General features: G+C 36.1%; 59 protein-coding genes (1 of these 59 only partly in view). 40 read left to right on the forward strand and 19 right to left on the reverse strand.

The genetic code is table 11. The features are described 5' to 3' along the window. Positions 1 to 276: 276 nt before the first annotated feature. Positions 277 to 1,686, reverse strand: coding sequence for an aminotransferase-like domain-containing protein (locus BLR30_RS14645; protein ID WP_089860554.1), 1,410 nt, complete (start codon positions 1,684 to 1,686; stop codon positions 277 to 279). Between the two features lie 94 nt (positions 1,687 to 1,780). On the opposite strand from BLR30_RS14645, the gene BLR30_RS14650 reads away from it, so the two are divergent. The 9 genes from BLR30_RS14650 (at position 1,781) to BLR30_RS14690 (ending at position 6,498) form a co-directional block, all read left to right on the forward strand. Next, entirely contained in the window at positions 1,781 to 2,689 is a 909-nt protein-coding gene (locus BLR30_RS14650) for an EamA family transporter (RefSeq protein WP_089860557.1), read from the forward strand. 112 nt (positions 2,690 to 2,801) lie between these two features. Continuing rightward, positions 2,802 to 3,263 (forward strand): GNAT family N-acetyltransferase, encoded by a 462-nt coding sequence (locus BLR30_RS14655; protein ID WP_089860560.1) that lies wholly within the window; start codon positions 2,802 to 2,804, stop codon positions 3,261 to 3,263. Next, on the forward strand, positions 3,260 to 3,703 hold the full coding sequence (locus BLR30_RS14660) for a GNAT family N-acetyltransferase (protein WP_089860564.1): 444 nt from the start codon (positions 3,260 to 3,262) through the stop codon (positions 3,701 to 3,703). The genes BLR30_RS14655 and BLR30_RS14660 overlap by 4 nt, the downstream gene beginning before the upstream one ends. 3 nt (positions 3,704 to 3,706) lie before the next feature. Then, the gene (locus BLR30_RS14665; protein ID WP_089860566.1) at positions 3,707 to 4,153 is read left to right on the forward strand and encodes a PaaI family thioesterase; all 447 of its coding nucleotides are present in this window, start codon (positions 3,707 to 3,709) and stop codon (positions 4,151 to 4,153) included. A 6-nt stretch (positions 4,154 to 4,159) separates the two neighbouring features. After that, entirely contained in the window at positions 4,160 to 4,663 is a 504-nt protein-coding gene (locus BLR30_RS14670) for a DinB family protein (RefSeq protein WP_089860569.1), read from the forward strand. Positions 4,664 to 4,669: 6 nt separating this feature from the next. Beyond that, entirely contained in the window at positions 4,670 to 5,020 is a 351-nt protein-coding gene (locus BLR30_RS14675) for a nuclear transport factor 2 family protein (RefSeq protein WP_089860572.1), read from the forward strand. After that, complete coding sequence (locus tag BLR30_RS14680) at positions 5,020 to 5,571, forward strand: AAA family ATPase (RefSeq protein WP_089860575.1); 552 nt, start codon at positions 5,020 to 5,022, stop codon at positions 5,569 to 5,571. The genes BLR30_RS14675 and BLR30_RS14680 overlap by 1 nt, the downstream gene beginning before the upstream one ends. Before the next feature lie 4 nt (positions 5,572 to 5,575). Then, positions 5,576 to 6,127, forward strand: coding sequence for a DUF1572 family protein (locus BLR30_RS14685; RefSeq protein WP_089860578.1), 552 nt, complete (start codon positions 5,576 to 5,578; stop codon positions 6,125 to 6,127). Positions 6,128 to 6,138: 11 nt separating this feature from the next. Next, positions 6,139 to 6,498, forward strand: coding sequence for a cupin domain-containing protein (locus tag BLR30_RS14690; RefSeq protein WP_089860580.1), 360 nt, complete (start codon positions 6,139 to 6,141; stop codon positions 6,496 to 6,498). Positions 6,499 to 6,672: 174 nt separating this feature from the next. Here the strand turns inward: BLR30_RS14690 and BLR30_RS14695 are convergent, their stop codons facing one another. After that, positions 6,673 to 7,047, reverse strand: coding sequence for a winged helix-turn-helix transcriptional regulator (locus tag BLR30_RS14695; RefSeq protein WP_089860583.1), 375 nt, complete (start codon positions 7,045 to 7,047; stop codon positions 6,673 to 6,675). 86 nt (positions 7,048 to 7,133) lie between these two features. On the opposite strand from BLR30_RS14695, the gene BLR30_RS14700 reads away from it, so the two are divergent. Continuing rightward, entirely contained in the window at positions 7,134 to 7,682 is a 549-nt protein-coding gene (locus tag BLR30_RS14700; RefSeq protein ID WP_089860585.1) for an NAD(P)H-dependent oxidoreductase, read from the forward strand. A 207-nt stretch (positions 7,683 to 7,889) separates the two neighbouring features. Further along, the gene (locus BLR30_RS14705; RefSeq protein ID WP_089860588.1) at positions 7,890 to 8,501 is read left to right on the forward strand and encodes a histidine phosphatase family protein; all 612 of its coding nucleotides are present in this window, start codon (positions 7,890 to 7,892) and stop codon (positions 8,499 to 8,501) included. Positions 8,502 to 8,516: 15 nt separating this feature from the next. Here BLR30_RS14705 and BLR30_RS14710 read toward each other — a convergent pair whose 3' ends face one another. Beyond that, on the reverse strand, positions 8,517 to 8,951 hold the full coding sequence (locus BLR30_RS14710) for an Lrp/AsnC family transcriptional regulator (RefSeq protein WP_089860590.1): 435 nt from the start codon (positions 8,949 to 8,951) through the stop codon (positions 8,517 to 8,519). A gap of 110 nt (positions 8,952 to 9,061) precedes the next feature. Between BLR30_RS14710 and BLR30_RS14715 the strand changes: the two genes are divergently transcribed. Beyond that, entirely contained in the window at positions 9,062 to 9,514 is a 453-nt protein-coding gene (locus BLR30_RS14715; protein WP_089860593.1) for a carboxymuconolactone decarboxylase family protein, read from the forward strand. Next, the gene (locus BLR30_RS14720; RefSeq protein WP_089860596.1) at positions 9,514 to 9,939 is read left to right on the forward strand and encodes a GNAT family N-acetyltransferase; all 426 of its coding nucleotides are present in this window, start codon (positions 9,514 to 9,516) and stop codon (positions 9,937 to 9,939) included. Before BLR30_RS14715 ends, BLR30_RS14720 begins: the two co-directional genes overlap by 1 nt. Before the next feature lie 395 nt (positions 9,940 to 10,334). Here BLR30_RS14720 and BLR30_RS14730 read toward each other — a convergent pair whose 3' ends face one another. Both BLR30_RS14730 and BLR30_RS14735 read right to left on the reverse strand, forming a co-directional pair. Then, on the reverse strand, positions 10,335 to 10,697 hold the full coding sequence (locus BLR30_RS14730; protein ID WP_139164638.1) for a hypothetical protein: 363 nt from the start codon (positions 10,695 to 10,697) through the stop codon (positions 10,335 to 10,337). Positions 10,698 to 10,724: 27 nt separating this feature from the next. Continuing rightward, complete coding sequence (locus tag BLR30_RS14735; RefSeq protein ID WP_089860600.1) at positions 10,725 to 11,891, reverse strand: FAD-dependent monooxygenase; 1,167 nt, start codon at positions 11,889 to 11,891, stop codon at positions 10,725 to 10,727. 91 nt (positions 11,892 to 11,982) lie between these two features. Between BLR30_RS14735 and BLR30_RS14740 the strand changes: the two genes are divergently transcribed. After that, positions 11,983 to 12,936, forward strand: coding sequence for a helix-turn-helix transcriptional regulator (locus tag BLR30_RS14740; RefSeq protein WP_089860602.1), 954 nt, complete (start codon positions 11,983 to 11,985; stop codon positions 12,934 to 12,936). A gap of 63 nt (positions 12,937 to 12,999) precedes the next feature. On the opposite strand, the gene mnmE is transcribed toward BLR30_RS14740, so the two are convergent. The 3 genes from mnmE to BLR30_RS14755 all read right to left on the reverse strand — a co-directional run bounded on the left by mnmE (position 13,000) and on the right by BLR30_RS14755 (position 17,172). Continuing rightward, on the reverse strand, positions 13,000 to 14,385 hold the full coding sequence (gene mnmE, locus BLR30_RS14745; protein ID WP_089860604.1) for a tRNA uridine-5-carboxymethylaminomethyl(34) synthesis GTPase MnmE: 1,386 nt from the start codon (positions 14,383 to 14,385) through the stop codon (positions 13,000 to 13,002). A 494-nt stretch (positions 14,386 to 14,879) separates the two neighbouring features. Next, positions 14,880 to 16,649 (reverse strand): aminopeptidase P family protein, encoded by a 1,770-nt coding sequence (locus BLR30_RS14750; protein ID WP_089860607.1) that lies wholly within the window; start codon positions 16,647 to 16,649, stop codon positions 14,880 to 14,882. 166 nt (positions 16,650 to 16,815) lie between these two features. Beyond that, complete coding sequence (locus BLR30_RS14755; protein WP_089860609.1) at positions 16,816 to 17,172, reverse strand: winged helix-turn-helix transcriptional regulator; 357 nt, start codon at positions 17,170 to 17,172, stop codon at positions 16,816 to 16,818. Positions 17,173 to 17,334: 162 nt separating this feature from the next. Here BLR30_RS14755 and BLR30_RS14760 point away from each other — a divergent pair, with 162 nt between their 5' ends. From BLR30_RS14760 to BLR30_RS14790, 6 genes are all read left to right on the forward strand, one after another. Beyond that, positions 17,335 to 18,069: an SDR family NAD(P)-dependent oxidoreductase gene (locus tag BLR30_RS14760; RefSeq protein ID WP_089860612.1), complete on the forward strand. Its 735-nt coding sequence runs from the start codon at positions 17,335 to 17,337 to the stop codon at positions 18,067 to 18,069. Positions 18,070 to 18,253: 184 nt separating this feature from the next. Continuing rightward, positions 18,254 to 18,691, forward strand: a complete 438-nt coding sequence (locus BLR30_RS14765) for a DUF6526 family protein (protein ID WP_089860614.1) — start codon at positions 18,254 to 18,256, stop codon at positions 18,689 to 18,691. A 208-nt stretch (positions 18,692 to 18,899) separates the two neighbouring features. Next, positions 18,900 to 20,003, forward strand: a complete 1,104-nt coding sequence (locus BLR30_RS14775; protein ID WP_089860618.1) for a DNA topoisomerase IB — start codon at positions 18,900 to 18,902, stop codon at positions 20,001 to 20,003. Between the two features lie 268 nt (positions 20,004 to 20,271). Further along, the gene (pruA, locus tag BLR30_RS14780; RefSeq protein ID WP_089860620.1) at positions 20,272 to 21,897 is read left to right on the forward strand and encodes an L-glutamate gamma-semialdehyde dehydrogenase; all 1,626 of its coding nucleotides are present in this window, start codon (positions 20,272 to 20,274) and stop codon (positions 21,895 to 21,897) included. 196 nt (positions 21,898 to 22,093) lie between these two features. After that, positions 22,094 to 22,303, forward strand: coding sequence for a cytochrome C551 (locus BLR30_RS14785; protein ID WP_089860622.1), 210 nt, complete (start codon positions 22,094 to 22,096; stop codon positions 22,301 to 22,303). Positions 22,304 to 22,560: 257 nt separating this feature from the next. After that, complete coding sequence (locus tag BLR30_RS14790) at positions 22,561 to 22,767, forward strand: hypothetical protein (RefSeq protein ID WP_089860624.1); 207 nt, start codon at positions 22,561 to 22,563, stop codon at positions 22,765 to 22,767. Between the two features lie 251 nt (positions 22,768 to 23,018). On the opposite strand, the gene BLR30_RS14800 is transcribed toward BLR30_RS14790, so the two are convergent. Continuing rightward, the gene (locus BLR30_RS14800; protein WP_089860629.1) at positions 23,019 to 23,954 is read right to left on the reverse strand and encodes a hypothetical protein; all 936 of its coding nucleotides are present in this window, start codon (positions 23,952 to 23,954) and stop codon (positions 23,019 to 23,021) included. 264 nt (positions 23,955 to 24,218) lie between these two features. On the opposite strand from BLR30_RS14800, the gene BLR30_RS14805 reads away from it, so the two are divergent. Both BLR30_RS14805 and BLR30_RS14810 read left to right on the forward strand, forming a co-directional pair. After that, the gene (locus BLR30_RS14805; protein ID WP_089860631.1) at positions 24,219 to 25,379 is read left to right on the forward strand and encodes a thioredoxin family protein; all 1,161 of its coding nucleotides are present in this window, start codon (positions 24,219 to 24,221) and stop codon (positions 25,377 to 25,379) included. An 82-nt stretch (positions 25,380 to 25,461) separates the two neighbouring features. Then, a complete protein-coding gene (locus BLR30_RS14810) occupies positions 25,462 to 26,121 on the forward strand; it encodes a hypothetical protein (protein WP_089860634.1) in 660 nt (219 codons plus the stop codon). A 71-nt stretch (positions 26,122 to 26,192) separates the two neighbouring features. Here BLR30_RS14810 and BLR30_RS14815 read toward each other — a convergent pair whose 3' ends face one another. Further along, positions 26,193 to 27,215, reverse strand: coding sequence for a 3-oxoacyl-ACP synthase III family protein (locus BLR30_RS14815; RefSeq protein ID WP_089860636.1), 1,023 nt, complete (start codon positions 27,213 to 27,215; stop codon positions 26,193 to 26,195). A 72-nt stretch (positions 27,216 to 27,287) separates the two neighbouring features. Here BLR30_RS14815 and BLR30_RS14820 point away from each other — a divergent pair, with 72 nt between their 5' ends. The 5 genes from BLR30_RS14820 (at position 27,288) to BLR30_RS14840 (ending at position 31,541) form a co-directional block, all read left to right on the forward strand. Continuing rightward, positions 27,288 to 28,187 carry a magnesium transporter CorA family protein gene (locus BLR30_RS14820; RefSeq protein WP_089860638.1) on the forward strand — a complete coding sequence of 300 codons (900 nt, stop codon included), beginning with the start codon at positions 27,288 to 27,290 and terminating at the stop codon, positions 28,185 to 28,187. Between the two features lie 121 nt (positions 28,188 to 28,308). After that, positions 28,309 to 29,895, forward strand: coding sequence for a patatin-like phospholipase family protein (locus BLR30_RS14825; RefSeq protein WP_089860640.1), 1,587 nt, complete (start codon positions 28,309 to 28,311; stop codon positions 29,893 to 29,895). Between the two features lie 21 nt (positions 29,896 to 29,916). Continuing rightward, positions 29,917 to 30,648, forward strand: a complete 732-nt coding sequence (locus tag BLR30_RS14830; protein WP_139164639.1) for a hypothetical protein — start codon at positions 29,917 to 29,919, stop codon at positions 30,646 to 30,648. Between the two features lie 8 nt (positions 30,649 to 30,656). Beyond that, on the forward strand, positions 30,657 to 31,157 hold the full coding sequence (locus BLR30_RS14835; RefSeq protein ID WP_089860644.1) for a DUF2199 domain-containing protein: 501 nt from the start codon (positions 30,657 to 30,659) through the stop codon (positions 31,155 to 31,157). A gap of 9 nt (positions 31,158 to 31,166) precedes the next feature. Next, positions 31,167 to 31,541, forward strand: a complete 375-nt coding sequence (locus BLR30_RS14840) for a hypothetical protein (protein ID WP_089860646.1) — start codon at positions 31,167 to 31,169, stop codon at positions 31,539 to 31,541. A 135-nt stretch (positions 31,542 to 31,676) separates the two neighbouring features. Here the strand turns inward: BLR30_RS14840 and BLR30_RS14845 are convergent, their stop codons facing one another. Next, positions 31,677 to 32,228 carry a DNA-3-methyladenine glycosylase I gene (locus tag BLR30_RS14845; RefSeq protein WP_089860648.1) on the reverse strand — a complete coding sequence of 184 codons (552 nt, stop codon included), beginning with the start codon at positions 32,226 to 32,228 and terminating at the stop codon, positions 31,677 to 31,679. 493 nt (positions 32,229 to 32,721) lie between these two features. Continuing rightward, entirely contained in the window at positions 32,722 to 34,299 is a 1,578-nt protein-coding gene (locus BLR30_RS14850) for a DHA2 family efflux MFS transporter permease subunit (RefSeq protein WP_089860650.1), read from the reverse strand. A 190-nt stretch (positions 34,300 to 34,489) separates the two neighbouring features. Here BLR30_RS14850 and BLR30_RS17605 point away from each other — a divergent pair, with 190 nt between their 5' ends. Continuing rightward, the gene (locus BLR30_RS17605; RefSeq protein WP_139164640.1) at positions 34,490 to 34,684 is read left to right on the forward strand and encodes a hypothetical protein; all 195 of its coding nucleotides are present in this window, start codon (positions 34,490 to 34,492) and stop codon (positions 34,682 to 34,684) included. Positions 34,685 to 34,721: 37 nt separating this feature from the next. Here BLR30_RS17605 and BLR30_RS14855 read toward each other — a convergent pair whose 3' ends face one another. Genes BLR30_RS14855 through BLR30_RS14865 form a run of 3 tightly spaced genes read right to left on the reverse strand, consistent with a single transcriptional unit; the run spans position 34,722 to position 37,767 of the window. Continuing rightward, a complete protein-coding gene (locus BLR30_RS14855) occupies positions 34,722 to 35,825 on the reverse strand; it encodes an HlyD family secretion protein (protein WP_089860652.1) in 1,104 nt (367 codons plus the stop codon). Between the two features lie 18 nt (positions 35,826 to 35,843). Next, positions 35,844 to 37,157 carry a TolC family protein gene (locus BLR30_RS14860; protein ID WP_089860654.1) on the reverse strand — a complete coding sequence of 438 codons (1,314 nt, stop codon included), beginning with the start codon at positions 37,155 to 37,157 and terminating at the stop codon, positions 35,844 to 35,846. Continuing rightward, positions 37,141 to 37,767, reverse strand: coding sequence for a TetR/AcrR family transcriptional regulator (locus BLR30_RS14865; protein ID WP_089860656.1), 627 nt, complete (start codon positions 37,765 to 37,767; stop codon positions 37,141 to 37,143). Before BLR30_RS14865 ends, BLR30_RS14860 begins: the two co-directional genes overlap by 17 nt. A gap of 154 nt (positions 37,768 to 37,921) precedes the next feature. On the opposite strand from BLR30_RS14865, the gene BLR30_RS14870 reads away from it, so the two are divergent. Beyond that, positions 37,922 to 38,146, forward strand: a complete 225-nt coding sequence (locus BLR30_RS14870) for a hypothetical protein (RefSeq protein ID WP_089860658.1) — start codon at positions 37,922 to 37,924, stop codon at positions 38,144 to 38,146. A gap of 52 nt (positions 38,147 to 38,198) precedes the next feature. Here the strand turns inward: BLR30_RS14870 and BLR30_RS14875 are convergent, their stop codons facing one another. Further along, complete coding sequence (locus BLR30_RS14875) at positions 38,199 to 39,317, reverse strand: DNA polymerase III subunit (protein ID WP_089860660.1); 1,119 nt, start codon at positions 39,315 to 39,317, stop codon at positions 38,199 to 38,201. A 158-nt stretch (positions 39,318 to 39,475) separates the two neighbouring features. Here BLR30_RS14875 and BLR30_RS14880 point away from each other — a divergent pair, with 158 nt between their 5' ends. From BLR30_RS14880 to BLR30_RS14905, 7 genes are all read left to right on the forward strand, one after another. Further along, positions 39,476 to 40,516, forward strand: coding sequence for a hypothetical protein (locus BLR30_RS14880; RefSeq protein ID WP_139164641.1), 1,041 nt, complete (start codon positions 39,476 to 39,478; stop codon positions 40,514 to 40,516). Then, positions 40,470 to 41,537 carry a M23 family metallopeptidase gene (locus BLR30_RS14885; RefSeq protein ID WP_089860664.1) on the forward strand — a complete coding sequence of 356 codons (1,068 nt, stop codon included), beginning with the start codon at positions 40,470 to 40,472 and terminating at the stop codon, positions 41,535 to 41,537. The genes BLR30_RS14880 and BLR30_RS14885 overlap by 47 nt, the downstream gene beginning before the upstream one ends. Then, on the forward strand, positions 41,527 to 42,309 hold the full coding sequence (locus BLR30_RS14890) for a hypothetical protein (RefSeq protein ID WP_089860666.1): 783 nt from the start codon (positions 41,527 to 41,529) through the stop codon (positions 42,307 to 42,309). The genes BLR30_RS14885 and BLR30_RS14890 overlap by 11 nt, the downstream gene beginning before the upstream one ends. An 11-nt stretch (positions 42,310 to 42,320) precedes the next feature. Next, positions 42,321 to 42,461, forward strand: coding sequence for a hypothetical protein (locus BLR30_RS17805; protein ID WP_175443674.1), 141 nt, complete (start codon positions 42,321 to 42,323; stop codon positions 42,459 to 42,461). A 127-nt stretch (positions 42,462 to 42,588) separates the two neighbouring features. After that, the gene (locus tag BLR30_RS14895) at positions 42,589 to 43,875 is read left to right on the forward strand and encodes a hypothetical protein (RefSeq protein ID WP_089860668.1); all 1,287 of its coding nucleotides are present in this window, start codon (positions 42,589 to 42,591) and stop codon (positions 43,873 to 43,875) included. A 2-nt stretch (positions 43,876 to 43,877) separates the two neighbouring features. Continuing rightward, complete coding sequence (lptC, locus tag BLR30_RS14900; RefSeq protein ID WP_089860671.1) at positions 43,878 to 44,471, forward strand: LPS export ABC transporter periplasmic protein LptC; 594 nt, start codon at positions 43,878 to 43,880, stop codon at positions 44,469 to 44,471. Positions 44,472 to 44,475: 4 nt separating this feature from the next. Further along, the gene (locus BLR30_RS14905) at positions 44,476 to 45,519 is read left to right on the forward strand and encodes an anhydro-N-acetylmuramic acid kinase (protein WP_089860673.1); all 1,044 of its coding nucleotides are present in this window, start codon (positions 44,476 to 44,478) and stop codon (positions 45,517 to 45,519) included. Positions 45,520 to 45,547: 28 nt separating this feature from the next. On the opposite strand, the gene BLR30_RS14910 is transcribed toward BLR30_RS14905, so the two are convergent. Continuing rightward, the gene (locus BLR30_RS14910; RefSeq protein ID WP_089860676.1) at positions 45,548 to 45,937 is read right to left on the reverse strand and encodes an orotate phosphoribosyltransferase; all 390 of its coding nucleotides are present in this window, start codon (positions 45,935 to 45,937) and stop codon (positions 45,548 to 45,550) included. A gap of 39 nt (positions 45,938 to 45,976) precedes the next feature. Between BLR30_RS14910 and BLR30_RS14915 the strand changes: the two genes are divergently transcribed. Beyond that, positions 45,977 to 46,588, forward strand: a complete 612-nt coding sequence (locus BLR30_RS14915; protein WP_089860678.1) for an NUDIX hydrolase — start codon at positions 45,977 to 45,979, stop codon at positions 46,586 to 46,588. On the opposite strand, the gene BLR30_RS14920 is transcribed toward BLR30_RS14915, so the two are convergent. Next, positions 46,581 to 47,852: a UDP-N-acetylmuramoyl-tripeptide--D-alanyl-D-alanine ligase gene (locus BLR30_RS14920; RefSeq protein WP_089860856.1), complete on the reverse strand. Its 1,272-nt coding sequence runs from the start codon at positions 47,850 to 47,852 to the stop codon at positions 46,581 to 46,583. The genes BLR30_RS14915 and BLR30_RS14920 overlap by 8 nt on opposite strands. A gap of 67 nt (positions 47,853 to 47,919) precedes the next feature. Further along, positions 47,920 to 49,515 (reverse strand): gliding motility lipoprotein GldJ, encoded by a 1,596-nt coding sequence (gene gldJ / locus BLR30_RS14925; RefSeq protein ID WP_089860680.1) that lies wholly within the window; start codon positions 49,513 to 49,515, stop codon positions 47,920 to 47,922. Positions 49,516 to 49,679: 164 nt separating this feature from the next. Here gldJ and porU point away from each other — a divergent pair, with 164 nt between their 5' ends. The 3 genes from porU to BLR30_RS14940 form a co-directional block, all read left to right on the forward strand. Next, positions 49,680 to 53,579 carry a type IX secretion system sortase PorU gene (gene porU / locus BLR30_RS14930; protein WP_089860682.1) on the forward strand — a complete coding sequence of 1,300 codons (3,900 nt, stop codon included), beginning with the start codon at positions 49,680 to 49,682 and terminating at the stop codon, positions 53,577 to 53,579. 60 nt (positions 53,580 to 53,639) lie between these two features. Further along, on the forward strand, positions 53,640 to 54,803 hold the full coding sequence (porV, locus tag BLR30_RS14935; RefSeq protein ID WP_089860684.1) for a type IX secretion system outer membrane channel protein PorV: 1,164 nt from the start codon (positions 53,640 to 53,642) through the stop codon (positions 54,801 to 54,803). A 440-nt stretch (positions 54,804 to 55,243) separates the two neighbouring features. Beyond that, on the forward strand, positions 55,244 to 57,135 hold the 5' portion of the coding sequence (locus BLR30_RS14940) for an FUSC family protein (protein ID WP_089860685.1). 391 nt of this gene lie beyond the right edge of the window; only the first 1,892 of its 2,283 coding nucleotides appear in the window; it begins with the start codon at positions 55,244 to 55,246; its stop codon lies beyond the right edge, outside the window.

Genomic DNA, 57,135 nt, shown 5'->3' on the forward strand with positions numbered 1-57,135 from the left:
CATATTGTTTCTTTCCAAAGAAACCGTCACTCAACTTGAAAAAGGTAAATGACGGTCAACTATTTTTAAACTTTGCTTAAACCGAACTCAGGTTAAAATAGGTATTAAAAAACACCGTATTAGTTGCTCTATTTTTAATATTGCAATCGCGCAGTAAATTTTAAATTACCATTCAATTATAAAGCCTGGATGATGTATAAACTTCCGGGCTTTAGTTTTAATATAAAAAATCATTTAAATTAAACCAGATAAAGTCTACTTTATATTGGATAAATACTAAACAATCAAGCCTTTAGCAATTCTCCCCAACTGTTTCAGTTTGTCATCAATCTGTTCCGACCAGCGTTGACCATAGCTCAACCGCATACAGTTATTAAACTGGTTTTGCAATGAAAACATTCTGCCCGGAGCAATACTTATTTTTTGACGGATAGCCAGATCATACAATTCCGTGGTATCAATTCTTTTGTCCAGTTCCACCCAAAGCATAAATCCACCTTGCGGTTGGCTTATTTTGCTTCCTTCCGGAAAATACTCGGCAACTGCTCTGGCAAATTGCAGGCTATTGGCGTGCAACTCACTTCTTAATTTCCGAAGATGATGTTCATACCTACCTTTTTCAAGGAAATTAGCTATAGTTTCCTGTGTTATAGTGGTAGAGGAAACAGTATGAATGAGCTTCTGATGAACGATTTTATCTTTAAACTTTCCCGGAGCTAACCAGCCCACACGATACCCCGGAGCTAATGTTTTGGATACAGAACCACTCCAAAGAACCAAACCTTCATCAAATACTTTACAAGGTTTAGGGCGGCTGTTCCCGAAATATACATCGCCATACAAATCATCTTCTATGAGCGGAATACCTCGTTCCGAAAGCATTTTCACCACTTCCATTTTATGCTCATCGGGCATACAGCTTCCTAACGGATTGTTGAAATTAGAAACCAGAATACATACTTTTATTTTGAACAGGACTTTTTTTAGAGCATCAGGCTCAATTCCGGTAACAGGATGAGTTGGTAATTCAATAACTTTTAATCCCAAACTTTTTGCCAGTTGCAATATGCCGAAATAAACAGGACTTTCAACAGCAATCGTATCGCCTTTTTGTGTAAGTGCCATCAACCCGAATGAAATGGCATTCATCGCTCCGGCAGCGGTAACAATGTCGTCTTCATTCAAATTTCCATTCCAGGTATAAGTCAATCTGGCAATATCCCTGCGTAATTTTCGGTTTCCCTGAATTTCTTCGTATTCCGTACCATTTCCTTGAAGGTTACGCGTAGCATTGACCAACTCTTTATTGAGCTTAGCGATAGGCAATAATTCGTTTTCGGGAACGCCAAGAGAAAATCGGGTAACATCTTTATTGCTTAACGTTGAATATACTTTGGAAATAAGTGTTTCTACGCCTATTGGTTCAGTTCCCCCGGAAGGTTTACTCACTGAAGGAACCGATAAATAAGCAGGTTGGTGACTGACATAGTAGCCGGACTGTGGCCGGGAAATAATCAGTCCTTTTGCTTCCAGTTCAAGATAAGCCTGTACAGCCGTTGTCATACTCACCCCATATTCACGGTGCAACATACGCAGTGAAGGTATCTTATCTCCTGTTTTCAGTGTGCCGTTTCTTATTTTTTCTTCTAATGCACAAGCGATTTTTTGATATAGGTTTTCTTTCATCTTTTTAAAACTGTACTCTGCAAATTTACTAAAATTGTATCTGTACTTGTATCTTTTTTATGCGTTATTTTGCTTTGTAATTCATCAGTTTACTATGGGTAATCATAAAAATTGGCTGGCATTTGCTGCTCTGGCTGTCGTTTGTTTAGTTTGGGGAACCACTTATTTTGCTATTCGCATTGGGGTAGAAACCTTTCCGCCCTTTTTGTTTGCAGCGGTAAGACAAGTCATTGCCGGAGGTATATTATTGCTGGTGCTTCAGCTCACTGGCAACCTGAAACTAAGCAAAAAGGATTTTGTGCACCAGTCTGTTCCGGGCGTTTTAATGGTAGCATTAGGAAACGGTGTTATCGGCTGGTGCGAACGTTACATTTCGAGCGGACTGGCAGCATTGATTTTGTCGCTCATTCCGGTTTTTGTGGTAGTCATCAGTTATTTGTTCGGGTTTGACAGAAGAAAACCTCATTGGCTAATCGTTACAGGCTTGGTACTAGGTTGTTTGGGAATAACGCTTATTTTCAAGGATAACCTGAAAGACATTGCCAACCCTGAATATTTTATGGGGATGCTGATAGCTTTCGGGGCTTGTTTGGCCTGGGCTTCGGGGAGCGTATATGCTAAATACAAAATCCCCAACAGCAAGAATGTATTGCAAAATGCAGCTTTACAACTTTTTTCCGGAGGTATTGCCCTCTTTGCCTTCAGTGCTTTTTTAGATGATTATACCGAATTGAAAACCGTTACATCTTCCAGCATCTGGGCATTGGTTTACCTGATTATAGTGGGTTCAATCATTGCATATTCCGCTTTTGTGTACGCACTGAAACATTTGCCGATAGGCATTTCATCCCTGTATGCTTACATCAATCCGTTCATTGCGATTATACTCGGATTTCTCTTCCTGAATGAAAAACTAACCGGTATAACCTTATGCGCATTGGTCGCTACTTTGGGTGGAGTATATTGTGTCAATAAAGGTTATCAAAAAATGGTAAAGAAATGAGAATAAAGTGAATTCTTATAGCATATATTTGAATGGATAATTAAAAAACAGTTGCCACCGACAAGCGATTTGAAGAAATATCACTTAAAGTCAGTTTATTTAAAATAAAATTATGAATACTATACATATAGAAAAATATCGTCCCGAATGGAAAACTTATTTTGAGCAATTCAACCGGGCGTGGATTGAAAAATATTTTGTGATGGAAGATATTGACAAACATGTCCTTTCCAATCCTGAAGAAGCTATTTTAAAAGATGGTGGGGAAATCCTTTTCGCTATTTATGACGGTAAAGTAATCGGAACTGTTGCTATAAAAAAAGCGGATGAAGAAACAATGGAACTGACCAAAATGGCAGTGGATGAAAATTATCGGGGCATCGGAGCAGGAAAAATGCTGTGCAAATCTGCTATTGATAAAGCAAAAGATTTGAACGTAAAAAGACTGGTGCTATATACACAATCTGCATTAAAACCGGCGTTGGGTATTTATAAAGAATTAGGTTTTACAGAAGTTCCTGTTGAACAGGGAAAATACAAAAGGGCAAACACTAAAATGGAAATAGAATTATGAAAAAAGAAAAAAAAGATGGTTTTCATATCAAAACCGATTTTGAAAATATGAATGTCAAAGCCATTCATCAATTTTTAAGCACAGAAAGCTATTGGGCAAAAGACATTCCGTTGAAAACGGTAAGTACCGCATTGAAAAATTCTTTTTGCATAGGATTATTTGAAGATGAAAAACAGATTGGCTTTGCCCGTTTGGTAACGGACTATGCCACTTTCGGCTATTTGGCAGATGTATATGTTTTGAGTGAATACAGAGGTAAAGGATTATCAAAAATGATGATAAAACATCTATTGGAATTGGATTTTGTGCAAGGGCTAAGAAGGACATTATTGGCAACATTAGATGCTCATTCGCTTTACCGTCAGTTTGGATTTCAATCTCCTGAAAACCCGGAGCGATTGATGGAAATAAAAAGAAATAATCTTTATAAAGATGTTTAGACTATGAAAGATGAAAGAAAAGCACAACTATTGGAAAGTTTCGGGCGTTCCAAAATAATGCAATTATTCGGTGCTGAAGTAACAGGCTTATCAGTCGGATATTTTGAAATCACAGTTCCCAAACAGGATTTTATGGCTCGTCCTGCAGGAATGTTCAATGGTAGTACCATTGCTTCATTGGTAGACGTTTCTTCGGGCTATGCCGGAGCATCAGCCAAACCGGAAGACAGTTATTTTACAACGGTTGAGCTAAAAGTAAACTACCTAAATCCTGCCATTGGCGAAAAACTTGTTGCTAAAGCTCAGGTTATCAAAAACGGAAAAGTGCTGACGGTAGTTCGTTCAGACGTATTTGCAGTTACAAATGAAGGAAAAGAAACTTTAGCCGCTACTTCATTGGTTACGCTGATGCAGTTATCAAAAAAATCACCCGACAAACAGATAGATTAATCGGATATGGAAATCATTAATATTAAATCTTTTTTGGAATATTACGAGAAAATCAGGCAACGTACCAACCGACTTATTGCCGTTATTCCACCGGAGTATATGGACTGGGCATACAAGCCCGGAAAGTTTACCATTGCTGACCAAATACGACACATTGCAGCCATTGAGCGGAATATGTTTGCCGAAACCATTTTAGGAAAACCTTGTACTTACAATGGGTGTGGTAAAGAACTTGCAGATGGTTACGATAATGTAATCCATTATTTTAACGAGAAACACGAAGAAGCGTTAGCCATTTTCAAAAGTCTGAGCGATGAAGATTTGCAACGTAAATGCCTGACACCCGGTAATGCTCCAATTACAGTTTGGAAGTGGCTTCGGGCAATGACCGAACACGAAATTCACCACAGGGCACAGCTTTATATTTACCTGAACCTGTTGGACGTAAAAACACCGCCCATGTTTGGGCTGAGTTCAGAAGAAATTATTCAAAACAGCCAATCAAAATAAACGAATATGAATACAGACTTTGCAAAAGAATGGCTTGATGCCTGGAACAGCCACGATTTAGATAAGATAATGGAACATTACAGCGAAAACATTGATTTTGTTTCGCCAATTATTCAACAAATAGGAATAAATGTGGAAGGGAAAATTTCCAACAAAAATGATTTAAAGGAATACTTTTCAAAAGCTCTGCAAAAATATCCCGACCTGCATTTCGAGCTTTACCATGAACTCAAAGGAGCCAATTCAACCGTTTTGTTTTATCGAAGCGTAAATAATTCCTTTTCTGCTGAATATATGGAATTGAACAATGAAGGAAAAATAAGTAAAGTCAGAGCACATTATAAGTTTGATGAATAATGAAAAACTTATTCGTTATAACCGGTGGACCCGGAGCAGGAAAAACAACTTTGTTGAATGCTCTGTCAGCAAATGGATATAAAACTATTCCGGAAGCAGCCAGAGCCATTATTCGTGAAGAAACAGAAACAGAAACAGAAACAGACGGAGAGGCTTTGCCGTGGAAAAACAAACAGTTTTATACGGATAAAATGATAGCAGCTTCCATTTTAGATTACAACAGAGCAACAGCAAGCCAGTCAAATGAAATCTGCTTTTTCGACCGAGGTATTTTGGATGCCGTTTGTTATGCGGATATGATTGGCTATGTACTTTCAAAGGAAACCATGGAAAAAGTGTTGAATTGCCAATATAATAGTAAGGTATTTATCCTGCCACCCTGGAAAGAAATTTATCAAACAGATAATGAACGAAAACAGGATTGGCAGGAGGCAGAACAGACTTATTTCCAAATGAAAAGTACTTATGAAAGGTTCGGTTATAAAGTCATAACCGTACCGATAGGTAATATCGATGAAAGAAAAGAATTTGTATTAACCCAAATAAAATAGAGAAATGGACAGCTATTTAGGAAGCATCAAAAAGCAATTCCTGTATTACAAAATGCTTGGAGAAAAAGCAATGGAACAATTACAGGAAGAACAATTATTCTGGCAGTATAGCGAGGAAAGCAACAGTATTGCCATTCTTGTCAATCATATTGCCGGAAATATGTTATCGAGGTTTACCGACTTTCTGACCGCAGACGGAGAAAAGCCCTGGCGAAACCGTGATGCGGAATTTACCAATCCTTTTCAAAACAAAGAAGAACTAATGATACATTGGAATAAAGGTTGGGATTGCCTGATGAATGCTTTAAACCAGCTTACGCAAGCAGATTTAGAGAAAATAATTTATATCCGAAATGATGGTCATACGGTAACCGAAGCCATCAACAGGCAATTAGCCCACTATCCGTATCATATTGGTCAGTTGGTTTTTATAGCCAAAATGCTGAAAAATGAAGATTGGCATACTTTGTCCATTGCCCGTAACAAATCGGAAGATTATAACAACCAAAAATTTTCGCAAGAGAAAAACAGACGACACTATACCGATGATTTATAAAGAACTCCATTATGATTATAAGTAAACAAAATAGCACTCATTATCAATGGGGCAACCACTGTGATGCCTGGACTTTGCTACAATCTGAAAATGTGATTATTAAAGAAGAAAAAATGCCTCCAAATACAGAAGAACAATTTCACTACCATAATGAAACAGCGCAGTTTTTCTATGTCCTGGATGGTAAGGCTTCTTTTTACATAGCGAACGATATTATTTATGTGTCTAAAAACGAAGGGATTAATATCCCCGTTAAAGTAGTCCATAAAATTAGCAATGAAACTTCCGCTGATTTAAGATTTCTAGTAATCTCCTTTCCCGGAAATTCAGACGATAGAGTAAATTCGGATAAAAAGCAAAGCAAAGTATAATATTTACAATACTCTGCCTAAATAGCGTTCACGTATTATCTACGTTATTAAAAACCATTCTAATTCTCGGTGAGATTCTGTCTATAAGAAAGCTTTACTTAAATAAAGATGCTTTTCTTCTAATGTCTTATTAAGTTCAACAATTTTTGCTTCGGTACGCAATCCATTTACAAACTATAAGGCTTTTATAAATTCGCCATTTTCACTTACTGCCTGGTTGCCCCAATTCGTAATAGCTTCCAAAACCTGAACAAGACTTTTCCCAAAATCGGATAGACTGTAAATCACTTTAACAGGTGGTTTTTTGCCATACACTTTTCTTACTATCAAATCATCTTTTTCCAATTGCTTTAATTGCAGACTCAAAGTCATTTCAGTGATGTTAGGCATTTCTTTCCGAAGCTCGTTATACCTTTTGGGGTCATCCTTTAAATGATACAGGATAACGGCTTTCCATTTTCCACCCACCAAATCCATTGTTAGGCTCACAGTGCACGGGTAAGTTTTCTCTTTAAATTTCACACAATCGCCGATACATTCTTTTTTCATTCTACAATTTTTTTAACCTATCTGTTTTGATAGTTATTGCAGATGCAATTTACTAAATTTAGTTTTGTTACTAAAATAATTATAGTATGGCATTAGTAATTTTAGCACACCCTACTTTTGATAAGTCTCTTGCAAACAAAATCATTATCAAAGAATTAAAGTGCAGTAATATAGATGTTGAAATCAGGAATATCCACGACTTATATCCTGACTATAATATTGATGTAAAAGCAGAACAAGAAGCCTTGTTGCGACACAAGACTATCATTTTCCAATACCCGTTTTATTGGTATAGCATGCCAGCCATTTTAAAGCTTTGGTTTGATGTGGTATTTGAATATCAATTTGCTTATGGTTCAAAAGGTGATAAGCTAAAGGACAAAAATTTTGTACCAAGTTTTACGGTAGGTTCATCGCAAAGCAGTTATACAGCTTTGGGCTTTCAGCATTTCCGTGTATATGAATTTTGCAAGCACCTGGAGCAGACAGCTTACCATACCCAAATGAATTACATTGACCCGATTTATTTTTATGGCACTTCGTTAGCTGCAGGCTACACAGAAAATGAAATAAAAGCTAATGCAAAGCATCACGCCCAAAAACTGATACAAAAATTACTGGAATTGGGAGAATAAAACTGCATTACAAATGAAGGGCAGATTTTCAAATATTTATCGGAATAAATCGAGAAATCGTAACGCAGTATGTACTTTTAATACTACAGAATTGGAGTACAAAATGTCTTCCGTTCCGCAATCAACCAGAAATGTTTTCTTAAAATCGACTCAACAAGGTATATGTCCTTAAAAAAATAACTAATTTTAAGCTAAGTTTTGAAGTAAATGGTCATTATCACAATCCAACACCCTGAATCCATTCATCATACAAATGGTATGATCGGTTCATGGACCGACTGGGAACTGACTGAAAAGGGAATCGTTCAGGCGGAAAACATCGCACGCAATATCAGGAAAGAATACCCGGACATCCAATACACAATCTATTCATCACCTCTCAAAAGGACAATGCAAACTGCCGAGATTCTTGGGAAAGAATTACATAGCACTCCCAAGCTCAGCCATGCTCTAAAAGAGAGAAGCCTCGGCAAGGCCATCGGAAAATCTGTCCAATGGCTGAAAGACAATATTGAGAACGAAGAAAAAACAATCTACGACAAGTGCTTCAGTGATGCAGAATCGAGATTCGATGTTTGGAACAGATTACTACCTTTCTACAATGAGATCATGTCAAATTATGAGGAAAATATCATCCTAGTTTCCCATGGCGATACCCTGAGCATCTTCAATGTGATGTGGTTAGGCTTAGATCCGGAAACACTCAATGATATTGACCTATCCGGAGTCAGCGGTGGGGTTTCTTTCCTATACCGAAAGTCATGTGGTAAGAAAATCATTAAGAGGTTAAGCGATACTTCATACATATTGCCTTTTTAGTCTATTTTTTCGGTTTTAAATTTTCTGCCGGTTTATTTCTGAAAGCTGAATAGATGTCGTTGGAATCCCATAGGGAATAAGTCTGTCTATGAGGTTTTCAAGGTGAGAACTGTCCCGTAAGATACATTCGGTAATCAGGCAATATTCGCCCGTTACTCTTTTGCAATTTAAAATTTCCGGAAATTTTTCCAGATCAGCAATGAATTTTCTGAAATCATCATTTTTAAATTTCATACTAATCAGTACTTTCAGATCATAACCTAATTTCTGATGGTCTATTTCCACACTGAACCGACGTATTATCCCATTATCAACCAAATTCATCACGCGCTCTTTGGTGGCTGATTGTGACAGCGAAATCAGTCTTCCAATTTCAGCATAGCTAAGCCTCGAATTCTGGCTTAGGATCCGAAGGATTTTGTAGTCAAAATCATCTAAAGTTATTTTCATTTAAAAATTACATTCTATCAATTAAATCAATCAAAATTAATAAATAATTCCATTAATTCCGTTTTATCATATTTGTTTAAATATTGAAATTTGTGATATAAATAAATAATATGGCACGAATCAAATTTTCAAACAATGGAAACACTCCATTTGAAAAACTTATTGGACACAATACCGATTTTCTTAAAGAATGGAACGATCTGGAGGAAACCTTATGGAAGAAAACGTTGCTGGACCAATACTTGCTGGAGCAGGTTCGAAGAACAATGGCTTTTGGAAATGGTTGTGAATACTGCATGGTAAAAGGCGGAAAACCTGATTTTGATGAATCGCAGATGAAAATCTCTACGGCGGCTTCTTTTGCAGAATTGTTTTGCATAGACCACCGTTCTATCTCGGATGCACATTTTGAGATGCTTAGAAAATATTTTTCGGATGAAGAAATTTCGGAATTATGTGTTTTCATTTCCTTCATAAATGCGTCACAAAAGCTCGGGAAAACACTGAACTTAACAGAAGATCTACAAGCAGAAGCGGTTGTTAAATTAAAAGATATAGAATAATGCGAATTGAAGTTTTAAAAAAAAGCAGTCTCACTGCAAATGTCCAGAATCAGGTTTATGAGCTATTTAAACAACTGAGCCCTAACAAAAAACAACTGAAACTGGATGAGATTTTAATGGAGGACAACCCTGTAACATTGGTTGGATGTTTCATAGGGGATCGAATCGTAGGAATTGCCTCCATGGCGATCTACAAAGTGATTTCGGGGAACAAAGGCTGGATTGAAGATGTGATTGTTGATGAGAATTATCGTGGAATGGGAATTGGGTTGAAGCTTATAGAAAAATTGCTGTCTATCTCAAGCGAGAAACAACTGAGTGAAGTCTTGCTTTTTACCGAAGAGCACCGAACTGCGGCCATCAGCTTATATGAAAAGTTGGGTTTCAGTAAAAAGGAAAGCAACATTTATAGACTAAGCAAATAATGTAAATTAGAATAATAGCAATCGGAAACTTGTCGTATAAGTAAATTTAGAAAAATATCTTTCTGTCAATATTTTATGAATATTAGAACAATAACCGAAGATTAAAGAACTATCGTTTTTACAACCCAAACTATCCACATCAAATGATGCAGATCTTCCTGCGGAAGAACCGCATCATTTGTTCAACTTCTTAACTACCGACAAACACGAAGACGGCTTGATTGAAGCACTGGGCGGCATATTGCTCTAAGCCTGGGGCGAAGATTACGAAGAACAGGGCTTCGCCAATAAGATGAAGAAGAAGCGTAAACGCCACAGAAAGAATAATTAGTTAAAATTCAAATGTTGCAGCATTAGATATATGAGTTGTGCTTTTATTCTCTATTCAATAGTTATTATGGTTTAGACATGGCAGATATTACTTTATATCCTAAAAATACGCAGGGTAAAACACCTAAAATCATTAATACCCAAAACCAGATAGGGTTCACAGCCGACAACCATAGCCAACCCACAACCAGTATTATTAAAGTACCAACTATCAGATTTTCTCTAGCTTTTCCTCCAATCTTTGTGGTAATTAATCCTCCTAAAAAGCAGCTGACCCAGACACAAAAAAGTTTGATGATAAATTGAGAAACATTGGTGTCGGCTAATTCCTGATTGATAAATATTTCCAAAGATGACGGGAACAACATACCTTGTACCTTAGCAAAAACAGAACTCAATAGTCCTATTGTTCCGAACCCTACTATCACGGAAAGTATCTTTCTAAAATTCATTATTTAATTTATTTTAAAATTCAACTGATCTTCAGTTAATACAATTGGATCGGTCATTATTTTTTGTACATCTTCATCAGATGCAGCTCTGAATGAATGGATAAACTGGTGTAATTTTTCTTCGCTATCAGGAATAAATGACGCAGCATTATTTTTTGCATTTCCTTGAAATTTCTGAATTATAGGCTGCATGATCGTATCATAGTTGGCACAAGCCGTTTTTAAATTATTGGGATTTTCGTAAATAAAATGAGCCAAAGCTTTTGCTCCGTAAATAGATAACGATGCTCCCATTCCCGATAATGCTGTAGGACAATAGCCCGCATCTCCCAATAAAACCACATTGCGGTTTACTAAAGTGGTTGAATTTATCATTCCCATTTTATCAATAAACATAAGACCATTATTCACGAAACGATCCAACAAATGCTGTACATCTTTATTGTATCCAGTAAAAGAAGTTCTGAGTATTTCATCGGCTTTATTTTGAATGGATGCTAAATCTCCTTTGTCATGTATATAACACTGAATAGCTATTTCATCGGAAGCAATGGGATAAATAGAAAGCATCTTATTCATATAAATATTGAATTTGCCCACCTCATAAGAATGATGCTCTTTCAATCGTCCTCCCATGTAAAGTACATTAAAATCCTCCAGCGTACTTTCGGGAAAATAATTCTGTCTTGTTGTAGAGCGTAATCCTTCTGAAACGATAAGAAGGTCGGCTTCCAACAAGTTTCCGTTATTGAGTAAGATGTTGACTTTGTTTTCATCATACGTTAGTTTCTCAACAGAACATGAAAAAAGAATATCCACTTCATCCTTTAGATCATTGTATAAAACGTGATGCAGTCCGCCTCGTGTTATCAATACGGAACGTTCAATGTTCTCGTTCATTTTCTCATAGCTAAGACCCTGTATAATCGTATCGTTTGATTCTCTGAAATTTACAAATTCCGATGGTGATGATGCTTGCTGTAATTGTTCTGCTAATCCTAATTCGTCCATAATACGAACCCCAAAACTCTTGAGAGAAATAAGAAACCCCGATTTGCTGAATGATGCAGCTCTTTCCAAAACAATTACTTTATGACCTTGTTTGCTCAATAGTTTTGCTGCAGTTAATCCGGCGATGCCTCCTCCTGAAATCACAATATTTTTTTTCATTGTTTCTAAGCTTTAATTTTATAACGCAAATTTATTTTTATATTTACAGATAAAATAGTTCAAATTAAACCAATAATAGTCCAAAAAAATTATGTTTAATGAAAAACTTAAAATGAGGCGACTCGCTGAAAAACTCGGTCTCTCCCTATCTTCTATTGAAGAAGAAATAAAACTTTTGCATTTCAACCAATTGAACATTGTGGACTTGATGCCCGATATATTACTAATGGTTCGCTCCTTAATTGCCAGCCAGACTTTTACTTATAAAAGAAAACCAATCGGGGTCATAGAAAAAGGATTGTTCATTTCGTTTCAAAATATTTTTCTTACGGAAGAAACGGGTAAAGCAATTGGCAAAAGAGCATTGAACAATCAGCCACATGTTCGCATTATGCCTTCGCATTTAGAAAGCGAAGTGATATTTCCTGGAGATGTTCACGTACAGCAAATCACCATTTTAGTTGAACTCGAATACCTGAAACGTTTTGTAGGAAACGATGCAGATAAATTGTCCTATCTTTTTGATGTAGAAAAAACCTTCTGGATAGAAGAATTTATGTCACCTGAAATGTCTGATTTGGTTGCTGAGTTGGCCAATCTTTCAACAGAAAACATTTTATCGCAAGCCTTTTATCGGTTAAAAGCTCTTGAGCTTATTTATTTGCTTTTCAGCAATTTATTAAAAAGAGAAAAAACAGAACACCATCATCTTAGCAATGCTGAAATTGATGCGGTTTATTTGGTTAGAAATACGATAGAATCAAATCTGGAAAAACCACTTACAAAAGATGAACTGGTAAAACTTAGTGGAATGAATGAGCTAAAACTACGAAGAATATTTACACAAGTTTTTGGCAAAGGAATTTACGAATATTACAATCATCTGCGTATGCAAAAGGCGGCAACACTATTAAGGCAAGGAGACCTCTCAGTTTCAGAAGTCGGCTATCAATTAGGATTTAGCAATTTGAGTTATTTCGGGAGGTTATTTGAAAAACACTTTGGGTTAAAACCAAAAAAGTGGAATGATAAAAATAGAATCTAAAAACTTTTTACCGCATTTTAATATTAACAAACCCTGCCCATAAAAAAGCTAAGAAAAGCTAAATTATTTCCCGATACAAAACTTAGAAAAAATATTCCCCAACACTTCATCGTTAGTCACCTCGCCGGATATTTCTCCGAGATATTCCAGAGCATTTCTCAATTCGTAGGCCAGCAGTTCGGTAGAAATGCGGAAAGTGATAGCTTCATTTACTTTGTGAACAGCATTCAGAGATTTCTGCAAAGCTTCAAAATGACGCTGATTGGTGATGACCACGTTATTTTCCGATGCCTTTAGCTGCTCAATATAAGAAGAGAGTTCGTTTTTCAGATCCTCAATATTCTGATTCTCAATCGCCGATATTTTTATAAAATCAAACTCATGAAAAATCTGGTTTCTGAAAACATCTTCCATTTTTCCATATTGTGCAGGTGAGACTTCATCAATTTTTGTAGCACAGATAATTAGCTTAAGATCATCTCGCAGCAAAGATTTTATCATCTCAATATCCTCAGAAAAATATTCAGTTCCCGCATCAGCCAAATAGACAAGGATATTGGCATTTTCCACTTTTTCTTTCGCTTTTTTTACTCCAATAGCTTCAATTTCGTCAACTGTTTCACGCAATCCTGCCGTATCGATCAGACGAAAGGCATGTCCTTTAATATGAAGAATTTCTTCAATCGTATCTCTTGTCGTTCCGGCAATATTACTGACGATCGCACGTTCTTCCTTCAGTAAAGCATTTAACAGAGTCGATTTTCCCGCATTTGGTTTTCCAATGATGGCAACAGCCGTTCCGTTTTTTATAGCGTTTCCGTACTGAAAACTTTCGATAAGCGAATTTAGTTTTATTTCGATTTTATTAAGTAACTGGGTGAGCGCAGTTCTGTCGGCAAATTCCACATCTTCTTCAGCAAAATCCAGTTCCAGCTCAATTAATGAAACAAAATTCAACAAATCAGTTCTCAATAGAGAAATTTCATTTGTAATTCCGCCTTTAAGCTGACTGATGGCTACTTTTCGCGAAGCTTCATTTTCAGATGCAATGACATCTGCAATTGCTTCAGCCTGAGAAAGATCAATTCTTCCATTGATAAAAGCACGCAACGTAAATTCTCCCGCTTTTGCCATTCTTGCGCCATTCTTAATCAGCGTTTCCAGAATACGTTTACCGATGTGCGGAGAGCCGTGAAAAGCAATTTCCACCGAATTTTCGGTAGTAAAGCTTTTCGGAGCCAGAAAAATAGACACCATCACCTCATCAATTACCTCTTCTCCGTCCATAAAATACCCGTAATGGATCGTGTGAGACTTCTGTTTTGCCAGGTTTTTACCGGGAAAACTCTTCTGAACTACAGGTAAAGCATCATTTCCGGAAACCCGGATGATCCCCAAAGCTCCCACTCCATTGGCCGTAGCCAGTGCACAAATGGTATCATTATTCATAGTGCAAATTTACGTTTTTTCATTACAAACAAAAATGTCTTTTATCTATTGTAGTTATTCACCAAACTCAACTTTTCTATCATTCTCCAAAATAACTAGAAGCTATTTCCGGTTATCCGCTCATACTCCTCACCCCTCACCTCTCCTTTTGCGAGCTGCGGGGTATCCGCTACTACCCGGGCTAGGATATTCTGCATTCATTCAATATCAGTCAGAATTTGAAAGCCATAGGTTAACTAATAAAAAAATCACTCCAGAAACTGAAGTGATTACCGCTTTGAATTTACTAGTTATATGAAGATGAATGATGTTTTATTTGTTGTAACAAAGATAGAAGTATTCATTTTCCGGAACCTCAGGATAATCCCTAAAATTATTACCGTAAAAATACGGTTGCGCAAAACAAACCCGCCCGGCAGTTCCTGCCGGGCGGGTAATTATCTATTACTGATCAGAACAATTTTAAAGTTCCAATATAATTATAATTTTATTTTTTACAGCGGACTTACCAATTGTGTAAACCATTCTTTCACATTACCTTCCAGATGAGGCCCTATTTTTTCCTCACAAATTTGGTGATATCTGTTCAGCCATGCAATTTCTTCTTCAGAAAGAATTTCCTTTACAATTGTATCTTTAAAGAATGGACAGAACGTTAATGTTTCAAACTCATAGAAAGTTCCTGAATCAGTCGTTTCAGATTCTTTTACGGCGATCAGATTTTCGTGACGGATTCCATAATGTCCTTCCACATAATATCCCGGCTCATTAGAACAAACCATTCCAGGCAAAAGCTCCTGAGGATTCATATCCTTTCTGATATTCTGAGGACCTTCGTGAACATTCATGAAACTTCCCACGCCATGTCCGGTTCCATGATTAAAATCTTTTCCATCCATCCAAAGCGGAAGTCTGGCAATTGCATCCAGCTGTACCCCTCTTGTTCCTTTTGGAAATTTCACCATAGAAAGGCGGATCATTCCCTGCAAAACTAAGGTTGAATTTCTCTTAAATTCATCAGAAACAGTTCCCAATGCAAACGTTCTTGTAATATCCGTAGTTCCTTCAAGATACTGACCTCCGGAATCTACCAGAATACTCGCTTCGTTAGTTACTTCCTTGCTGCCTTCTTTTTTTGCGGAATAGTGCATAATCGCACCATTATCTTTATATCCTACAATACTCCCGAAACTTTCGCCGACAAAGTTTTCTCCTTCCGCACGGAAACCTCTCAGTGTTTCACCGATAGAATATTCTGTCATCGGTTCCTTGCCTGCATTATGAGTAAGCCAGTAGAGAAACTTTACCATAGCTACACCATCTCTCACCATTACTTTTCTGAATCCTTCCAGTTCGGTTTCGTTTTTCTGGGCCTTCATTAAATTCCCGGGAACCGGAGCTTTGATAAATTGATTTTCGGATTTTAATGCTTCAAAAACAGACTGATTGCTGTTCGGCGATACCAAAACCTTTTCATCTTTAAATTCTTTCAGACAGTTATAGAATTCTTCGTAAGGCATCATTTTTACCCAAGCATCATCCATCTGCTTTCTGGCATCTACTTCAAGTTTTTCAAGATCTGTAAAAAGTTTTGCATCATTTTTCGTAATCACAATATATCCTAAAAACACAGGATTGCTTTGCACATCACTTCCCCGTAGATTCAATGTCCATGCAACATCGTCAAGACTTGAAATAACATGAACCGTTGCCTCCAGAGATTCCATCTTCTGACGGATCGCTGCTATTTTTTCAGCAACAGATTTACCTGATCTTTCTATCGGTTGAATGAAAATCGGATTTTTAGAAGGTACCCCTCTGTCTGTCCATACATTATCCAGAAGAGGAAGATCTACTAAGGTTTTATTTTTAGCATTTAATTTCTCAGTCAGCAGTTCCCAATTAGCGTGGGAAGTTGCCAAAGCATTTACTGCGACTCTTCCTTCTGCAGGGATTTCAGAAATAATCCAGTCGATATAATTGGGCGTTCCTTCCATTCCTTCTTTGAAAAGGTCAATCCCAGATCCTTCCAGTTCAATGGCTGCTTGCGTAAAATATCTTCCGTCCGTCCAGAGTCCGGCTTTATCCTTAGTCACCACAACAAAACCTGCTGAACCTAAAAAACCTGACAACCAGGCTCTTTCCTGCCATTCTTCCGGCAGATATTCACTCATATGCGGGTCGGCAGAATATACGATAAATGCATCAACATTATTTTTCTGCATTTCTTCACGAAGCGCAGCTATTTTTTCCTTTGAAGTCATTTTTGAATAATTTTTAAAGATGTGAAGTTACGAATTTAAAGGTTACCTGACAGTGTTAAATTATGTTTTAGCGGATTTATTACAGCATATTTTTCAGTCTGATTAACTCTCAAATAGATGTATCTTTACAATTTAACTGGTAAATCCAAGTAAGTCATAGCTTTTTTTACTTCCCAATGATTACTTTCCGATGTTCAGTCCCCCAATCAGCCAGAGTATCGATGATTTTTTTTAAAGTCAAACCATATTCTGTCAGTTGATATTGTACCGTTACGGGTTGTGTGTCGAGAACTATTCGTTTTACGAGTTTGTTCATTTCCAGTTCTTTCAGTTCTTTGCTGAGCATTTTATTGGAAATACCTTTCACATCGTTCAGAATATCAGAAAAACGCCGTTTGTTGTAATAGCACACTGACGAAATTATTGAGATTTTCCATTTGCCGTTCAACACATCCATTGCATCATGAACAGCCATAATTTGTTTTTTATTGATGTCGTTATCCGTACATTTTATTTCCTCCATAAGTTACCTTGTTACTCAAAAGTTACTGTTACTTTTAGTTACAAAGTTACTAAAATAAATTTATTCATCTTAAATTTGCTCTGTTAAAGAAATCGATTTCAAAACAAATAAATTCAAAAGTCTCAGACTAAAAATTAACTTTCATCATTTAAAATTAAAAAAATGAATTTCACAGATAAAAATATAATCATTACCGGCGGAAGCGCAGGAATTGGATTAGCAACTGCGAAAACGTTTATTGCAAAAGGCGCAAACGTTTTGATAACAGGAAGAAATACCAATAGCTTGCAAACAGCATCAGGAAAAATTAACAGCCCAAAATTTAAAACCTTAGCTTCTGATATTTCCAAACTGGAAGACATCACAGCTCTCGAAAAAGAAGTTTCAGAAAGTGGAAAAAAAATTGATGTGCTTGTTTTGAATGCAGGAATTGCAAAACAATTTTCAATAGAAGAAACAACGGAGGAGGTATTTGATGATTTGTTCAACATCAATGTGAAAGGATTGTTCTTTACCTTGCAAAAACTCATTCCTCATTTAGCAGAAGGAGCTTCTGTAGTTCTTATTTCGTCCGGAGTTTCAGTGAGTGGATATGCACAAATGGGAGCTTACGCGGCAACAAAAAGTGCAGTTGATGCCATCGCCCGTACCGCAGCCATAGAATTGGCAGGCAGAAAAATTCGGGTAAATACGGTAGCTCCCGGACTAACCGATACCCCAATGAATCACCAGACACCGGAAGATATTAAAAATGCTATTGCCGCAGCAGTTCCGCTGAAAAGAATCGGGGAAGCTGAAGAAATTGCAAATGCCATTGTTTTCCTGTCCTCAGATGAAGCTTCTTATATTTCAGGTTCATACCTATCAGTCGATGGGGGTGTAACGATCCGCAGATAATATTAAAATTATTTCGCTTTTGCGTTCAGCGTTGTTAAGTTCTTGAAATAAAACTTAACAACGTTTTTTTATTAAATTAATGACCAAATTCCCCATTTCTTTAGACTAAATTAAGTTCAGATCCGATATTGAACGTTTTGGAAAGATTATTGCAATATACGAAAAACAGAAAGTCAGAATTACAATGGAAAATCAGAATTATAAAAATCACATCAGGTTTTATGCTCCTCATCATTTCGTATTTCTTCCATTACTCATCATTTTAGAAGGAATAGGAATTTATAAGGTTTTCAGTGACGAACAACATCAGCTTGTATGGATTTTATTTTCAGTGGTAATTTTCCTGATTTTTTATCTGGCTATTATGCTTCGTCAGCATTATGCGCTTGTACTGCAAAATCGTATTGTCAGACTTGAATTCCGCCAGCGGTATTTTGAAATTTTCGGATTAAGATCAGATGAAGTTGAAGAAAAACTGAATTTTAGTCAGATTGCTGCACTACGATTTGCTTACGACGATGAATTCAAAATTTTTCTCGAAAAAGCACTGAAAGAGAATATTTCGGGCGATCAGATCAAAAAATCCATTACAAAATGGAGAGCCGATTTTCACAGAGTTTAAAAAAATAATAAACACTTAAATAAATATTATCATGAAAAAATGGAGCTTTTACAGTATTGCTATGTTAACATTACTGTCACTAACGAGTTGTGAAGCAGTAGAAACAATCTTCAAGGCAGGAATGTGGTGGGGAATTATATTAGTAGTTGGCGTGATAGCCATTATCTTATGGCTGTTTTCAAGGGGTAGGAACTCTTAACCAGATTTTATGGAAAATTCAGACTTAGAAATCATTTCCCATCTGAAGCCTTCTAAGATCGTTAAAATTATGAAAGATCCGGTAGCATCTGCAAAGGCGGTACATCTTATTTATACCTCCGATGCAGAGACAGCCGGCATCACACGCAAAAAAACCGGAAAAAAATATTCCTACTACAAAGAAGGCGAAAAAATAAAGGATAAAGAAGAAATCACAAGGATTAACAAACTGGTAATCCCACCGGCTTGGGAAAATGTATGGATTTGCGCCCTTGATAACGGTCATCTTCAGGCCACAGGATTTGACGTAAAAAAAAGAAAACAATACCGCTACCACCCTCTGTGGAGCGCATTACGAAATCATACCAAATTTTACAGAATGCTGCAGTTCGGATATGCTTTACCGGATATCCGACTTCATGTGGAAAAAGATTTAGCCTTAAAAAATTTTGAAAAAAGAAAAATTCTTGCGCTTATTGTCAGTTTAATGCAAAAAACCAACATCAGGATCGGAAACAATGCCTATGAAAAACTGTATGGTTCTTTTGGATTAACCACATTAAAAGGTAAGCATGTAAAAGTGAATGGACAAAAGATTTCTTTTCATTTTAAAGGTAAAAAAGGGGTAATGCACGATATTGACCTTAGGAGCAAAAGACTCTCAAAACTGATACAAAAATGTAAAGACATTCCCGGGAAAGAGCTTTTCCAGTACATTGATGATGAAGGAAACCGTCATACAATAGATTCGGGAATGGTAAATGATTATATTAAAGAGATAAGCGGTGAAGATTTTACGGCAAAAGATTTCAGAACCTGGTCCGGAACCGTAAGTGCTTTGATTGCCTTCAAAGAAATTGGCTACGCAGAAACTCATACTGAATATAAGAAAAAAGTAAAGGAAGCTCTGGAAATAGTTGCTTCCCATCTGGGAAATACAAGCACGGTATGCAGGAAATATTATGTTCATCCATTAGTCATTAATCTATATGAAAATAATTCCATCAAAAAATATCTTGATGAATTAGAACAAATAGAAGAAAATGACGGAAACGCCGGCCTTACCCATGAAGAAAAACTGGTCTTAAAAATACTGGAAAATGAAAAGATGTGATTGGTAAGGTAAATGGTGAATTGTTAATCTGCTACGATTGTCAATTTCTAATAGTCTCTAATTGACCATTCAATTGCAAAGCAAAATCGACTATTGGCAGAATGATTAATTGTGAATTGTCAATTCGCTGCGCTTGTCAATTTTAATAGTATTTTAAAAAAATTCACCATTCACTGGCAAAGCCAAATTGACCATTCACATATTATAACCGACCCAAATAATTGTTGTAAATTTGTATCATTAGCAAATAAAAAAATATACAACTAATATGTCTAAAGCAATTTCGCAAGTACCATTTGCGGTAAACGAACCGGTAAATTCTTATGCACCGGGAACTCCGGAAGTAAAAAGCCTTATCGCTCAATACAAAAAAATGTGGGCTGAGAAGCTAGAAATCCCAATGGTTATCAACGGTAAAGAAGTAAAAACAGACGATAAAGTTCAGCTTCAGTCGCCTCAGGATCATGCCCATGACTTTGGTTTTTATCATAGAGGAACCATGCAACATGTAGATGATGCGATTAATGCTGCACTAGCCGCAAAAAAAGAATGGAACGAGCTGGGTTGGGAACATCGTGCGGCTATCTTTTTAAAAGCTGCTGATCTTTTAGCAGGTCCTTATAGAGATGTTATCAATGCCGCAACGATGATCGGACAATCTAAAAATGTTCACCAGGCTGAAATTGATGCTGCGTGTGAGTTTATCGATTTCTTAAGATTCAACGTAGAATTCATGACGGAAATGTATTCTGAGCAACCCGTATCCGATTCAGGAATCTGGAACCGTGTAGAATACAGACCGCTTGAAGGGTTCTGCTTTGCGGTTACTCCATTTAATTTTACGGCTATTTCAGGAAATTTACCAACTTGTATGGCCATGCTTGGAAACGTAGTGGTTTGGAAACCATCTGACAAACAAATCTATTCTGCAAAAGTAATCATGGATGTTTTAACTGAAGCAGGTCTTCCTGACGGAGTAATCAACATGATTTTCACAGACGGAAAAGAAACAGCGGAGAAAGTTTTAGCGCACAGAGATTTTGCAGGACTTCACTTTACAGGATCTACTAAAGTTTTCCAGGGAATGTGGAAAATGATCGGAGACAATATTCATAATTACAGAACATACCCGAGAATCGTTGGAGAAACAGGAGGAAAAGATTTCGTAATTGCTCACCCTTCAGCCAACGTAGAAGCTGTGGCAACCGCTTTGGTAAGAGGAGCTTTCGAATATCAGGGACAAAAATGTTCTGCGGCTTCAAGAGCGTATATTCCTCAGTCTCTTTGGGCTGATGTGAAAAAAGTAATGGAAAACCAGATCAATTCTATTAAAATCGGTTCTCCGGAAGATCCCTCCAATTTTGTAAATGCGGTAATCGATAAAAATTCTTTTGAAAAATGTAAAGGCTATATCGACAGAGCCAATTCTTCAAACGAAGCGAATGTAGTGATTGGAGGAAAAACCGATGATTCTAAAGGATGGTTTGTACATCCTACAGTGATTGAAACGACAAATCCACAATACGAAAGTATGGTTGAGGAAATCTTCGGGCCAATCTTATCTGTTTACGTGTATGAAGACGAAAAATGGGCTGAAACTTTACAATTGGTAGATTCTTCATCTCCTTATTCATTGACGGGTTCTGTTTTTGCACAAGATCGTTACGCCATCAATGAAGCTTTCAAAGCGTTGGAAAATGCTTCCGGAAATTTCTATATTAATGATAAACCTACAGGTGCAGTTGTTGGCCAGCAGCCGTTCGGAGGAGGCAGAGCATCCGGAACAAATGATAAAGCAGGATCTAAAATGAACCTTTTAAGATGGACTTCAGTGAGAAGTATCAAAGAAACGTTTGTATCTCCTAAAGATTATAAATATCCATATCTAGGGTAATTTAATGATTAATCAGGAATGAATAGTAATTAATTTAATTGCTAAATATACAGCTCCGGGATTTGATTCCGGAGTTTTTGTTTCACCCATCGAAACTTTAACAATATTTCAATTATTTTATCAATTATTTAGTAAAAATCTATCTAATTTCGGAATGATTATTGTTTGCTGCTTAATTCACACTAAACAAAATATTATGAAAAAATTGATGTTAATCGCAGTCTTTGGAGTATTAGCAATAAGCTGCGGAACAAAAGAGTCGTCGATTTCTGGTAGCAACAAAGATTCTACCGCCGTAGATACAACACAATCTGTAATGCCTTCGACCACAGATACAATGACTACCACAACAACTGCTCCTGACAGCATGAAAATGAAAACTGATTCAGTAACGACCGTTAAGTAATAGTAGTTTAACTTACATGAAAACTTCCTCGGATTAAATTCTGGGGATTTTTAATTTAAGATCTGACTAAAACCGTTCAATTTCAGGAAAATGTACAGATGTTTATTATTAAGCTATCTTTTATCTTTTATCTTTTATCTTTTATCTTTTATCTTTTATCTCTTATCTTTTATCTTTTATCTCTTATCTTTTATCTTTTATTTTTTATCTTTAATCTTTAATAACTATATTTGATTATACTAAACATTAATATTCTTATGAAAAAATTATTAACAGGCGCTGTCGTGGCTTCAGTTTTTCTGGCGAGTTGTGCACAAAACAAAGAAAAAAGAGAGGAATTTAAAGAGGAAAGAAATAAGGATCATATGAGAAATAGTATGGGTGATACCGCAGCCTCCCACTCTGAATCTGCTACTGCTGACAGCTTAAAAATGAAAACGGATTCAGCAACAATCATTAAGTAACAAGAGAGGCTCTCCAAACTTTTAGGACAGCCTCTCTCATATTTAAAATAATATCTTATCTTTTATTAGATTCTTTTTGCTTAAAAAGCATTTTATAAATGTAAGAAGCGAAATCAATACATAATAATATCAAAATTAATATATATGACACCATCGCCAAAAAATTATTTTGTCTCAAAATAACTTCATATTGTGAGATAAGAAATAACGCAATAGCAATTTTATATATTAACAATTTGCTTTTCTCCATTTTATTCACTTTCCATATTTAGCCAATAATAAAAGCTCTGTATAGACACTGAGAACGCAGAAAGTAAAGACTCTTTTTCAATATCACTTAATTTTGAGTTTGCTACCTGCTCAACATAATATTTGGTAATATTATTGTAATCTTCAAAATTCTCAGATTGTTTTGTTGCTTCGAAATATAATGACAATATGTCATAGCAATTTCCATTAATTAAACCATTATCCCTGTAAGCTTTTACAAGTGCTTGTACATCATAATCAGAATTCTTATATTCAGCAGAAATTGTTTTTATTAGCTCGGCTCCCTTTTTAAAATCAGGTGAATTATATATTTTTTCAAAATCGCTTGACTTTAAACCAGGTATATTATTGTTCGCCCATTCTAATTCATTTACAGTATTTCCGTCCATGTAAATTGTTTGTAATCCAGCATTGTGTAGAACACCCACATTTTCTAAATGGTCAAACTCTCTTGGAAAATCATAAATCACAGATGCACCCTCTGGACTAGTATTATTAAAAGTTCCTCTGCAATGACCACCAGTACTACAGTAAGCCGCATACGATCCTCCGACTGCACCTATAACACCTGCGCCCACAGAAATGACAGCCCATCCCGTACCTGCTGTGGCAGCTCCGACAACCCCCGCAGCACCTTGAGCAATCCAAACCATTGATGCCGCACCACCGGCATCACCTGTAGCAATAGCGGCCACTTGTCCTACAACTTGCCACCACTTCTTTTTACTTGCTGGATCCTGATAAATATTTGTACTTTTAAAATTATTATTATAATTTTTTAAAAGTATTTTTAGATCACTTGCACTAGTTTTGTTAGAAGAAACATTTTCCGTTGTAATAACATTTTCATCATTAGTACAGCTACTAAAGTTAAGCAAAACTGCTAACCCTAAAATTTTGATTGAAGTTTTATACATAATTTTTTTTTGAGCGCCAAAACTATGTAAAAAAAATAAGTCACACAATTATTACTTATTTTATTTTGTTATTTTTTTATACTCAAATTCTCTATTTTTAAATAATTAAGATCCGCTGGAAATAAATTTCAGTTAATCAATTAAGCAAATTATTGCTTTAACTTGAAACCAAAAAATTAATCAAAACAATGCTGTAACAATTTTTGTCTCATACAGACTGATTTGTTAACATAATTATTACATTTGCAATCAATAATAAATATCATGAAAAAATTATCAATATTCTCTGCTCTTTTCATCGGAGCCTTTGCATTGGCACAAGGGATTAAATTTGAAGAAACCAACTTCAATACTATTCTGGCGAAAGCAAAAAAAGAAAACAAACTTGTATTCATCGACGCTTATACCACATGGTGCGGACCTTGTAAACTGATGGCAAAAAATGTATTTCCACAAAAAGCTGTAGGAGATTATTACAATGCCAATTTCATCAATGCTAAAATCGACATGGAAAAAGGAGAAGGCATTGATATTGCAAAAAAATACAACGTAAAAGCCTTTCCTACTTATCTTTTCGTAGACGGAAATGGTGAACTGGTACACAGAACATTGGGTTATGTTGAAGAGAAAGATTTTATCCAATTCGCTAAAGATGCCGGAGATCCAAGCAAAAGACTGAGTGCTTTGAAAAAGAAGTTTGAAGATGGCGAAAAAGATCCTGAATTTTTGAAAAACCTTGCAGGCCTTACCATGTATAGTGATGCTGAATTTTCAGCAAAAGTGATGGAGCGTTATTTCAGCGGAAAGACTGAACTCGACAGAGATGATATCCAGATGCTGCTTACTGCAACGCAAAGTACGGATAGCCCGCTTTATAAAACTTTCCTGGCCAAAAAAGCTGAAATCACTAAAATTCTACCTGCCGAAAGATATGAAGCATTTGATAAAAACATTAAACTGAATACCATCGTTAAAAAATCTTACAATGCAGATTCAAAGAAATGGGACGACAACTATTTCATGGCAGAAACTCAGAAATTTTTAACAAAAGATGAAGCAGAAAAAATATTAAAAAGAGCAAAAGCAAACAGAGCTTTAAGGGATAAAGATATTGCAACGTACGAAAAGCTGACTATGGATATTTATAAAGATACCTCAGCTTTAAGTTCAGAAGAACTCAATTCTATCGCATGGAATTTCTTTGAAAATGTAACCAATAAACCTGCATTAGAAAAAGCATTGGTCTGGGCACAGGAATCTGTAAAGAAAGATGAAAACTCTGCCAATACAGATACACTGGCAAACCTTTACAATAAATTAGGAGATAAGAAAAATGCTAAACTTTGGGCTGAAAAAGCAATTGAGCTCGCTAAAAAAACAGGAGAAGATTATTCTGATACTGAAAAATTACTGAAGAGTTTATAAATTCAGTAATGATGATATGATACGTTATAAAAAGGTTATCTCTTATTGTGAGGTAACCTTTTTCATTTAAAATAACTATATAATGAAAGAAATAATTGAATATACAAACTCCGACAATTACAAATTGTTTGGTAACCTGGAAATGCAAAAAATAAATTATGATGCGATAAATTCTTTTGCAGAGATATACATTCAGACAGAATTAAATGAAATTATTAAACATTGGAAAATTACAGCTAAAAATCCTATCAAAATAGGCTGTTTTGAAACTTACAACTTTTTAAATTACCGGGAAATATCATTAATAGATGAACATCCGCTTCTTAGTTCTGTTTGTAATAATTCTATCTGCTGTAATCTGGAAGGAAAACCTGAAAATAAGTTTACTTTCATTGGGGAATTATGCTATGAGATGGAAAAAATAACAGGCAATTGGATATCCGTAAACGAAGTAATTACAAATTTCAAAACGTTGTTTGAAAGAGAAAATTATCCAAATCCATTTGCGGACTTTATTGAAAATAAAAATGATGAAATTTTATTTTTTCCTGAATTTCTCTTTGAAACAATAAAAAATATTTGCAAAAAACATTCGATTCTGATTAAAAAAATTGACGAAACAAACAATGCATTTAATTATGAAAATCAAATTTTAATTTTTGGAAATGAAATAGTTGCCGGTAAAAATAATTTATTTTTATATCAACCTCATATTATTGCCGAAGAATTTGTACTGGAATAGATACCATAAAAAATCCGCAGCCAATATCAAGTCTGCGGATTTTTTTTATGTATGTATTTATTTTAATATCACTAATATTCAAACAGCACACTTCCCCACGTAAAGCCGCTTCCGAAAGCAGAAAGCAGTACGAGATCACCTCTTTTGATCTTTCCTTCCTCAATCGCTTCGCTTAAAGCAATAGGAATAGAAGCTGCTGTAGTGTTTCCGTATTTCTGGATATTATTATGGATTTTCTCATCTGGGAGCCCGAATTTTTGCTGTACAAACTGGGCAATTCTCAGGTTGGCCTGATGCGGAATAAACATATCCAGATCATCAATAGTTTTCCCGGCTTTATCCAAAGCTTCCTGCATGGTTTCAGGGAATCTTGTTACCGCATGCTTGAAAACGAAATTTCCGTTCATAATCGGATATACTTCTTTGTTAGTCACATTCTCAGGTTCTTTTCTCATTCTGTCGCTCCATCCGTATTTAGACCCTGGGAACTGCGTGCACAATTCATCAGCAAATTTGCCTTCAGAATGCATATTTACCGCTAAAATATCACCTGCATTTTCATCTTCCGTTGCAGAAAGAACAATAGCTCCCGCACCGTCACCGAAAATTACGGAAACCCCTCTTCCTTCATCCGAAAAATCAAGTCCGAATGAATGAATTTCAGCGCCCACAACAAGGATATTTTTGTAGTTTCCTGCTTTGATGAAAGCGTTGGCAACACTCATCGCATACACAAATCCCGAGCATTGATTTCTCACATCCAATGCACCGATGGTGTCACATCCCAACATTTCCTGAAGCAAAACCCCACAGCCCGGAAAATAATAATCCGGTGAAAGCGTTGCAAAAACAATATAGTCAATATCTTTTGAGGTAAGTTCTGCGTTGGCAATGGCCTTTTCCGAAGCTTTGAAACCAAGATAAGCCGTGGTTTCCTGAGAATCGTTCCGGTTGATCCTGTGTCTTCTTTCCTTTATTCCCGTTCTTTCCGTAATCCACTCGTCATTAGTCGTCATCAGCTTTGCCAGATCATCATTTGTAACAATGTTATCCGGAACATGGAATCCGATGCCTTTTATTATACTTTTAATCATATAGTTTTCTAATTTTGACAAATATAAAACTTATTTGATACATAGTTTTTCAAAATATACTATTTTTACTATATGCCAATTGAGACGATTTACAGAGACTCCCAGTGCGAATGGGTAGATGTGGAAGCTCCGTCCGCGGACGACCTCAAATTTTTACATGAAAGATATGAAATCAACAATCTTCTCCTCGAAGACACTCTGGATCCTAACCATCTTCCAAAATACGAGCAGGACGGAGATGTAAAATTTTTCCTCTTGCGAGAAAGCACAGAACAGGAACGGAAAAACCTCAATACCATCAGCGATATCAGCACCAAAATCGGAATTTTTCTGGTAGGTAAAACAATTGTTACCGTTCATCGTATGAAGACCAAAAGTCTTATCGAAACAAAGAAGCAGGTCTCTCAGCTTAAAACTGAAATCACTCCCGATCATATAGCCCTGAAGCTCGCTCTGCTGATTATGAAAAGCTTTGATGATGAATCGGTAAGCCTGTTTGAAACAATGGATAATATCGAAAACGAAATCTTCCTTAAAAACACCAATCATACCAATGAGATCAAGAGATTATACAGGCTGAAAAGAAAATCGGGACTGAATTCCAGGGTTCTTACGATTTCCACGGATGCTATAGACAAATTCAAGCTCCTGGATTTACAGGATTCCGAAACTTTTGATTTAAAAGACAAACATAAAGATGCAGTGGCAGATTTTGACCATCTAAACATTCAGATTACCAACCTTATTTCCATGTTTCTGGCATTATCGGATCAGAAGGCCAACCAGGTAATGAAAGTACTGGCAATTTACTCTGTGTATTTTTTACCAATCACTTTTATTGCTGGTGTTTACGGAATGAATTTCGACAATATGCCCGAACTCCATCACAAAAACGGATATTTCTTTACGCTCGGATTAATGGCTTTGGTCGTGATCTGTACTTTTATTTATGCCAGAAGAAAACAGTGGTGATTTCAAAGTAGGATAAAAGATTATTTGAAAATAGCTGCAAAGACTGAAAAAGTTTCGGTTCATATGTTTTAATCAAACAAGAATTGAATATATTCGTTAAATAAACATAACCAAATCACCCATGAAACCGGAAACCCTCAGGAAAATTCTGGAAGAAGATATCCTTTCCAAAGAATCCAAAGAAATGCTGTCTGCTTTGCACGATCGTATTTCGGCAAAAGAATTTTCAGATCTTCTGGATGCGGAAGGAAACCAATATGTAGAGTTTGTACAGGAAGGTGGCGGGGTCTGGGGAACCGCATTGGTAGGTTATCTTTACGGTCTCGAAATCTTCGGAATCCGTTTTCTGAAAGTAGCAGGAACCAGTGCCGGAGCCATCAATACCATGCTGATTGCTGCCTGCAAAACCAAAGAAGATGCAAAAAGCGAAATCATTAAAGACATTCTTTTCAACTGGAATTTCGCCGATTTCATGGATGGAAAACCTTACGTGAAAATCACCATTCATTCCATACTGAATAATAAAAATTTCATTAAGATCAATTCATATATTGCCATTGGTATTCTCGCTTTTTTTGGGATTTTAGCGTTTGTATATCCTACAGAAAAAATATGGCAAACGAAGATTCTTTTTTCTATTCCTATGCTTCTGGTGATTGTAGGAGTTTTATTTTTATCAAAGCTTTATTCGGATCTTAAAAAAAGAAACTCGGGGTTGAATCCGGGAAATACTTTTCTAACCGCCATGAAAAATGCTCTGGACAATTTAGGAATCAAAACAGTTGCGGATCTCAATGAAAAATTTGTAAAAACCGGAAAAGACCTTAACCTCAGCTACCGCTACGGAAATGAAATGCAGTACTACAATATGGCGCTGGAAAATATTGAAGAAATAAGGGTAAACAACAGTGAGCATATCGATGAAATCCGTTATAAAATTTTCTATGACAGCACCATAAACAACGAATACTACAAAAAAGATCCTTTTTACCTGTTGAAATCAGAGTACATCATTATTACGACGGATATCAACGCCAAAATAAAAGTTGAACTTCCTACAATGGCCAATTTGTACTGGTCGGAAGAAGAGCTGAAACATGCCAGTCCGGCAGAATTTGTCCGTGCTTCAATGTCGGTACCTTTCTTTTTTGAGCCGATGCAAAAAGTCATCAATAAAAATGATGATTCCGTAAAATATGCCTGGAAATTCTGGCTGAATACTCAACCAGAAGACATTAATCCTGCCGCGGTTTTCATTGATGGCGGAAGTATTTCAAACTTCCCGATTGATCTCTTCCATGCTACGGATATTTTTTATCCTCGGATGCCTTTATTCGGGGTGCAGCTTACCAGTGATTCTGATCTGCTTTCCGAAAAGGGAAAAACTGCCGCACAGATTCTAAAATCTCCCCTCACCTACTCAGGAAACATTATCAGTACGCTCAAAGGATTTAACGATAAAACCTTTCTTACCAAGCACACTTTTTACCATCTTTTCAGTATTCAGACGGTTAATTGCGGGAGCAGCAGCTGGCTGAATTTTTTTATGAAAAGTAAAGAAAAAGAAGAACTTTTTAATCGTGGTTTTCAGGCCGCCTTAGATTTTCTCAGTAATTTCGACTGGGACAAATACAAATGCGAACGGATGATGCTCTCGATGAAGGAGAAAAAGATTCTGAAAGAGGAGGATACAAAGACGGTGGGGTAAACTATAATTAAAATCCATGAAATGAAAATTCGATTCTTTATTATCTCAATTTTAATTCTTTCAGCCTATTCATGTATAAAAGGTTTGACAGAGTGGACGGTTGATGAGTTATACTTTCAAAAAATTGAAGGAACCTCAAAAGTCTTATATAAATATGATGCCTGGGGAGGACGTGATTCCAATGCAAATGGCTTCATCATTTTAGATTCTACTGATAATTTTAAAATTGATTTATCAAAAGAATTACCATTTTATATATTGTCAGAAATTCCAAATAAATCTAATATTAATGGCATAACTCATGAATGTTATAACAGCTGTGGTGAAAATTATTATAAAATATCCCCAATTTTCAAGGTGATAAAAACCAAAAATACAGTTAGTAACGAAATCAATATTACTACCAGAATATTTCAATACCGTGGTTATTCTGAAAGAGAGCATTCCTTGGAAAGATATGTTTTTGAATCATTCAAAGAAACCAAAGACAGTATCTTTTTCGAAAATCTTGAAGATGTAGAAAGCGTTAATGGAATTCATCTTGATAAATTACGAATGAGGAAAGGGGAAGTCTATCTACAGGAAAATGACAAAAATCAAATCGTTAAAATAATAATCAACGACGCAAGTTTAAATCCAAAAAATAAAAATATTGAGCAAATAAGAGCCGTTTTTTTAACTCCAAAATATGAAATTAATGATTCACAATTTTCTGAAAGAGGTATATTTAGACAAGTTAAAACATCAAAATAAATAAAAACATGAAATACATTTGTCAATGCTGTGGAGAAGAAAAGGAAGACTGGCCTGCTATAGGATATTCAGCACCTTTATTTTATTACAATTTATCTGATGAAGAGCTTGAAAATTCAGAATTATCTCCGGATTTATGTATCATCAGGTATTCTGATGAAACCTGTTATTTTTTAAGAGCAGTACTTGTTCAGGAGGTGAATGAAAGTTGCCAGGATCTTGAGTATGGAGTATGGGTTTCCTTAAGCGAGAAAAGCTATAATGAATATGTTGAAAATTACCATAATGAAGAATTTGAAGCAGGCTATTTTGGCTGGTTGTCGAATGATTTACCCGATTATTCATTTGAAGAATCTATCCCAACGGATGTCATTGTAAATAATAAGATAGGAAGACCATTTATTTATCCTCATAAAAGCCACGATCATCCTTTTGTAAAAGATTTTTACCAAGGAATTTCAAAACAAGAAGCTGAAAGGAGAATTGATCTTGTAATAAACAAATTATAATTCTAAATCATGCCAGACAAAAAAGATCTTAGGGAGAATCTCTCCCTTCCCATCTATGAAAACAGCAGCGAAACTGAAACTTTTCAAAATCAGGTGCTGCGACCTGTTTTAAAATTACAAAACGAGATTTATATAATGCTGTTCAGGGATTATGCGGTATCCAAAATATCAGATTTCAGTTCTTTAAATGCAGAAAAGAAAATCAATTTTATCGATCAAAACTTACAGAAGGATCATGCATTAAGAAATATATTCATAGGAATGACCGTCGGAATGCTGACCTCTGATGAAATGAAAATATATCTTTCCGACGCTAAAGCTTATAACAAAAGAATTATTTCCATGCTTTCAGAAAGAATAAAAAGCCAGGTTGAATTATTGTAACGTCAGCTCGAGTGTTTTTCGCAGCGAAGCGGAGAAAAATGTATCGAGAGCTGATGAATGCACGTCACTCATAAACTTCTCGATACGACTTTTTCAAAGTCTACTCGAAGTGACGTTAATGTAGACATTCAACTCTTAAGCTTCCAGCCACTTTGGATTCTGTTTTAATACAATCTCATGCACAGGGCAGTTTTCAGAATGAGAGCCTTTCAGATAACCGATGCTCATCAGAAATTCATTGACGATTTCTCCACCTGTAAATTTGAAGGTTTTTTTGAATAATTTCATCCATTCCGGTAAAGTTTTCGGATGATGATGTTCCAGCCATTTTTCAAATGAACCAAATTCTTCCTGAAGCGCAACGATGGTTTTTGCATTTTCGATGGCGGCATTTACCTTTAATTTATTCCTGATAATTCCGGGATCATTCAGCAGTCTTTCGCGATCGGCTTCCGTGTAGGCGGCTACTTTTTTAATATTAAAATTATCATAGGCTTTTCGGAAACCTTCTTCTTTTTTCAGGATCGTTTCCCAACTGAGCCCGGCCTGATTGATTTCCATAATCAATCTTCCGAACAGTTCATTATCATCATGAATCGGGAAACCATAATGGTTATCGTGATAATTTTTATGAAGTACCTTACGATCTTCGGGGGTCATTCTTTCTATGGCTGAACAGTAACTCATTGATAAAATATTTTCAGTTGTGGTTAAAATTTTCTGGAACAATGTTGCAGACTCCGGTGTGGCCTGCTAATTTCACATTTATTCTGTAAATGTACAACCTGATAATGACAAATGTATGTCAGGAGACGTTATTCAATCATCCAGACAGGTAAAATAATGGTCTTGATATGTTTAAGATATATAGCTTTACGTCTTAAATATATTCTTATACGTGTTAGTAATATTTTCCTATGCTTTAAATATATACAGATACATTTTATGTAAATAAAGATATATTTTATATATATCGTTTTACGTTTAAGATCTATAAATATCTTCCTAAGACGTATAATTACCTATCCGGAAGACCGGCAAACTACTGACGAACCATTCCATTTAGTTAAATTATGTGTATCACTCCTTTAAAACCCAGCTGTATTGTTTTCGTATCACAATTTTCAGGATAGATACTAATACAGATAAAAAAACCTCCGTCAAACGGAGGTGATTTATGTTAATGCATGGCTTCACTAAGATCTATTTTCTGTTTACTTTTTCTTTCTTTAATGAAGAGAATAAACGGAATACACACCAGGAAGATTACCCCGAGATAGAGGAATACATCCATATAAGAAAGCACTGTTGCCTGTTTCGTGACCGAAAGGTCGAGCATTTTGTAGGCAGCATTCATAGCGGCATCGGGAGTCATTCCTTTTGCCATGAAGCTTCCTTTTAAAGCCTGAAGTCGCTGCTGGACGGCAAAATCTGTTTCATCAAGATGCGAGATCAGATTCAGTCTGTATTTCTGTCCGGCATTGGCAATAAAAGTTGTTATCGCTGCAATCCCGAATGAACCTCCGAGCTGTCTCATCATTCCGGTGAAGGCTGCTCCCTGACCAATTTCCTGACCTTTCAAAGTACTTAAGGATAATGAGGTAATTGGGATGAATAAGAGCCCCAGCCCTGCACCTCTTACAATCAGCATCCAGAAAAAGGCATCTTTACTGGTATCCGGTGTCAGGATTTTATAACCCCAAAAGCTGTAGATAAAGAAGAGAAATAGCCCAAGTGAAACAAGGATCTGTTGTTTGGCACCAGCTGATAATAGTCTGCCGATGATCGGCATCATAAACGCTGTGGTGAGTGCTGCCGGAATCATAAGTGCTCCCGACTGCAGGGCCGTCCATCCCAAAATACTCTGTGTATAAAGCGGAACAATAAAGGTAGAGCCATATAATCCGAATCCGAGTACAAATGACATGATGGTTCCGATCCTCAGGTTACCGTTTTTGAGTACCCGCAGTTCTACAATAGGATATTTAAAGGTAAGTTCTCTCCAAAGGAAGAGGATGAATCCCAGTACGGCCGAAACGGTGAAGGTAACGATCATTCCGCTGGCAAACCAGTCTTCTTCATGCCCTCTTTCCAGGATAAACTGTAAAGAACCTACGGTTATGGCCAGCAGGGCAATCCCAATCCAGTCGACATCAGAAGCTTTTCTTTTTTCGGCATATTTGGGACTTCGTACAAACTGAAGGGTCATCAACGTTGCCGCAATCCCGATAGGAATATTAATGTAAAAAATATACGGCCAGCTGAAATTATCTACGATATATCCTCCTAATGGCGGCCCTAAGGTAGGCCCGATAATTACTCCCAAACCATAAATGGCCTGTGCCATACTTCTTTTTTCGATAGGATAAGATTCGGTAATGATGGTCTGTGAAGTTACCAGCAATGCACCTCCGCCGATTCCCTGCATCAGTCTGAAGAATACCAGTTCCCAGATATTGGTGGCATTTCCGCAGAGAAATGAGAATACGGTAAATATAATGATGGATGCCGCAAAGTAATTTCTACGCCCAAACTGCTGGGAAAGCCAGCTTGTCATCGGAACAATGATTACGTTCCCGATGGCATATGCCGTAATGACCCATCCCACCTCTGAAAGTGTAGCTCCCAAGTTCCCCTTCATCTCGTTGAGGGCAACATTTACAATCGTGGAATCCACAATTTCAAGCAAAGCACAAAGAATCGCTGTAATCGTGATGATTACTCTTCGGGCTCCATATTCTACTAATGAATCTTGCATTTTTGTTTTAATAGGTATTAAAAATTAAGAGATTATGAGATCCAGAAATTTAGAAATCTGAACAAGCATTTTTACGAACTAACTTTATTCTTTGATGATTAATTTTAAATAGTATCGGCTATAGAACATGTTGAAATGTTTTAACCTTATTTAAATAATTTCTGAATCTCTAAAATCTTAATTTAAAAAAGTGAATTGTCAATGGTCAATCTTCATTGTCGCCAGTTTTACTACTTCATTCCGACATTCTGTTATTGATCTTCATCCGCAGAACGGCTCTTCTTCATATCATCCGGTATCTCTTCATTTCCACACTTCATCGGATTTCTTCCGCAACCGTCATCATCTTCATGGTCAATCTCCTCTTCATTATTCTACTTCATGACCGACTGCTTCTGCATCACTGACAATTCTCTTATATTTTATTTCAATGAAACTTCTGCTTTCACGTTCATTCCTGTTCTCAGTCTTTTTGCTATATCTTTATCCAGATTTACAAAATCGATTTTTACAGGAAGTCTCTGTACGACTTTTACGAAGTTACCACTCGCATTGTCCGGAGGCAGAATAGAGAATGTAGCACCGGTCGCAGGGGAAAAAGAGCTCACTACGCCCTCAAATTCTCTGTCCGGGAAAGCATCGATTTCGATTTTTACTTTTTGTCCTTCTACCATTTTGTCAACCTGTGTTTCCTTAAAGTTAGCCACTACCCATTTCTGGTCGTTTTTCACCAAAGCAAATAGTTGAGATCCGGCTTGTAAATATTGTCCTGCCTGAATGGGAACTTTTCCTACATATCCGTCTTCAGGAGCTGTGATTACGGTATAAGAAAGGTTTAATCTTGCATTTTCCACATCTACTTCTCTCTGTTTAGCGACAGAACCTGCCACGCTGATCTGCTGCGAGCTGGCAGCCGTTTGAGAAGATGCGATATTGGTCTGCTGAGCAATCTGATTTCTTTGGTCGATTAAAACCTGTAATTGCTTATCGGCAGTTTGTTTTGCTGCTAAAGCCTGCTCGTATTGCTGTTCAGTAATGGAATGATCTTTTACCAGATTGGCGTATCTTTTAAGATCCTGTGTTGTCTTCCATACGTTTACTTTTGCGGCTTCGATCTGTGCATTCGCAGTTGTTACTGCTGCTTCGGATGAGCCTATGTTTTTGGAGGTTGCCGTTGTGGTTGCCTGTGCATTGGAAATATTGCTTTTTGCTGTTGCCAAAGCTGCTTCTGCTTGCTCAAGAGCCATTTTCTGATCTCTGTTGTCAAGAATTACCAGCGTATCACCTTTTTTTACGAACTGGTTGTCTTTTACTTTTACTTCAGTTACATATCCTGAAATTTTTGAAATAACCGGAGACATATTGGAAGCGATCTGTGCATCGTCTGTTTCTTCATGTACCTGTCCGTAAGAATAGGTTCTGTATCCGTAGATTCCTCCGCCGATCAAAACAACCGCTAAAATAATAGGGAAAACTAAACTTTTTTTCTTTTTAGTTTCGGTTACTGGTGTAGTATTATTTTCCATTTCGGTATCGTTCTTAATTTATTTAGTTGTTAAAGTTCCTGTAGTTTGTAATAGTTTTCTGTAAGCCAGTGCCGCATCTGCTTTTGCATTGATGACTCCTACATTGGCTGAGATCTGTGCTGCATCAGCATCAAGAAGTTCTGTCATTGTGGCAAGGCCGTTATCGTATTTATTTTTTGTAATTCTGTAATTTTCGTTGGCCTGCTCTGCAGATTTTTCGAAAACAGCAATTCTTTTTCTGGAGTAATCGGTGTTCTGATATTCTCTGTTTACATCCAGCTTGATATTGTCATTTAATAATTCATTGGTTGCTTCCAACTGCATTTCTCTTGCTTTCGACTGTTTCAGAGAAGAGTTTTCTTTCCAGAGGTTTGATAAATTATAGGAAATTCCGACTCCGACATTTACTGCATTATAAAGAGTTAAAAACTTTGGAATATCCGCTGCTACATATCCACCGGTAAAGGCTATTGAAGGAAGGTTTTCTGCTTTTGCCGCTTTTGTTCCCAGCGCTGCAGCAAGTCTCTGCTTGTCTAAAGCCTGAAGATCTTTACGGTTTTCTTTTGCGGTATTGATGTAATAATCAACGGATTTTACATCATTACCTTCTTCAATATAGTTCTGATCGACATCGATTTCTGTGGTTTCGGGAAGGCCTAGCAGCAAATCCATATTGATGTTGGCAATATTGTAGTTGTTTTTGGCTTCCAATAATTGCAGTTCGATATTTGAGGTCTGAAGATTCGCTTTTAATCTGTCGTTTCTTGCGATGATACCGTTGTTTTCCATTTTAAGGAATGTTTCATCTCTTTTTTGGGAAGCAGTAAGGTTTTCTTCTAATACCTTAATGGACTGATTGGCTTTAAACAAATTATTGTAAGCCTGTGCAACGTTGTACGCAATGGCTACTTTATCGTTTTCAGTGCTTAGTTTTGATGCTTCCACCAAATATTTTGCCGATTCGATTCCATATTTTATTCTTCCTCCGCTGTAGATGGGAACGCTGAGGTTTGCAGATCCGTAGGCAACCTGATGAACTACAGGACCTCCATCTCCTGAAACTCCCGGAAGCTTGATATTGATATTCGGCTTGATAGGAAGATACATATAACTTCCGGAAACTTTAAGCTCGGGCAGCTGTTTGTTTTTTGCTTCCAGAAGATCAGCTGTAGCTTCCTCGATTTTGGCAGCATCAATCTTCAGATTTTTGCTATTGAGGATACCCAATTGCACCGCTTCGTCAAGAGTAAGGGTTCTTTTCTCCTGAGCATTTGCATTTGTAATTCCTACGAATAGTGCCAGTGCAATGACTGAGTTATTTATTTTCTTCATAACCTAAAAGGTCTTTTAATAAGTATTTTATATGTGTATTAAGCTCTGTGTAATAGATATGGTCAAAAACTTCTTCATCATCGGTATTGTTGAGGAATTCTTTGTACATCTCTTTGGCGTTGGATGCGTAAAATAAAGTTCCGCTCACCGTAGAATGCAGAAGATAAATGGGTGGATTTTTGGTAAAAATCCCTTTTTTCAAACCGCTTTCCAATATTTTTGAATACATGGAGATAAAACCTATTTTTGTTTGTTTCAGAAAATCTACAATGTGAGGATTCTGTGTGTGAAGCTGCTCTCTTTGCATGATTCTGTAGAAACATTTATGGTGCCTTACTCTGCCGGCAAACTGATCTACTATTTTCTCTATTTTTTGCCAGTCATTAATATCTGTTCTTTCCAGAATATCTTTTGAGAAAAACTGTCCTTCATTCATTCTGTATTCTACCAGCTTTTCATACAGTTTTTCTTTTGACCCGAAATAATAAGAGATCATCGAAATGTTTACATTGGCTGCTTTGGCGATTTCGCGTGTCGATGTTCCTTCGAAACCTTTTTCAGCAAAAAGCTTCTCCGCAGCAAAGAGTATATTTTCTTCTTTTGAAATCATTTTATTCTCGTTTTTTGCGGGGACAAATTTACAACAGATTTTTCACAAATCAAACGATTGATTGATTTTTAATTTAAAATTAATTTATTTTTAATATTGGTTAATTTTAATTCTTTGAATTTGTTATATTTGAAGCGTAAAAAATAAAATCAACATGAAAAAATTTATTTCAGTTTTAGCTTTATTAAGTGTGTTTACCTTGAATTTTGCACAGGAAAAAGAAGGCTACTGTTCCGGAAAAGACAAAAAAAACTGCTCTACAAGTGAAAAAAAGGCCTGTGCCGAAAAACACCACAAAGGATGCGAGAAAAATAAGTCGACTGCTCAAAATAATGTGAAAACAAAAGACAGTAAAGCAAAAAAGACAAAGAAAGCCTAAATTTAAAAATTAGGAAAGCTATAGAAACTCCGGCATTATTAACCGGAGTTTTTTATGTATTCTTATGAATATACCTGGATAATTTTATTCCCAGATCGGTCCAAACGATTTTAGGATTTCCATTTCGGGTTAAATGCAAATCGGCCGTATTGATTTCTTCCAGAATACTTTCGATATTAGCTCCGCTGATGAATTTTGAGAATCCAAGCCAATTGAAACCATTCACATCAATTTTTTTGTAAACCAGATTTTCCGACTGATAATTCTGCAGAAGAGCCAATCTGAAAATTTCAGAACAGTAATTTAAAAAATTCTTCTGCTTCTCACGGTTCCATCCTGCAATTTCTCTTGCCCAGAAAATAATACTTTTGAGAAATTCCGGTTTTTTCTTTACCATAAAGGCATCCCGAACCCACTGAACAAAAAGTTTTTCAAACTCGTCATTTTTACTACCGGACTGAAGAAGTTTTACAGCATCGTTAAGGTCTCCCTGCGACTGGTGAATCACCTCTCCTATTTTATCATCAGGAACGTCGAAATTGTTTTTAAGATAAACTTCCAGATCTTCATCATTAATTCTCGGAACTTCAACAATCTGGGTTCTCGAAAGAATGGTCGGCAAAATATCATTTGTACTTTCTGCAGTAAGGATAATGATTGTTTTCGCAGGAGGCTCCTCAAGAAACTTTAGAAATTTGTTGGCTGCGGCCACATTCATTTTATCTGCACGCCATACGATCAGGATCTTAGTTCCTCCTTCAAAACTTTTTAACGAAAATTTCTGATTTTGATCATCGATTTCATCTGCCGAAATAAAGAGCTGTTTGTTTTCAGATTCCAGAAAAGCCGTCCAGTCATCATAGCTTGAATAAGGAAAGTTGATAATCATTTCCCTGAATTCTTCAAACTTATTTTTGCTTAAAGAATTTCTGTTGTCGGTAAAAACCGGAAAACTGAAATGAAGATCAAGATGATTCAGGTGTTCTACCTTTGAAGCGGCATGTTCGTTTTCTCTGCTTAAAATTTCTTTTGCATAAGCCAAAACCATTGGCAACGTTCCATACCCTTCTTTTCCTACGAAAAGCTGTGCGTGGCTCACCCTGTTTTCGATGATACTTTCTTTCAGAAGTTTCTTCAGATTTTCCTGTCCGGCTATGTTCTCCCAATTCATGGCTCAAAGATAAAGAATTTTTGGAACGCATGATTTGTGAACCATGAATTTTACTTTACAAATAAATTGTGAATTATGTACCTTTTCTTGTTTTCAGATACAATATTTTTCACAATTATTTCTTAGAAAACAATTTTATATTCTATAATTTAATAAATTTGGAAAAACCAAATGATGTAAAAATGCCTAAAAAAGGAGTTTCAGCAATATCCGGAAATACATCTCCCGTTGTTGGAGAAAAGAACACTTATCACGTCTCGGACTGGTATCCCGACACCCCATCTTCAGAGAGAAATTTGAAATCCGTAACCTGGGAGCTTTTCAGGAAAAGAAGTGACGGAAAATTCACTACTAGCAACGTCAGGAAAAAAGGAGACAGCAGCTTCACTTTTGGAGAAGCGTCTTTAGGACATACCTACAGACTAGAAGGTTATCTTTATGCGCCGGAAGGCCACGGGATCATCATCACTCCAAAACCAAACAAAATTTCGCAAATAAGTAAGGTAGAGCTTTATTATATTGATGATACTAAAGGAAATTCTTTCAGCTTTATGGAAAGACTGAGAGCCAAAGCTTATTGCATAAATATGTTTAACAAAGAGGTCGTGTTTACGCTTTGGGAAGACGATGCCAAAGGAGCAGGACATAATGCAGGAAATACTTCCATAGAAATTCAAAAAGCGAAAATAGATAAAAATGGTGTTGCGGTTGCAGAATTTATGCTAACTAAAGCATTGATGCAAAAGGCGATGAAGGGTGAAGTTAATACCGAAAAGCTTGAGTTTTATGTAACCGTCGAATATTACAAGCATAATAAACACGCAACACAGAATGTAGAAGTTGAAAATCCGTATGCGCAATATTACAAACCTAAACCTTATCAGCCACCTGTAATATCCAAAGCCAAAGGCTCGCCCGCAGAACAGAAACCGGCAAGCCAAAAGGAAGAAAAGGGAATTATAGATACTGCTATCGATAAGATGAAAGAGCTTTGGGATTGGGGAGAAAGCAAGGGAACTTCTACAAAAGAAAAATCGCCGACAATATTAAAGCCTGAAGGGAGAAGTCCTGTGAGTGTGGGTGAATTGAAAAAGGAAGAGAGGAAAGAGGAAGAGAAATTAATAATATTTCCCTTGCTAGTTAAACCAGAAAATGACACAGGTAATAAATGGGGGGAAATCCAGAAATTGGACGGCTAAACAAGGCTCAAATATGACAACCTTTAACTCAAACAGAGATAAAGGAAAAAGAAAACATGCAGCACGAGATTTATATACAAAGCCTTATGAGACAATCGTTGCTATTGCAGATGGAGTTGTTTTAGAAGTGAAATCTTTTTATTGCAAAACTCATCAAATTACTGTAAGACACACATTAAAAGATGGAAGAGATTTTATAATTAGATATGGGGAATTGGATCCCAAAAGTATTAAGGTAAAAGAGAATGATAAAGTAACTCAAAAAATGGAATTAGGAAAAACAGGAAAACTGCTTAAATATATTCCAAGAACTAAAGAATATATTCCATTGATGAAAATAGAAGGAGAAACGATATTTATGATACATTTTGAACATTTCATGGGTTCTCTTGGCTTTGATATTAAAAAAAATCCACTCTCAAATGGAAATAAACCATACAATAGACGACCGGATCTAATAGATTCTTTAGCAATTTTGCAAGAAGGTTATAATAATTCTTTTGGAATTAAACCAATATCAAATGACAGCAGAGAAGAAGGATTTACAGAACATCATGCCAGAAAAGCTTTACTTTACATTTATAATAAATATGGTAGAGATATCGCAGTTATTGTAGAAAAAATGTATAGATTGGAAACTACTCATTTCACCTCAGAACAATATAGAAATTGTGGAACTGGAGGTATGGAAGTCCATGGCCCACCACCTTATTATGGATGGGATCCAACAACATTTAATAAACATTCAGAATATACTCCAATTGGAACTTGGAGTCACATGGAAGGAAAAGGGTTAAGCAGGCAAGGAGGAAATGCACAGGAAAAAAGCAAGCCAAAAATGTTTGTAAAATTACCATCTGTTTTGGCAGGGATGGAGTATAAAGCAGAATACATACAAAGATATAACGGAAATTATGCAAGATGGTATAATGCAAATGAAACCAGTGCACAAGAAAAATACAGAGAAAGTCTAAAGGGAATTAAGTCAAAAATAGTTGATGATTTTAAAGATGAAAAATAACGGATTATTTTTAATAGTATTAATTACTACAATGTTGTTTACATCTTGTAAAAAACATGAAAATACAAAATTAGTAAAAACACAAATTGATACTTTAACTGCGATCGGAGTTTTAAAAAATAATGATTTAAAAAAGGAAGATAATGATTGCTTTAACTTATTGAAAAAAATAATATCTACATCTTCTATTCAAAACCAATTCATTGATAATTTTAATTTATATATTGAAAAAAAAGATGATTCCAAACTTACAATTAAACTATTTGATAAATCAGATTCTCAAGAAAATACTATCGGATGGATTGTTTTTGATGCTTCAGGCAAAAAATTACTTGATGTAACAAATGATATAGATAATCCTATAAATTTAAAATTTAATATTTCTTTATGGAATAAACTAATAGATTGCTATTATCATTCTAATGGTAAATATAAAATCTACGATGAAAATTTAACTGATCCCATTTGTAGCGATATCTCTACTGGAGAAGGAACCGAACAAAATTGTATGTTTAAAAATACTTCTATTGAACTTGTGTATCAAAAGACAAAAAATAAAGAAGAATTAGAAAAGATAAACTATCTTTTACCTCAATTACCGAAAAAAAGTATGGTCAAAAACATAAATCAAGGTGGAATAATTTCTATAAGTTATAATATCTCTTATAAAAAGGCCGTGATTGAGTTTTTATTTGATGGAGGAGTAACCACGATAAGCATTGAACAGCAAGGCAAAAATGTTAAAAGAAATATAATTTATAGCGCGGATTGAAAAATGATGGTATGAAAGTGAACGGAAATAATATTAAAGATTTCATCATTACTCCTGATTATGAAATACAAATATATACCAGACATAACAAAAAGGAAAAAAGAGTGCTGAAAAAGAAATATTGGTTGCAAAATGACGGAAGTATAAAATAATACTACAACAAGACCTCCAATTTGTCACAATTACATCTATTCATCCCCCTTAACAAACTTTAACCTCATATAATTTTTACAATTCATTAATATTTAAGATATTTGCGCATTGTTTTAAAAATAAAGAATGAAAAAAATCTTTGTACTATCATTCATATCAGTCGGGTATTTCCTAAACGCGCAGAATCTTAGTAATTCACCTTATGCAACGTATGGAATCGGGGATGTAAAATATGATAATACGATCGAAACGACCTCTATGGGAGGTATATCAACAGCTTTTATAAGCGATTTTACAAGTAATTTTAATTTTGCAAACCCTGCAAATAACGCGAATTTCGAGCTTACAAGTATCAAGCTGGAGGCTACAAACGAAAACAATTACTTTAAAACAGATTATAATAACACGAAGTCTACAAAGCATTCTACGTATTTATCTAATATTTCTTTGGCTTTTCCATTGTCACCAAAACTGAAAATGGGTCTTTCTTATCAGCCTTACAGTTCCAAAAGCTATGAGATTGTTCATACGGATTACAACGAGGAAACCGGAGTAACCATAGGAAACAGATTCAAAGGAAGCGGAACGTTAAATACTGCGCAGATTGCATTAGGCTATAAAATTAATGATAAATTCGCTGTAGGAGCAAGAGCCAACTATTATTTTGGAAATCTCTATGATCTGAATGAGCTTGCTGCTTCAAATGCAGAACTTATTAACGGTTATGAAACCAAAAATAGTATCAGAAACTTCAATTTTACTTTAGGAGCAAGCTATCAGAATCTGAATACAAGCACCGATAGAAAACTGACAATTGGTGCCACCACAACATTCGGTAATACCAGTAATATGGTAACCGAATATCTCAACAGTACTTATTATTACTCAGATGTTGGAAGAACTGTAAAAGCAAATGAAAGCATCATTGAACAAAAAAGTACAAACTCTAAAAACCTCTTACCCGTGAAAGCATCAGTCGGTGTAGGTTATGGTGAAGACAATAAGTGGTTCTTATCTTTGCAGGGAGATTACAAAAAAGGGGAAAGCATTGCCTATTTCGGACAATCTCTGGATCTGCAGGATTCCTACAGATTTTCTGCAGGAGGATGGTATTTACCAAATTACAATAACTTCAGAAGCTATTTCTCAAGAATTGTGTACCGCTATGGAGCATTTTATGAAAAAGGAAGCTTACAGATTGCCGGTCAGAATATTAATAAATTCGGGGTTACAGCAGGTGTTCTTCTTCCATTCAAAAACAGTAGTATAACCAGAATGAGTGGTTTGGAGATTGGTCTTGAAGTCGGAAAAAGAGGAACTCTTAAAAATAATCTCATCAATCAGAATTATGTAAACCTTAAACTAGGTTTCAATTTTGCTGATAAATGGTTTAGAAAGACTTTGTACAACTAAAAATGAAGCTTTTCAGAAACATATCATACAAAAACAATATAGCATATCTTTTCAGTTGTGCTATATTTTTTATGATAATATCCTGTGAGGAAGACCTTACGAAAAATAAAGACAAAAACAATAAGAATTTCCCCTCCCAAATCATCAACAACGCCAATATTATCCAAAGAGATTCCGGTTTTGTAACGATGCGAGCAAAGGCTCCGATTATTGAAAAGTACGAACTCATCGACAGTCCCTACACCGTGGCCAGAAAAGGTATTGACATTCTTTTTTTTGATAAAAAGAAACCAAAAGTTCCTGGAAAGATCAAAGCAAAATACGCCAAATTTTATGATTACAAACAATTCTATGAAGCCAGAGGTGATGTAAGAATTACCACCAATGAGAATGAAAGATTTGCCATGCAGACCGTATTTTGGGATCAGAGAAAAAAGAGAATTTACACCCGTGACACGGTATATGTCACCATGAAAGATGGTTCTACACTGATCGGAGCACACGGTATGACTGCAAAAGATGACTTCTCCGAATATGTTTTTTATCAGAATTCCGGGGATTTCACTACCGACCAACTGTCTGAAAACAAACGATAATTTTATGATTTTTCATGCAATAGGATTAATGTCCGGAACAAGTTTGGACGGGCTGGATATTTGTTTTGCTAAATTTGAAAAGCAGAATTCATGGAAATTTGAAATTATAAAAGCTGAAACACTTCCCTACCCTACAGATTGGGAAGAAAAATTAAGAAGTTCAATACATCTTTCATCGGAAGAATTGTTGCAACTCAACTCAGAATACGGATTTTATTTAGGAAAAGAAGTTAAAAACTTTATTGAAAAGCATCGACTTGAAAATGTAGATTTAATTGCATCCCACGGTCATACTGTTTTTCATCAGCCTCAAAAAAAGTTTACCTTCCAGATTGGCGATGGAAGAGCGATCAAATTAGAGACAGATTTACCTGTTATTTATGATTTCAGAAGTCAGGATGTACTGATGGGCGGTAATGGTGCTCCACTCGTCCCCATTGGTGACGAACTTCTATTTTCAGAATACGGTGCCTGCCTGAATTTGGGTGGATTCTCTAATATTTCATTAAAAACAAAAAACCACAGAATTGCTTTTGATATTGCACCGGTAAATATTATCCTGAACCATATCGCTAAGGAATTCAATAAAAATTTTGACGAAAACGGAGACCTGGCCCGAAAAGGCAGAATTGATGAAGCTCTTCTTTTAAGGTTAAATTCATTAGGCTATTATAAAAAAGTATATCCCAAATCATTAGGTATCGAATGGTGTAATGAAAATATTTTCCCGCTACTTAAAGATTATAAAGCAATCGATCTGCTGGCGACTTTTACAGAGCATATTTCTCATCAGATATCGGAAGTTTTTAATCAAAATCAATTAAACAATGTACTTTTTACAGGCGGTGGCACGTACAATCAGTATTTAATTGAAAAAATCAGGGTAAAAACAAATACGGAAATTATCATTCCCAGCAAGGAAATCATTGACTATAAAGAGGCTTTAGTTTTCGCTTTTATGGGAATTCTTAGGATAAATAATGAGATCAATGTACTTTCATCTGCTACAGGAAGCTGCCAAGATCACAGTTCCGGAATTATAGCATAAAAAAACCTCCATTTTACGGAGGTTTGATTTATTTATAAGCTTCGATCTTATCGGTAAGCGTATTAATAAAATTCTGAAGAGGTTTTTCTACCATCATTTTAATAAAAGGATTAAATTTACCTTCAAACAACATCTGAACCTCTGTCTGATTTTCGTTAAGAGGCTGCAACGCTGCAGTCAGTGAAAAATCCAGACTGGAACTAGCCGATTTCAAAACCGCTTTCTGATCATTCACTTCATCTATTTTTAAAGCAATCTCAGGCATTCCCTGCAACCCGAATTTAAATCCGTCTTCTCTCGTTTCAAACTTCTGAAGACCGTCCGGCATAAAATCTTTGTAATTTTCCGGTGATTTCAGTATTTCTACCAGGTCTTTAGATGATTTATTGACAATAATCTTTCGTCCTTCTAAATTCATTTTTTATTTTTGTATTAAATTCTTAATTCTTACAAATATATGTATAAAGTTTTTGTGAACGAAAAAAAATTATTGTTGTCTAAGCAATCTGAAAACTTAGAAAAAACGCTTGGATACGAAAACGTCACAAGCTTGGAGATCGCTCTTGATCTTCTTGAAAATACATCAGTAAAGGAATTAAATATTTTCGGTGAAAATATTGATGAAATCTGGTCACAATTCCAGGGTCTTTTCAGAATCATTGAGGCTGCCGGCGGCATTGTGAATAATCCTCAGGGAGATATTCTCTTCATCAAAAGACTGGGAAAATGGGATCTCCCGAAAGGAAAAATGGAAAAAGGAGAATCCCGTGAAGAATCTGCTGTAAGGGAAATTGAAGAGGAAACAGGTCTTGCCAACGTGGAACTGGTAAGATTCATCAACACGACATATCACATTTATGTCGAAAGAAACGGTGACAAAATTCTCAAATGTACGCATTGGTTTGAAATGAATTTTAACGGTGAAGACACTTCAAAACCTCAAATTGAGGAAGGGATCACTGAAGTTGCCTGGAAAAATACCGCTCAGATAGAAGAAGAAGTTTTCCCAAGCACATTCAAAAATATCAAACTGATTATCCGAGAATTTTGGAATACAAAACTTAAATAAAATCTATCGCTTTTTCCAAAGCAATACCTCTTGATCCTTTTAAAAGTATATTTTTTGAGGTTATTTTATTTTGTTTTAGATATTCTGACAGCTCTTGCGTGTTTTCAAAGCTTAATGCTGTATCATTTACAGCTTTAAAATTTTTGCCAACAGTGATGATATAATCAAAACCTAAGTTTAAAGCCAGGTTCAGAATACCTCTGTGTTCGTTTTCACTTTCATCACCTAATTCCAGCATATCACCAATAATAATGGTTTTTGATCCCTCAAAAGTAATAAAGTTGTGTAAAGATGCTACCATCGAACTCGGATTAGCATTGTATGTATCTAAAACCAGTGTTTTATCTCCCTTTTCAGCTATCTGAGAACGCATATTTGTTGGCGTATAGTTTTCAATAGCGTGACTGATTTTACCGAAGTCAATACCGAAATGAAGCCCCAGACTTGCGGCAGCACACAAATTGGTAAAATTATATTCTCCGGTAAGCTTTGAAAGAGCTTTTTGATCTTTATAAGATAGTCCCACAAAATTGTCTTCTGAAAACAATTCAAACTGATAATCTGATTCCGACTTACCAAAAGTTATTTTATTTGAATATTCTTCTGTTTTTTCAACCTGTACAGCATCATTTTCGTTAATAAGAATTGTCTGGTTGTTATTTTTAAGATAATCATAAAGTTCAGATTTTCCTTTAATTACGCCCTCAAAACCTCCAAATCCTTCAAGATGCGCTTTTCCAAAATTGGTAATGTATCCGAAATTCGGCCGTGCAATTGAGCATAGAAATTCAATTTCTTTCTGATGATTAGCTCCCATTTCGATTACAGCCATTTCATGATGCGGCTTTATAGAAAGAATCGTTAAAGGAACACCTATATGATTGTTTAAATTCCCTCTCGTGTACTGAACATCAAAATTTTCAGACAGAACAGCATGTATAATTTCTTTAGTGGTAGTTTTTCCGTTACTGCCAGTTAATCCAATAATAGGAATCTGAAGCTTTTCTCTGTGAAAAATGGCAAGCTGCTGCAAAAAATCTAACGTAGAAGGAACATAAAAAATATTCTTCGCCGTATCTTCATAATCTTTATCCTCTACAATAACAGCTAAAGCCCCTTTATTAATCGCCTCTTCAGCCAATGTAGCCGCATTGAAATTTTCGCCTGAAAAAGCAAAGAAAATATCATCTTTTTCAATTTTTCTACTGTCGATAATAACATTTCCGGACTGTAAAAACAAAGGATAAAACTGTTCTGTATTCATGGCATCAAAAATAAAAAACCTTCCAGAATTCAGGAAGGTTTTTTTGAAATTATTTTGATAAATATTATTATCTTCTTGTTCTACCTTTATCACTCGCTCTGGCATCTTGAGCTACACGGAATCCAATCCATCCGTAGGCTTTGTTCTGATTTTTATATCTTCTTTGTCCCGGATCCAGCCAGTAAGCTGTATCCTGCCAAGAACCTCCTTTTACAACTCTGATATCATTGGAAATATCAGAAGTTCTTTCTTTCTTATCTTTTTGTAGAACTACTTTTCCTTCAGCATCTACAATAAATCTTGTTTTAGGAGAATTATACATGTCATAAGAAGATGTTGAATCAGATGCACTTCTGTAATCTAAAGACGACATTCTGTCACCATCTCTGAAGTTTCTGTAATCAGCAATCGTTTCTCTTTCAAATTTACCCGGAAGTGTTTTGTAAACTAATCTTCCATCTGCAAGTGTATCGTACTTAATGCTGTTTTCATCTACCATTTTGTAAGTTCCGTCGCCGTTTCTTACAATAACCTGAGGCATATTTCCTCTATAGTAGTTGAAGTCGCTATAATCTTCATCAATAATAGGTCTGTAGACATCAGCAGTCCATTCTGATACGTTTCCGTACATCCCATAGATACCAAGATCATTTGAAGGGAATTGTCTTACGTCAGAAGTTTGTGCTGCTCCGTCGTTTTTCCAGCCTGCAATACCTGAATAATCACCAGAACCCATTTTGAAGTTGGCAAGGAACATTCCTCTATCTTTTCCTTTGCTACCTCTTAATTTTTCAATTTGAGGTTCTTTACCTTTATATTGGTTGTATTCTCTGTTTTTTGCCATTCCTAAAGCTGCATATTCCCATTCTACTTCAGTAGGAAGTCTGAATTTGGTAACCATAGCAGCGTTCGGAGCTCTGTTTGCAGCTAATAATCTTTGGTTGGTAGTTTTCAACCCTGTTTTTTGCTGCATTCTTTTTTCGTTAATATATCCCTGCATTTCAGGATCATTCGATTTGAATTTATCCATGTTGAATGCAGTTCCGCCTTGATTATTAGACTCGTTGATATACAAATCTTTAGCAATAATTCCGGCTTGCATCAAAGCTTTTTCGTTTGCTCTGTCTGACAACCATTCGCAATACCTGTTTGCCTGAGTCCAAGAAACACCCACTACCGGGTAGTAATCGAACTCCGGAGAACGGAAATACGTCTCGTTGTAATCATTTCTAGATAATTTGTTGTCCCACAATAAGGTATCCGGCAAAGCGCCATTGTAGATTTCCTTGAAGCTAGGATCGCTTGGTGGGAATACATACTTCAACCATGTAAGGTATTCGCGGTATTCGTAGTTAGTAATTTCTGTTTCCCCGATAAAGAATGAACTTACCTGCATCCTGCGAGGCGAGTTATTCCAGTCGTGCATAACATCATCTTTCACTAATCCCATTGTAAAAGTTCCACCTTCTACATATACCATTCCCGGCCAACCTTTCTGCTTTTGTTGCTTTCCTGCAAAAAACCAACCTTGTTTTTCGTTTGGTTTCCAACCTGTTTTGCTGACAAACTTTTTAGTACCGCCGCCATTATTAGATCCTCCGCAACTGGTTAATGCAAGTGTAGAACTTAATGCTATTAATGAAAACAACTTTAGTTTTTTCATAGTCGATATAAATATTTTCAAAGTACAAAGAAAAAATAAATTATTCAATAAATCAAGTAAAGAGTTGATTTTTTTGAAAAACGTTAACAAATTAATTTTATTGTATCACAATTTAATTATAAAATTTTCATTTATTTTGTAATTCAGAAATTTCAAAAATAAACATGAAACAAAAAATCTCGCTTTTATTTTTATTAAGCTTTGTATCAATGCTCTGGGCTCAAAGAATCTCCATTAAATGGGATGGCTCTAAAATCCGGGATTATGGTGATACAAAACTCAATCTCCCTAATTTTAAAAATCAAGGATTTTCATTCAGCCAAAATAACATTTTTATAACTACTAAACAACAGGTTGGCGAAAAGCAGTTAAAAGTTTCTAATCCTGTCTGGGAAAATATTTCGCCGAAAGATTTATTTGAGATCAGTAAAGATCTGCTCCCCGATTATGAAATTAAAGATATCACATACTACAATCTGGAAGATGGCCGCTACGCAAGCATCAACGTGGCTTTATTTAAAAAGATAAAGGGACAGGTACAAAGATTATCTTCATTTGAAATTTCAGAAACAAGTACTCCCAACAATTTAGCAGGGACCTTCAAGGTAGGAACCAACACCAATCCTTTATCTACGGGAAATTTTTATAAAATTAAAGTTGATAAATCCGGGATTTTCAAGATTACAAAACAGTTTTTACAGGACAATGGCATTAATCCTTCTTCTGTAAATCCTAAAAATTTCAGAATCTATGGAAACGGTGGAATTATGCTTCCTGAGCATAACCAGGATGCCAGATATAGCGCACTTCAGGAAAATGCTATTCAGGTGGTAGGTGAAGATGACGGCGTGTGGAATGACGGTGATTATGCTTTATTTTACGCTCAGGGGCCTGATGGATACAATCTTTACAACTCATCGAACGGAAACGGTTTTAAGAGAATCGATACAAGAAATGACAGAAGCGAAAATGTCAAAAACATTTACGAAGATTATTCGTATTACTATATAAATTTTGATAAAGGTCCCGGGAAGAGAGTTCAGGCGGTAGATGTAAACCTGCCTTCTACTCCTCCAATCACAAGATTTGATAATTACCAGGTAATTAATAACGATCAGAAAAACCTGATGAAAGTGGGAAGAGGCTGGGTAGAAGAAACTCCGTTTACAACCGACAAAACAGTAACTTTCAATACTGCTTCACCTATACAGGCAGGTGACGTAATCCGATACAGAGCACAGGTCGTTGCATACAAATCGCAACAGAACAGCATCAGTTTTGATATTAATACACAAAATCCTTCTACAGCTGTTATTCCTGCTGCCAATTCCGGCGGGACGAATGAGTTTTATCCTGTAAGATATACCGGCACGATTTCAGGATTAAGCGGAAATGAGATTACATTCAATATTAAACCTAATATCACGGTTAATCCCAACGGAAATTTTTATGTAGACTATCTTGAGGTACAATATAAAGACAACCTTAATTTCAACGGAACTCAGATGAATTTTAGAGATTTTTCATTGGAAAGCGGCACGAATACTACTTATGGATTCAGTCTATCCAACGCTTCTTCTGCCGAACAGATCTGGGATATCACCGATATTACAAATGCCAACAGAAGGGTAAATAAAGCAGCAGGAAATACAATTTTCAGCTTTGCTTATACAACGGCAGACCAGAATTTCAATAATGAGTTTGTTGCTTTCAGAGCTGATGCCGCCTATTCTCCGCAGTTTGTAGGGCATATTAACAATCAGAATCTCTCCGCATTACAAAATGTAGATTATCTGATTATTACTGTTCCTGAAATGATGGGGCAAGCACAGAGGCTGGCCAACTATCATCAGACAAAAAATAATTATAACGTACAGATCGTAGATACTGACAAGATCTATAACGAATTCGGAAGCGGAAGCAGAGATCTTACAGCAATCAGGGATTTTGTAACGAAGCTCAATACTCCTTTAGGGACATTAAAATATGTGTTCATATTAGGAGATACTTCATATGATTTTAAAAACAGGATTTCCAATAATTCCAATGTTGTGACGAGCTATCAAAGTGAAGAATCTTCAGATGTTGTAAGATCTTTCGTGACAGATGATTATATTGTGATGACTAAACCGCAGACAAGCGAATTTATTTCAAATAATTTACCTGATCTTCCTGTAGGAAGGCTTCCTGCAGCCAATGTAACGGAAGCAGCTAACATGATAGATAAGACTTTAGCCTATTACAATAATCTATCCGGGCAGTCTACCCCTTTTGGAGAATGGAAAATGAAACTTGATTTCGTAGTGGATGATGATAATGATGGCGGAACTCCTTTCCACACGGTTATGAATAATTCTCTGGTTACGGTTTTTGAGCAGCCTACGACAACAGATCTTAAAGAATATAACGTAAGGAAACTATATCTGGACGCTTTCCAGGCTCAAAGTACTGCCGGCGGACAAAGATATCCTCAGGTAAATCAAGCAATTTCAAATGACATCGGAAACAGCTTGTATATTTTTTATTTCGGACACGGAGGAATCAACGGATGGGCTCAGGAAAGAGTTTTAACCTTATCTGAAGTTCAGAATGCGAATAATTTCTCTAATGTGTACAGCAGATTTCCTTTTGTATCTACCATTACCTGCGAGTTCACCCTTTGGGACGAACCGGAAACGGCATCTGCAGGGGAACAGTTCATTAAATTAAAACAGGGCGGTCCTGCAACAATGATTACTTCAAGCAGAGCTATTGACGTAGGATACGGTGTTGATTTCACCAATATATTTACGCAGAGTATTTTTAAGCTTACCAATGATGATTTTGAAAGTCTCGGATATGCGCATTTAAATGCTAAAAAACAGAAAGGTTCGGCTACAGACCATTTAAAGGTTAATTTCCTGGGAGATCCTGCGATGAAACTGAGCAGACCAAAACGACTACTTGTTATTGATGATATAGAAACTCCCGTACCCGGACTGATAAGAGGATTGGATTTTGTAAAAGTAAAAGGACACATTAATAATCCAAACGGAACAGTCAATACCACTTTCAACGGAAGGGTTGTCATCAATATTTTTGATAAAAAATTAAATAAAACAACATTGAATAATGATGGCGGACTAACTCCCGTTCTGCAATACACTGAAGAAGGAAGTGCCATTGTAAAAGCATCCGGAACTGCTGTAAATGGTGTATTCACGGTAGAATTCTATGTTCCTAAAGACATTAACTATACTGTAGGACAGGGAAGAATATTAGGATATGCAGACAACAAAGCAAGTGACGTATTCAATAATCAGGCAGTACAGGTAGGTGATATCAACCCGAATGGTATCAATGACAATGAACCGCCAAAAGTCAAACTGTATATGAACAATACTAACTTTGCAGAAGGAGGTATTACAGATCAGAATCCTATGTTGCTGGCGTGCATTACCGACGATACAGGAATTAATTCCACAGGGTCTGGTATCGGTCATGATATTACAGTATATTTGGACGGACAAATTATCAATACTGTTGTACTCAATGATTTTTATGCATCAGGAGAAGGAAACGGCTGTCTAAACCCAAGTCTGGCAGACTATCAAAAGGGAAATGTAACTTATCCTTTCAGAAACCTGTCGGTGGGACAACATCAATTGACATTTAAAGTTTGGGATATCAACAATAATTCTACAACTGCAACGTTAAATTTTGAAGTTAAGGATGAAGCCGATCAGCACCTGGTTATCAACAGACCGCTAAACTGGCCGAATCCGTTTACCAACAAAACGTATATTCAGTTTGAGCATAATTGTGATGATATTTTGGATGTGAATGTTCAGATTTATACCATAACCGGAAAATTGGTAAGAACTTTATCTCAGCCGGTGGTTGCAGAACCCTTCCTACAGGGCTTTAGAACGCCACGTCAGGCAATAGAATGGGACGGAAGAGACGATTTTGGTGCCACAGTTGCAAAAGGTACGTATATTTTTAAGATATTTGCAAAAAGTCAGAATCAAGAAAAATGCAAAGGAAGTGCTATAGCTGTAGAAAAAATGGTACTTTTGAAATAATTTTAAAACAATAACAATAATAATATCAATAAAAAACTGATAATATATAAAAGACAACATATGAATTTAACTACTAAACTGCTTTTAGGAATTGGGTTAAGTGCTGGCTTTTTAGGCTATTCTCAAGATTTAAGCCTTGTAAGACCTGTATTAACCGGAGCTCCTTTCTTAAGAATCGCGCCAGATGCCAGAGCTGGAGGTATGGGGGATCAGGGTGTCGTAACTTCCCCGGATGCTTTTTCTCAATTCTGGAATGCCGCGAAATATCCTTTCAGCAGAACAAGCTCTTCTGTAGGATTGAATTACACTCCATACATGGGAAAACTTACCAATGATGTATTCTTATTATATGGAGCGTTCCATAAATTTTTAGGGCAGGAAGAAAGATCTACCATCTCTGCAAGTATTTATTACTTTAATATGGGAGAAGTTGATCTTACTCAGTTAGTAGGAAACGAGGTTACTTCATTAGGCACTTCAAAGCCGAACGAATTCTCCATCGACGTTGCTTACGCCCTTAAGCTTTCAGATTCTTACTCTATGGCCGTTACCGGTAGATTTATTCGTTCAGATTTAGCCGGAGGTTTCAATACAGATACTACATTGAAGCCGGCAAACTCTTTTGCAGTAGACGTTTCCGGATACTATACTTCTCCAAGATTCTCAGGTTTCGGAGGAATGGATGGAAAACTGAATGCAGGTTTTGCCGTACAGAACCTTGGTCCTAAATTAGACTATACCGGAAATGAGGAATCTAGGTCTTATCTTCCGACCATGGCAAGATTAGGTGTTGGTTATGACATGTATCTTGACGACATGAACAGAGTGGGTATAAGCGTTGAAGGTTCTAAAATCTTAGTTCCGGGATCAGAATATATAGGAACAGATCCGAACACAAGACAGCCAATCTACGAAGTTCCAAACGTTGGACCAATCGCAGGTATCGGAAAATCATTTAAAAATCCTAATTCTATTATGTACAGTGGTGCTTTAGAATATTCTTACGACAATGCATTTTCTGTAAGAACAGGTTATTTCCATGAAAGTGAGGAACAGGGAGCAAGACAGTTTGCCACTGCAGGTATCGGATTAAAGTACCGTTCTTTCGGTCTTGACATTTCCTATCTGATTAATATGTCTAAAATCAATACTGCGTTAGATAACACGCTTCGTTTCGGTCTTACCTGGAACATTGGTGAAGAAACATCAAATGTAGATTACTAAGAAATATTACATACTACTCAAAAAAGTCTCATATTTTATGAGACTTTTTCTTTTGCCATAAAAATATTTCATTTTTCAGGAGCTGTTTCCTGCTCTCCGCACTCGCTATTTTAGGATTTCGGCGGCGGCTTTGCCGCCGCCGAAATCCTAAAATGAGCTCAAACAAATGCTGCGATCAGGGCTAGGATTCAATGATATCAAACTCCGGAAATCTCAGTTATTTTTGGAAAATTAGCCTTTCTTATACTCATAAATTTTTAAGCATTGAATTAACTTCATTCACATGGTTTGAAATTTGTTGCTGAATTTCTCAGCACAGAAGAAAAATCATTATACACATAAAATATTTTAGCTGTACTATAAAATTAATGAACAAAAAAATTCACATTTGGCTCATAAACTAAAACTCACAATTCATATTTAACTCTTATTTTTGTAGTATGAACTATTCTGCGGAACTCAAAAAATTCATTACCAGTCAATATGTATACTCTGCCATCAGAATTACACTGGCCACTGTTCTGCCATGCTTGGTTCTTGCTAATTTTGGCATTCTGAAAGAATATTTTCTGTTTCCGCTCGGAACAAGCTTTGTAGCACTCACCGATCAGCCGGGACCTTTTATCCGAAGAAGAAATGCCCTTACTTTCGCCATTATATCCTTTGTATTGGTAGCAATGATTGCCAGCCTCTTCATGAATATCAAAATCCTGGTCTTTGCCGAAATTATTATTTTCGGAATGTTCTTTTCCCTGATAGGAGTTTACGGACAGAGACTTGCAGCAGTCGGCTCCCTGTCATTGGTTGTACTTGCCATCTTCATCGATGGGCATTTAACCGGCGCTGATATCCTTAAAAGCCTTTTGATTTTTGCATCAGGATGCACATGGTTTTTACTCATATTCCTGATTGTAACGACTATCCAGCCATATAAGCTGGCTAGCCAGATGATTGGTGAAAACTATCTTCAACTGGCAGAATTTTTAAAAATCAAGGCCAATTATTATCAGAAAAATCCGGATTTCGATAAGCTCACAACGCAGGTGATTGCCAAACAGATTGAGATCAAAAATCTTCAGGAGGAAACCCGTGAAACCGTTTTTAAAACAAGAACCATTGTAAACGAATCGACAACGACAAGCCGTTTACTCATGCTGATGTTCCTGAATTCCATGGATCTGCATGAAAAACTAATGACCTCAGAAAGTGATTACCAGAAATTACAGCAGAGTTTTGAAGACACAGCCATTTTAGTAAAAATCCACGATTACCTCAATCTTCTATCCGAAGAAATGACCAACATCGGAATATCTCTTCAGATCGGAACGAAAGCAAAACCCATTTCTAATATTAATGAAAAACTGGATCACCTCAACCATGATTATTTTGAGTTGAGAAACAAACGCATTTCACCAGATAATTTTGAGAATTTTATGGTTCTCAGACAGATACTGATGCGCATTAATGAGATCACGAAAGAAATAAATGATATCTATAAAATTTTCTCCCAGAATGTAAAACTGGCCAAAAGTCTCTCCACCGGATTAGACCTCAGAAAATTTTTACCCAATGAAGAGAAGCTTAATTTTAAAGTTTTAAAAAACAACATTTCATTTTCATCATCCCATTTTCGTCATGCATTAAGAATTACGATTGCTTTGCTGGTAGGATATCTTTTTTCATTATTCCAGTTTTTAGGAATAGGACATACATACTGGATCTTAATTACCATTGTAGCAATCCTGAAACCCGCCTACTCTATCACCAAAAAAAGGAATCTTTTGAGATTGTACGGAACCATAGCCGGCGCAGTGATTGCCTACGCAATTCTCCATTATATTCATATTAATCAGATTCTTTTTACCATTCTTTTGTTGAGCATGATTATGTGTTTCAGCTTTCTGAAGGGAAAGTATTTCTGGGCAGTATTATTCATGACTATTTATATATTCCTGAGTTTTAATTTTCTAAGTCCCGGACATGTAAATATTATTTTCAGAGACCGGATTGTTGATACTATTATAGGCGCGGTCATTACGTCGCTGGTAGCATATGTGGTTCTTCCGGTTTGGGAACATACACAGAATCTGGATTTAATGAAAAAATCGGCTGAATGTAACCTTATTTATTTTCAAACGGTTATTTCAAAATTTCTGGAAGAAAAATTTGATATTCAAGAATATAAAGTAAAACGCAAAAATGCCATCATTGCATTAGCCAATCTTTCCGACAATTTTCAGCGAATGATTTCTGAACCTAAAAACCAGCAGAAAAAACTCGAGGTCGTGCATCAGTTTGTCGCTACGTCTCATCTTATCACAGCCTATACAGC

The organism is Chryseobacterium taeanense, assembly GCF_900099685.1.
Lineage (GTDB): Bacteria > Bacteroidota > Bacteroidia > Flavobacteriales > Weeksellaceae > Chryseobacterium > Chryseobacterium taeanense.

Excerpts from the sequence above, each read along its gene's own strand:
- pruA (WP_089860620.1), top strand. The coding sequence starts at position 20,272 with ATGTCTAAAGCAATTTCGCAAGTACCATTTGCGGTAAACGAACCGGTA.
- BLR30_RS14660 (WP_089860564.1), top strand. The coding sequence starts at position 3,260 with ATGAAAAAAGAAAAAAAAGATGGTTTTCATATCAAAACCGATTTTGAA.
- BLR30_RS14870 (WP_089860658.1), top strand. The coding sequence starts at position 37,922 with ATGAAAAAATTTATTTCAGTTTTAGCTTTATTAAGTGTGTTTACCTTG.
- BLR30_RS14910 (WP_089860676.1), bottom strand. The coding sequence starts at position 45,937 with ATGAATTTAGAAGGACGAAAGATTATTGTCAATAAATCATCTAAAGAC.
- BLR30_RS14855 (WP_089860652.1), bottom strand. The coding sequence starts at position 35,825 with ATGGAAAATAATACTACACCAGTAACCGAAACTAAAAAGAAAAAAAGT.
- BLR30_RS14645 (WP_089860554.1), bottom strand. The coding sequence starts at position 1,686 with ATGAAAGAAAACCTATATCAAAAAATCGCTTGTGCATTAGAAGAAAAA.
- BLR30_RS14815 (WP_089860636.1), bottom strand. The coding sequence starts at position 27,215 with ATGATTAAAAGTATAATAAAAGGCATCGGATTCCATGTTCCGGATAAC.
- BLR30_RS14750 (WP_089860607.1), bottom strand. The coding sequence starts at position 16,649 with ATGACTTCAAAGGAAAAAATAGCTGCGCTTCGTGAAGAAATGCAGAAA.
- BLR30_RS14830 (WP_139164639.1), top strand. The coding sequence starts at position 29,917 with ATGAAAATTCGATTCTTTATTATCTCAATTTTAATTCTTTCAGCCTAT.
- BLR30_RS14920 (WP_089860856.1), bottom strand. The coding sequence starts at position 47,852 with ATGAATACAGAACAGTTTTATCCTTTGTTTTTACAGTCCGGAAATGTT.
- BLR30_RS14765 (WP_089860614.1), top strand. The coding sequence starts at position 18,254 with ATGGAAAATCAGAATTATAAAAATCACATCAGGTTTTATGCTCCTCAT.
- lptC (WP_089860671.1), top strand. The coding sequence starts at position 43,878 with ATGAAGCTTTTCAGAAACATATCATACAAAAACAATATAGCATATCTT.
- BLR30_RS14740 (WP_089860602.1), top strand. The coding sequence starts at position 11,983 with ATGTTTAATGAAAAACTTAAAATGAGGCGACTCGCTGAAAAACTCGGT.
- BLR30_RS14905 (WP_089860673.1), top strand. The coding sequence starts at position 44,476 with ATGATTTTTCATGCAATAGGATTAATGTCCGGAACAAGTTTGGACGGG.
- BLR30_RS14915 (WP_089860678.1), top strand. The coding sequence starts at position 45,977 with ATGTATAAAGTTTTTGTGAACGAAAAAAAATTATTGTTGTCTAAGCAA.
- BLR30_RS14850 (WP_089860650.1), bottom strand. The coding sequence starts at position 34,299 with ATGCAAGATTCATTAGTAGAATATGGAGCCCGAAGAGTAATCATCACG.
- BLR30_RS14775 (WP_089860618.1), top strand. The coding sequence starts at position 18,900 with ATGGAAAATTCAGACTTAGAAATCATTTCCCATCTGAAGCCTTCTAAG.
- BLR30_RS14760 (WP_089860612.1), top strand. The coding sequence starts at position 17,335 with ATGAATTTCACAGATAAAAATATAATCATTACCGGCGGAAGCGCAGGA.
- gldJ (WP_089860680.1), bottom strand. The coding sequence starts at position 49,515 with ATGAAAAAACTAAAGTTGTTTTCATTAATAGCATTAAGTTCTACACTT.
- BLR30_RS14790 (WP_089860624.1), top strand. The coding sequence starts at position 22,561 with ATGAAAAAATTATTAACAGGCGCTGTCGTGGCTTCAGTTTTTCTGGCG.
- BLR30_RS14890 (WP_089860666.1), top strand. The coding sequence starts at position 41,527 with ATGAAAAATAACGGATTATTTTTAATAGTATTAATTACTACAATGTTG.
- BLR30_RS14655 (WP_089860560.1), top strand. The coding sequence starts at position 2,802 with ATGAATACTATACATATAGAAAAATATCGTCCCGAATGGAAAACTTAT.
- BLR30_RS14715 (WP_089860593.1), top strand. The coding sequence starts at position 9,062 with ATGGCACGAATCAAATTTTCAAACAATGGAAACACTCCATTTGAAAAA.
- BLR30_RS17805 (WP_175443674.1), top strand. The coding sequence starts at position 42,321 with ATGAAAGTGAACGGAAATAATATTAAAGATTTCATCATTACTCCTGAT.
- BLR30_RS14675 (WP_089860572.1), top strand. The coding sequence starts at position 4,670 with ATGAATACAGACTTTGCAAAAGAATGGCTTGATGCCTGGAACAGCCAC.
- BLR30_RS14700 (WP_089860585.1), top strand. The coding sequence starts at position 7,134 with ATGGCATTAGTAATTTTAGCACACCCTACTTTTGATAAGTCTCTTGCA.
- BLR30_RS14800 (WP_089860629.1), bottom strand. The coding sequence starts at position 23,954 with ATGTATAAAACTTCAATCAAAATTTTAGGGTTAGCAGTTTTGCTTAAC.
- BLR30_RS14680 (WP_089860575.1), top strand. The coding sequence starts at position 5,020 with ATGAAAAACTTATTCGTTATAACCGGTGGACCCGGAGCAGGAAAAACA.
- BLR30_RS14810 (WP_089860634.1), top strand. The coding sequence starts at position 25,462 with ATGAAAGAAATAATTGAATATACAAACTCCGACAATTACAAATTGTTT.
- BLR30_RS14690 (WP_089860580.1), top strand. The coding sequence starts at position 6,139 with ATGATTATAAGTAAACAAAATAGCACTCATTATCAATGGGGCAACCAC.
- BLR30_RS14825 (WP_089860640.1), top strand. The coding sequence starts at position 28,309 with ATGAAACCGGAAACCCTCAGGAAAATTCTGGAAGAAGATATCCTTTCC.
- BLR30_RS14820 (WP_089860638.1), top strand. The coding sequence starts at position 27,288 with ATGCCAATTGAGACGATTTACAGAGACTCCCAGTGCGAATGGGTAGAT.
- BLR30_RS14670 (WP_089860569.1), top strand. The coding sequence starts at position 4,160 with ATGGAAATCATTAATATTAAATCTTTTTTGGAATATTACGAGAAAATC.
- BLR30_RS14860 (WP_089860654.1), bottom strand. The coding sequence starts at position 37,157 with ATGAAGAAAATAAATAACTCAGTCATTGCACTGGCACTATTCGTAGGA.
- BLR30_RS14705 (WP_089860588.1), top strand. The coding sequence starts at position 7,890 with ATGGTCATTATCACAATCCAACACCCTGAATCCATTCATCATACAAAT.
- BLR30_RS14685 (WP_089860578.1), top strand. The coding sequence starts at position 5,576 with ATGGACAGCTATTTAGGAAGCATCAAAAAGCAATTCCTGTATTACAAA.
- BLR30_RS14805 (WP_089860631.1), top strand. The coding sequence starts at position 24,219 with ATGAAAAAATTATCAATATTCTCTGCTCTTTTCATCGGAGCCTTTGCA.
- porV (WP_089860684.1), top strand. The coding sequence starts at position 53,640 with ATGAATTTAACTACTAAACTGCTTTTAGGAATTGGGTTAAGTGCTGGC.
- BLR30_RS14875 (WP_089860660.1), bottom strand. The coding sequence starts at position 39,317 with ATGAATTGGGAGAACATAGCCGGACAGGAAAATCTGAAGAAACTTCTG.
- BLR30_RS14785 (WP_089860622.1), top strand. The coding sequence starts at position 22,094 with ATGAAAAAATTGATGTTAATCGCAGTCTTTGGAGTATTAGCAATAAGC.
- BLR30_RS14695 (WP_089860583.1), bottom strand. The coding sequence starts at position 7,047 with ATGAAAAAAGAATGTATCGGCGATTGTGTGAAATTTAAAGAGAAAACT.
- BLR30_RS14720 (WP_089860596.1), top strand. The coding sequence starts at position 9,514 with ATGCGAATTGAAGTTTTAAAAAAAAGCAGTCTCACTGCAAATGTCCAG.
- porU (WP_089860682.1), top strand. The coding sequence starts at position 49,680 with ATGAAACAAAAAATCTCGCTTTTATTTTTATTAAGCTTTGTATCAATG.
- BLR30_RS14885 (WP_089860664.1), top strand. The coding sequence starts at position 40,470 with ATGACACAGGTAATAAATGGGGGGAAATCCAGAAATTGGACGGCTAAA.
- BLR30_RS14840 (WP_089860646.1), top strand. The coding sequence starts at position 31,167 with ATGCCAGACAAAAAAGATCTTAGGGAGAATCTCTCCCTTCCCATCTAT.
- BLR30_RS14665 (WP_089860566.1), top strand. The coding sequence starts at position 3,707 with ATGAAAGATGAAAGAAAAGCACAACTATTGGAAAGTTTCGGGCGTTCC.
- BLR30_RS14835 (WP_089860644.1), top strand. The coding sequence starts at position 30,657 with ATGAAATACATTTGTCAATGCTGTGGAGAAGAAAAGGAAGACTGGCCT.
- BLR30_RS14710 (WP_089860590.1), bottom strand. The coding sequence starts at position 8,951 with ATGAAAATAACTTTAGATGATTTTGACTACAAAATCCTTCGGATCCTA.
- BLR30_RS14650 (WP_089860557.1), top strand. The coding sequence starts at position 1,781 with ATGGGTAATCATAAAAATTGGCTGGCATTTGCTGCTCTGGCTGTCGTT.
- mnmE (WP_089860604.1), bottom strand. The coding sequence starts at position 14,385 with ATGAATAATGATACCATTTGTGCACTGGCTACGGCCAATGGAGTGGGA.
- BLR30_RS14845 (WP_089860648.1), bottom strand. The coding sequence starts at position 32,228 with ATGAGTTACTGTTCAGCCATAGAAAGAATGACCCCCGAAGATCGTAAG.
- BLR30_RS14755 (WP_089860609.1), bottom strand. The coding sequence starts at position 17,172 with ATGGAGGAAATAAAATGTACGGATAACGACATCAATAAAAAACAAATT.
- BLR30_RS14735 (WP_089860600.1), bottom strand. The coding sequence starts at position 11,891 with ATGAAAAAAAATATTGTGATTTCAGGAGGAGGCATCGCCGGATTAACT.
- BLR30_RS14895 (WP_089860668.1), top strand. The coding sequence starts at position 42,589 with ATGAAAAAAATCTTTGTACTATCATTCATATCAGTCGGGTATTTCCTA.
- BLR30_RS14865 (WP_089860656.1), bottom strand. The coding sequence starts at position 37,767 with ATGATTTCAAAAGAAGAAAATATACTCTTTGCTGCGGAGAAGCTTTTT.